The 57671-nt window shown below is 67.8% G+C and carries 42 protein-coding genes and 1 pseudogene (1 of these 43 running past the window's edge); 15 read left to right on the top strand and 28 right to left on the bottom strand.

The window, feature by feature from the left end:
* The 5 genes in view from VFQ05_17310 to VFQ05_17290 are tightly spaced (at most 10 nt apart) and all read right to left on the bottom strand, a layout consistent with a single transcriptional unit that may run on beyond the window.
* Positions 1-521, bottom strand: the 5' portion of a protein-coding gene (locus tag VFQ05_17310; protein HET9328528.1) for a cytochrome c. Its footprint begins 46 nt before the window's first position; the window shows 521 of its 567 coding nt (coding positions 1-521); its start codon is at positions 519-521; its stop codon lies beyond the left edge, outside the window.
* Positions 514-1071: a DUF3341 domain-containing protein gene (locus VFQ05_17305; protein HET9328527.1), complete on the bottom strand. Its 558-nt coding sequence runs from the start codon at positions 1069-1071 to the stop codon at positions 514-516. The genes VFQ05_17310 and VFQ05_17305 overlap by 8 nt, the downstream gene beginning before the upstream one ends.
* The gene (gene nrfD, locus VFQ05_17300; protein ID HET9328526.1) at positions 1068-2462 is read right to left on the bottom strand and encodes an NrfD/PsrC family molybdoenzyme membrane anchor subunit; all 1395 of its coding nucleotides are present in this window, start codon (positions 2460-2462) and stop codon (positions 1068-1070) included. The genes VFQ05_17305 and nrfD overlap by 4 nt, the downstream gene beginning before the upstream one ends.
* Positions 2463-2472: 10 nt before the next feature.
* A complete protein-coding gene (locus VFQ05_17295) occupies positions 2473-5640 on the bottom strand; it encodes a molybdopterin-dependent oxidoreductase (protein HET9328525.1) in 3168 nt (1055 codons plus the stop codon).
* An 8-nt stretch (positions 5641-5648) separates the two neighbouring features.
* On the bottom strand, positions 5649-6179 hold the full coding sequence (locus tag VFQ05_17290; GenBank protein ID HET9328524.1) for a cytochrome c3 family protein: 531 nt from the start codon (positions 6177-6179) through the stop codon (positions 5649-5651).
* A 183-nt stretch (positions 6180-6362) separates the two neighbouring features.
* Between VFQ05_17290 and VFQ05_17285 the strand changes: the two genes are divergently transcribed.
* On the top strand, positions 6363-9047 hold the full coding sequence (locus VFQ05_17285; protein ID HET9328523.1) for a protein kinase: 2685 nt from the start codon (positions 6363-6365) through the stop codon (positions 9045-9047).
* A gap of 24 nt (positions 9048-9071) precedes the next feature.
* Here VFQ05_17285 and VFQ05_17280 read toward each other — a convergent pair whose 3' ends face one another.
* From VFQ05_17280 to VFQ05_17270, 3 genes are read right to left on the bottom strand one after another with little or no spacing between them, the layout of a single operon-like run.
* Entirely contained in the window at positions 9072-10511 is a 1440-nt protein-coding gene (locus VFQ05_17280) for a M48 family metalloprotease (protein HET9328522.1), read from the bottom strand.
* A 22-nt stretch (positions 10512-10533) separates the two neighbouring features.
* On the bottom strand, positions 10534-11691 hold the full coding sequence (gene moeB, locus VFQ05_17275) for a molybdopterin-synthase adenylyltransferase MoeB (GenBank protein HET9328521.1): 1158 nt from the start codon (positions 11689-11691) through the stop codon (positions 10534-10536).
* Positions 11688-12116, bottom strand: a complete 429-nt coding sequence (locus VFQ05_17270) for a M67 family metallopeptidase (protein ID HET9328520.1) — start codon at positions 12114-12116, stop codon at positions 11688-11690. The genes moeB and VFQ05_17270 overlap by 4 nt, the downstream gene beginning before the upstream one ends.
* Positions 12117-12222: 106 nt before the next feature.
* On the opposite strand from VFQ05_17270, the gene tkt reads away from it, so the two are divergent.
* Complete coding sequence (gene tkt, locus VFQ05_17265) at positions 12223-14238, top strand: transketolase (protein ID HET9328519.1); 2016 nt, start codon at positions 12223-12225, stop codon at positions 14236-14238.
* A gap of 79 nt (positions 14239-14317) precedes the next feature.
* Here tkt and otsB read toward each other — a convergent pair.
* A pseudogene (gene otsB, locus VFQ05_17260) lies at positions 14318-15028 on the bottom strand (trehalose-phosphatase).
* A 217-nt stretch (positions 15029-15245) separates the two neighbouring features.
* Here otsB and VFQ05_17255 point away from each other — a divergent pair.
* Genes VFQ05_17255 through VFQ05_17240 form a run of 4 tightly spaced genes read left to right on the top strand, consistent with a single transcriptional unit; the run spans position 15246 to position 19544 of the window.
* On the top strand, positions 15246-16844 hold the full coding sequence (locus VFQ05_17255) for a trehalose-6-phosphate synthase (protein HET9328518.1): 1599 nt from the start codon (positions 15246-15248) through the stop codon (positions 16842-16844).
* Between the two features lie 26 nt (positions 16845-16870).
* A complete protein-coding gene (locus VFQ05_17250) occupies positions 16871-17569 on the top strand; it encodes a hypothetical protein (protein HET9328517.1) in 699 nt (232 codons plus the stop codon).
* Entirely contained in the window at positions 17566-18321 is a 756-nt protein-coding gene (locus VFQ05_17245) for a DUF5752 family protein (protein HET9328516.1), read from the top strand. The genes VFQ05_17250 and VFQ05_17245 overlap by 4 nt, the downstream gene beginning before the upstream one ends.
* Positions 18318-19544 carry a glycosyltransferase gene (locus tag VFQ05_17240; protein HET9328515.1) on the top strand — a complete coding sequence of 409 codons (1227 nt, stop codon included), beginning with the start codon at positions 18318-18320 and terminating at the stop codon, positions 19542-19544. Before VFQ05_17245 ends, VFQ05_17240 begins: the two co-directional genes overlap by 4 nt.
* A 6-nt stretch (positions 19545-19550) precedes the next feature.
* On the opposite strand, the gene VFQ05_17235 is transcribed toward VFQ05_17240, so the two are convergent.
* Together VFQ05_17235 and VFQ05_17230 are read right to left on the bottom strand one after the other, a co-directional pair.
* The gene (locus VFQ05_17235) at positions 19551-20432 is read right to left on the bottom strand and encodes a phosphatase PAP2 family protein (protein HET9328514.1); all 882 of its coding nucleotides are present in this window, start codon (positions 20430-20432) and stop codon (positions 19551-19553) included.
* A gap of 4 nt (positions 20433-20436) precedes the next feature.
* The gene (locus tag VFQ05_17230; protein HET9328513.1) at positions 20437-22260 is read right to left on the bottom strand and encodes a phosphoenolpyruvate carboxykinase (GTP); all 1824 of its coding nucleotides are present in this window, start codon (positions 22258-22260) and stop codon (positions 20437-20439) included.
* Positions 22261-22589: 329 nt separating this feature from the next.
* Here VFQ05_17230 and VFQ05_17225 point away from each other — a divergent pair, with 329 nt between their 5' ends.
* From VFQ05_17225 to VFQ05_17210, 4 genes are read left to right on the top strand one after another with little or no spacing between them, the layout of a single operon-like run.
* The gene (locus VFQ05_17225; GenBank protein ID HET9328512.1) at positions 22590-23021 is read left to right on the top strand and encodes a VOC family protein; all 432 of its coding nucleotides are present in this window, start codon (positions 22590-22592) and stop codon (positions 23019-23021) included.
* Positions 23022-23023: 2 nt separating this feature from the next.
* Complete coding sequence (gene tal / locus VFQ05_17220) at positions 23024-24154, top strand: transaldolase (GenBank protein HET9328511.1); 1131 nt, start codon at positions 23024-23026, stop codon at positions 24152-24154.
* A complete protein-coding gene (locus VFQ05_17215) occupies positions 24151-25878 on the top strand; it encodes a glucose-6-phosphate isomerase (GenBank protein ID HET9328510.1) in 1728 nt (575 codons plus the stop codon). Before tal ends, VFQ05_17215 begins: the two co-directional genes overlap by 4 nt.
* A gap of 60 nt (positions 25879-25938) precedes the next feature.
* Positions 25939-27126, top strand: a complete 1188-nt coding sequence (locus VFQ05_17210; protein HET9328509.1) for a redoxin domain-containing protein — start codon at positions 25939-25941, stop codon at positions 27124-27126.
* 7 nt (positions 27127-27133) lie between these two features.
* Here VFQ05_17210 and VFQ05_17205 read toward each other — a convergent pair whose 3' ends face one another.
* Genes VFQ05_17205 through VFQ05_17180 form a run of 6 tightly spaced genes read right to left on the bottom strand, consistent with a single transcriptional unit; the run spans position 27134 to position 32850 of the window.
* On the bottom strand, positions 27134-28120 hold the full coding sequence (locus tag VFQ05_17205; GenBank protein HET9328508.1) for a threo-3-hydroxy-L-aspartate ammonia-lyase: 987 nt from the start codon (positions 28118-28120) through the stop codon (positions 27134-27136).
* Positions 28117-29541 carry a class II fumarate hydratase gene (locus VFQ05_17200; protein ID HET9328507.1) on the bottom strand — a complete coding sequence of 475 codons (1425 nt, stop codon included), beginning with the start codon at positions 29539-29541 and terminating at the stop codon, positions 28117-28119. Before VFQ05_17200 ends, VFQ05_17205 begins: the two co-directional genes overlap by 4 nt.
* Positions 29538-29954, bottom strand: a complete 417-nt coding sequence (locus VFQ05_17195; protein ID HET9328506.1) for a VOC family protein — start codon at positions 29952-29954, stop codon at positions 29538-29540. Before VFQ05_17195 ends, VFQ05_17200 begins: the two co-directional genes overlap by 4 nt.
* Positions 29955-30005: 51 nt before the next feature.
* On the bottom strand, positions 30006-31019 hold the full coding sequence (locus VFQ05_17190; GenBank protein HET9328505.1) for an alpha/beta hydrolase: 1014 nt from the start codon (positions 31017-31019) through the stop codon (positions 30006-30008).
* Between the two features lie 29 nt (positions 31020-31048).
* Positions 31049-31471 (bottom strand): OsmC family protein, encoded by a 423-nt coding sequence (locus VFQ05_17185; GenBank protein ID HET9328504.1) that lies wholly within the window; start codon positions 31469-31471, stop codon positions 31049-31051.
* Complete coding sequence (locus tag VFQ05_17180) at positions 31468-32850, bottom strand: FAD-dependent oxidoreductase (protein ID HET9328503.1); 1383 nt, start codon at positions 32848-32850, stop codon at positions 31468-31470. The genes VFQ05_17185 and VFQ05_17180 overlap by 4 nt, the downstream gene beginning before the upstream one ends.
* 61 nt (positions 32851-32911) lie before the next feature.
* Between VFQ05_17180 and VFQ05_17175 the strand changes: the two genes are divergently transcribed.
* The 3 genes from VFQ05_17175 to VFQ05_17165 all read left to right on the top strand — a co-directional run bounded on the left by VFQ05_17175 (position 32912) and on the right by VFQ05_17165 (position 36280).
* Positions 32912-33874, top strand: coding sequence for a glycosyltransferase family 2 protein (locus VFQ05_17175; protein HET9328502.1), 963 nt, complete (start codon positions 32912-32914; stop codon positions 33872-33874).
* A gap of 119 nt (positions 33875-33993) precedes the next feature.
* Positions 33994-34326: a transposase gene (locus tag VFQ05_17170; protein ID HET9328501.1), complete on the top strand. Its 333-nt coding sequence runs from the start codon at positions 33994-33996 to the stop codon at positions 34324-34326.
* Entirely contained in the window at positions 34310-36280 is a 1971-nt protein-coding gene (locus tag VFQ05_17165) for a tetratricopeptide repeat protein (protein ID HET9328500.1), read from the top strand. The genes VFQ05_17170 and VFQ05_17165 overlap by 17 nt, the downstream gene beginning before the upstream one ends.
* Here the strand turns inward: VFQ05_17165 and pgl are convergent.
* The 6 genes from pgl to VFQ05_17135 all read right to left on the bottom strand — a co-directional run bounded on the left by pgl (position 36277) and on the right by VFQ05_17135 (position 45200).
* On the bottom strand, positions 36277-36918 hold the full coding sequence (gene pgl, locus VFQ05_17160) for a 6-phosphogluconolactonase (protein HET9328499.1): 642 nt from the start codon (positions 36916-36918) through the stop codon (positions 36277-36279). The two genes, VFQ05_17165 and pgl, sit on opposite strands and share 4 nt — an antisense overlap.
* A gap of 54 nt (positions 36919-36972) precedes the next feature.
* Positions 36973-38487: a glucose-6-phosphate dehydrogenase gene (gene zwf, locus VFQ05_17155; protein ID HET9328498.1), complete on the bottom strand. Its 1515-nt coding sequence runs from the start codon at positions 38485-38487 to the stop codon at positions 36973-36975.
* Positions 38484-39386 carry a decarboxylating 6-phosphogluconate dehydrogenase gene (gene gnd / locus VFQ05_17150; GenBank protein HET9328497.1) on the bottom strand — a complete coding sequence of 301 codons (903 nt, stop codon included), beginning with the start codon at positions 39384-39386 and terminating at the stop codon, positions 38484-38486. The genes zwf and gnd overlap by 4 nt, the downstream gene beginning before the upstream one ends.
* A gap of 113 nt (positions 39387-39499) precedes the next feature.
* Positions 39500-41248, bottom strand: a complete 1749-nt coding sequence (locus VFQ05_17145) for a DUF4331 family protein (protein HET9328496.1) — start codon at positions 41246-41248, stop codon at positions 39500-39502.
* A gap of 121 nt (positions 41249-41369) precedes the next feature.
* Positions 41370-42560, bottom strand: a complete 1191-nt coding sequence (locus VFQ05_17140) for an MFS transporter (protein HET9328495.1) — start codon at positions 42558-42560, stop codon at positions 41370-41372.
* A 72-nt stretch (positions 42561-42632) separates the two neighbouring features.
* Positions 42633-45200, bottom strand: coding sequence for a response regulator (locus VFQ05_17135; protein HET9328494.1), 2568 nt, complete (start codon positions 45198-45200; stop codon positions 42633-42635).
* Positions 45201-45649: 449 nt separating this feature from the next.
* Between VFQ05_17135 and VFQ05_17130 the strand changes: the two genes are divergently transcribed.
* Positions 45650-46699: a sensor domain-containing diguanylate cyclase gene (locus VFQ05_17130; protein ID HET9328493.1), complete on the top strand. Its 1050-nt coding sequence runs from the start codon at positions 45650-45652 to the stop codon at positions 46697-46699.
* Between the two features lie 12 nt (positions 46700-46711).
* On the opposite strand, the gene VFQ05_17125 is transcribed toward VFQ05_17130, so the two are convergent.
* The 4 genes from VFQ05_17125 to VFQ05_17110 form a co-directional block, all read right to left on the bottom strand.
* Entirely contained in the window at positions 46712-47842 is a 1131-nt protein-coding gene (locus VFQ05_17125; GenBank protein HET9328492.1) for an alpha-hydroxy acid oxidase, read from the bottom strand.
* A 71-nt stretch (positions 47843-47913) separates the two neighbouring features.
* Complete coding sequence (locus VFQ05_17120; GenBank protein ID HET9328491.1) at positions 47914-52503, bottom strand: FG-GAP-like repeat-containing protein; 4590 nt, start codon at positions 52501-52503, stop codon at positions 47914-47916.
* A 367-nt stretch (positions 52504-52870) separates the two neighbouring features.
* Positions 52871-53737, bottom strand: coding sequence for a hypothetical protein (locus VFQ05_17115; GenBank protein HET9328490.1), 867 nt, complete (start codon positions 53735-53737; stop codon positions 52871-52873).
* A 288-nt stretch (positions 53738-54025) separates the two neighbouring features.
* Positions 54026-54349, bottom strand: coding sequence for a hypothetical protein (locus VFQ05_17110; GenBank protein ID HET9328489.1), 324 nt, complete (start codon positions 54347-54349; stop codon positions 54026-54028).
* A gap of 339 nt (positions 54350-54688) precedes the next feature.
* On the opposite strand from VFQ05_17110, the gene VFQ05_17105 reads away from it, so the two are divergent.
* Positions 54689-56761, top strand: coding sequence for an EAL domain-containing protein (locus tag VFQ05_17105; protein HET9328488.1), 2073 nt, complete (start codon positions 54689-54691; stop codon positions 56759-56761).
* 28 nt (positions 56762-56789) lie between these two features.
* On the opposite strand, the gene VFQ05_17100 is transcribed toward VFQ05_17105, so the two are convergent.
* A partial coding sequence (locus VFQ05_17100; protein HET9328487.1) for a LysR family transcriptional regulator occupies positions 56790-57671 on the bottom strand: 882 nt, incomplete at its 5' end.

The raw sequence follows: 57671 nt of genomic DNA, 5'->3' as shown, positions 1-57671 counted from the left end.
TCCCAGGTCGCCGCCGGGCTCAGCGCCTGCCCGTACCTCGGCATGATCGCGCCGCCGTAGCGGATATACGAGTAGATGAAGCCGTCGCTGCGCCCGCGTGTCGTGGCTCCCATCAGATCCGGGGGCGGCATGAACTTGGCGGCCACCGGGCCATCGCCCTGGAACTTGGCGCCGTGACAGGGCTGGCACAGGCGCTGGTAGGTGCGCGCCCCGCGCGCCAGCGAGGAGTCGTCGGTCGCGGTGTTGTCGACGAAGCGCCCGACCACGGCGTCGCGGTTCGACATCAGCAGCGCCATGTCCGGCTCGCGCTCCACGCCGGTGATGGGAACGCTCAGGCTGTCCGGCGTGAACAGGACGCCTTTCTGGGGCGTCAACGCCACCGTGCGGCGCATGTCGCGATGCGAGGGATACATGAGGTTCGTGAGCGAGGTCTTCACGTCCTGGCAGCCGCGCTGCATGGATGCCCCCGCCCAGGTCGATCCGGCCAGCAGCACCATGAAGATCGCTCCGAGCTTAGGCATGGACCTTCACCTCTTCGGCGCCATGGCCGCGGAGCGTCTCCTGCACACGGGTCGCGGTCTCGCCCGAGCACGGCACCCAGATGCCGATCTTGTCCTCGGTGAAGCGCGGGTCGTAGGGCGCCTTGTTCTTGAGCGCCGGCAGCCGCCCCAGGGCGAGCATGCCGAGCAGATTGGCGAGCGAGCCGAGCAGGATCATGGACTCGTAGCCGATCACCACGAAGGGCGGCAGCGACACCAGTTCCTTCCCTCCCACCACGAGCGGATACGAGTAGACCGAGTAGATACAGAGCGCGAAGCCGCCGGTGATCCCGAGAACGGCGCCGGTCGCGGTCACCCACCGCACCAGCGAGGGCCCCTGCTCGAGCGCGTGCTCGATCGTGTGATGGGGAACCGGCGAGAACACGCTGAGGTTCTTGTGGCCCATGCCGCGCAGCGCGCTCACCGCCTGCGTGGCGTCGTCGACGTAGTAGAAGATGCCCATCACGCCCTGGTAGCGCTGCGGAGGTCCGGTGAGGATCTTGTCGATCATCCGGCCGACGGCCTTGATCATCGCGCGTTCCTCCCTCGCATCGGCGCCGCCAGCGTCTCCTTGATCTCCGCCACCGAGAAGGCCGGCAGGATCCGCACGAAGATCAGGAAGAACATGCCGAACCACGCGAACGATCCGGCGAGGATCGCGGCCTCGCTCCAGGACATCCGGTAGTTCACGTCCCAGCCGCTCGGGTTGAAGGGATGGGCGAGCGAGCCGACGATGATCACGAAACGCTCGAACCACATGCCCACGTTCACGAACAGCATGATCACGAACAGCACCGGCATGCTGCGGCGCACGCGCTTGAACCAGAGCAGCAGCGGGATCAGCACGTTGCAGGTGAACATGATCCACCCCGCCCAGGCGAAGTGGCCGAAGAAGCGGTTGTAGAACATCTCGCGCTCGAAGCGGCTCGGGCCGTACCAGGCGCAGAAGAATTCGACCAGGTAGGAGTAGCCGACGATCGTGGAGGTCAGCAGCACGAGCTTCGCCAGCTTCTCGATGTGGTCGTCGGTGACGATGTGCTCGAGCTTGAAGCCCCAGCGGATCGGGATCAGCAGATTGATCACCAGCGCGACGCCCGAGAAGATCGCGCCGGCCACGAAGTAAGGCGCAAAGATCGTGCTGTGCCAGCCGGGGATCTGCGCCATCGCGAAGTCCCATGACACGACCGAGTGCACCGAGAGCACGAGCGGGGTGGCAAAGGCGGCGAAGTAGAGATAGGCGCTGTAGAAGTGCTTCCACTGGTTGTTCGAGCCTGTCCACCCGAACGAGAAGATGGTGAGCAGCAGCTTCATGTACGGATTCTTGGCGCGGTCGCGCGCCGCCGCGGCGTCGGGCATGATCCCGACGATGAAGAAGATGGACGACACCGTCAGATAGGTCGTGACCGCGAAGACGTCCCACTCGAGCGGCGAGCGGAAGTTGGGCCAGATCTGCCGCTGCGTCGGATATGGGAAGAGCCAGTACGGGAACCACGGACGCCCGAGGTGGAGAATCGGGAAGAGTCCGGCGGTCATGACTCCGAACACCGTCATCGCCTCGGCCACGCGGTACACGGCGCGGCGGAAGTGCGAGCGGAACAGGAAGAGGATGGCCGAGACCAGCGTGCCGCAATGGGCGATGCCGACCCAGAAGACGAAGTTGGTGACGTACGAGGCCCACATGACGGGCCGGGTGTGGCCGGCCACGCCGATGCCGATCGCGATCTGGTTCCGCTCCGCGATGGCGCCGATCGCCAGGATGGCCAGGTCGAGCAGGAACAATCCCCACCACACCGGGCCGGGAATGCTGATCAGCTTGAGCAGGTCGTCGTTGAGGCTCTTCTGGGTGATCGTCCCCGGAACGTGCTCGGGCGATGCCAGGTCCTCTTTCGTCGCGACCGCTTCGTAGGTCAGCTCTTCGGACAAAGCACTTCTCCTAGGCCGATTCGCGCTCGATCTTCTTCAGGTACGTGATGCCGGGCTTGGTGTTGAGCTCCTCGAGCACCCAGTAGCGCCGTTCGTCGTTCTTCGAGAGCTGCGTGACGCGAGCGTTGGGGTCCATCAGGTCGCCGAAGACGATGGCTTCGGTCGGGCAGCTCTGCTGGCAGGCGGTCTTGATCTCGCCGTCCCGCAACGGCCGCTCCTCGTCCTTGGCGTTGCCTTTCCCTTCGAGGATGCGCTGCACGCAGAAGGTGCACTTCTCCATGACGCCCTTCGAGCGCACCGTGACGTCCGGGTTCAGCTGCCAGTTGAGCGGCTCGTGGAACGCGAACGTCTCCTTTTCGGGCGCGCCGTAGTCGAAGAAGTTGAACGCGCGCACCTTGTAGGGGCAGTTGTTCGAGCAGTACCGCGTGCCCACGCAGCGGTTGTAGACCTGCGCGTTGAGCCCTTCGGGATTGTGATAGGTGGCGTAGACCGGGCACACGATCTCGCAGGGCGCGTCGGTGCAGTGCTGGCACAGCATCGGCACGAACCGCACGTCGGGCCCGTGGGCGGTGCGCGCCTTGCCCTCTTCGCCGTCGAAGCGCTCGATCCGCAGCCAGTGCATCTCACGGCCGCGCTGGATCATCTTCGGCCCGACCGCCGGAATGTTGTTCTCCGCGTTGCAGGCCACCACGCAGGCCGAGCAGCCGGTGCAGCGATCGAGATCGATGGCCATGGCCCAGCGATGCTTGGCGTTCCCGTACATGCCCTCCGACACCGGAATGCGGCGCGGGCTTCGCACGACCTCGTGGCTCTGGAAGGCGCTGATCGAATGCGCCGGGATCTTCTCGTTGGGCGCATGCGCCCGGGGCTCGGTGTGCTTGCCGGGCTTCGTCTGCTCGGGCCGGTGCATCATCGAATGGCCCTTCTCCGCGGCCCCATGCGCCTGCGCGTGGGTCTCCTGGCCTCCGGCAGGGCCGGCGCCGTGCCCCGGCGTCCCGTGCTCCTGCGCTGGCGGGGCCTGCGTGGCGGCCGAAGCCGCGAGCAGCGCCGAGACCGGAATGATCTGCGCGATCCGCCGGTCGTGCTGGTCGAAGTTCCGCTGCGTGCGGGCCAGGAATTCCGCCTTGGTCCCCTTCGAGAGCCGCGCCCGCGCGCTCAGGTAGGCGACGGCGCCGGAGGCCTGGTCCTGCGCCGGCGGCAGCAGCGCCAGAGCGTTGACGCCGCGGCCGGTGGCGAAACGCCCATACGCCGTGTGGCCTTGGCCGAGCGGAATGGCGACCGTGTCCTTGCGAATGCCGGGATAGACGAAGGCCGGCACCTCGACCGAGCCGGCGTCGGTCTCGACCCGCACCGGGTCGCCCATCTGGACGCCGAGCTTGGCGGCCGTCTCCGGATGGATCTCGGCCCACGAGCCCCAAACCACCTTGGTGGCCTGGTCGGGCAGCTCCTGGAGCCAGGTCTTGTTGGCGCCGCGTCCGTCGTGCAAGGCGATCGTCGGATAGACGACGAGCGCGTAGTCTCCGTTCCCCTTGAGCTCCGCCGCGGCGAACACCGGGGCTCCGCTCCAGCGCGCGTCGGTCGACGTCACCGGCGTCTCCTGGAACACGCCGCCCGCCTTCAGCGAATCGGCCCAGAAGGTGTCCCAGTCACGCCCGGCGCCGAAACGTCCGTGGAGCGTGCGCCACTCGGCGAGCAGGTAGTCCTTCCAGTTCGCGGGGAACGACATCGCACCTGCGGCCTGCGCCAGACCGATCAGCGCATCGCCCGCGGGACGGCTGTCGAACATCGGCAGAGGCCGCATCGCCGGCTGGGTGAGCGAGTAGACACCCGGCGTGGTCTGCGCGTCGCCGAAGGTCTCCAGCGAGTGCGACACCGGCAGCACGAGATCGCAGCGCTCGGCGGTCTCGTCGAGCGCGGTCGCGAGCGCAACCTTGAACGGCACCTTGTCCATCGCGGCGGCGAATCCCGCCCAGGCGGGCACCGCGTACACCGGATTGGCGCCGTGCACGACCAGCGCGCCGACCTGGCCCTCGCCCATCGCGCCGATCAGGCGCTGGACGTCGGCGAAGGAGCCAACCGCGTCGTAGTTGAGCGCGCGGTCGAAGCGCACCGTCTCGCCCACGTTGCCGACCAGATGATTGAGCAGATTGACCGCGGCAAGGAGCGCCACCGATTGCTCGCTCTGCGCGGCGATGCCGCCGGCGACCGCGAGACTCGGGCGCCGCGTGCCGAAGGCGCGCGCGATGCGGCGCAGCGTGTCCACCGGCACGTCGGTCTGCTGCTCGACGGCCTCGGGCGTGTAGGCGGAGACCAGCTCGAGCAGTCCGCCCGCGCCGGCCGCCGTCGCCAGCCCTTCGGAGAGGATCAGGCGCGCGAGGCCGAGCGCGAACGCCATCTCGGTGCCGGGCCGGATCGCCACCCACTCGTCGGCGTTGGCCGCGGTCATCGAGAGCCGCGGCTCGACGGCCACGAACGACGCGGTGCGGTCCTCGGAGCGCTTCTGCGTGAAGCCACGCATCTGGCTGACCGGCGCGCCCCATGTCTCGAGGAAGTCGGCGCCCAGCGACAGCACGAAACGCGCGCGCGAGAAATCGGTCTGCGGCACGGACGCCACGCCGAAGGTGCGGCGATTGGCTTCGCGCAGGCTCTCGTGCGCGAACGGCTCGTAGACCAGATGCGAGGCGCCGACCGCGGTCGCCCATTCGGACGACAGCTTGTGGAGCGAGCCGGTGATGTTGCCGGTGACGAGCGCGCCCCGTCCTCGCGCCGCCGTGAGCTTTCCGCCCGCCAGCGTCATCGCCTCGGCCCACGTGATCGCCTTCCAGCCCGAGCCTTCCTTCACCATCGGGCTCTTGAGGCGGTCGGGGTCGTAGAGCGCCTGCAGCGCCGCATGACCGCGCGCGCACAACCCGCCGCGATTCACCGGATGGTTCGGATTGCCCTCCAGCTTGATGACGCGGCCTTCGCGTTGCTTGGCCAGCACACCGCAACCGGCGCTGCACTCACGGCACGTCGTCGCGTACCAGTACGGCACGCCGGGCAGCACGTCGTTGGGCGCCACCAGGTACGGGATCAGGCGATCCGCCGGCCGCGTGCCGCAGCCCGTGGCCGCGCCCGCCACGCCGAGGCCGAGCATCTTCAGGAAGTCGCGCCGCTGGAAGACCACCGACTCGGACATGCGCTCCTCTAGTGGTGGCAAGCCACGCAGTCGAGCGTGGCCGGGAACTTGGGGTCGTTCACCTTCTGGCGATGGCAGGTGATGCACCATCCCATCTTGAGCGACGGGTACTGGTAGAGGACGTCCATGGTCTCGACCTTGCCGTGGCAATCCGCGCATTGAACCCCGGCCTTCACGTGGCGCTTGTGGTTGAACTTCACGTGATCGGGGAGCGAATACACCTCGGCCCAGAGCGGCGTCTCACCGCGCTCCCAATAGCCGGTCAGCTTCTTGATCTCGGGTCGATCGGTCATCGCCAGCTTGTGGCAGCCCATGCACACGCCAACCGGAGGAATGTTGGCGATCGGTGACTTGTCCGCGCCGTAGTGGCAGTACAGACAGTCCATCTGCAGGTTGCCGGCGTGGATCTTGTGACTGAAGGCGATGGGTTGCTGCGGGCCCTTGCCGCCCCCAACGGGGATGAGCGTGGATTGCGAGAGCGCCACGGTCGCGGCAGCGAGCGTGACAGCGACGAGGACCACCGCGAGGGCGCGAGTCATGGTCGGGACCGCGGGAACCTACGACGCTGTCTAGACGCTGTCAACCGTCTTGTGAAACTTCGAACAAAGTGGCCTGAAGCGAGCGTGGGCCAAGCGACTATCCGAGGTCGGGAGGCGCCGCCGAGGGCTTTGTATCGATTGGAACGGGCGGTCATCCGGCCTCGGTTCGGATACATTCCACCGGTGCGTCTTTCCCCCGGGACAAGGCTCGGCCCGTACGAGATCTTCGCCCCGCTCGGATCCGGCGGCATGGGCGAAGTCTATCGGGCGCGTGACACGCGGCTAGGTCGCGATGTCGCCGTCAAGGTTCTGCCCCAGCAGCTCAGCGCGAACGCCGGGGTACGCGCGCGCTTCGAGCGCGAGGCACGTACCGTCTCGAGCTTCAACCATCCGCACATCTGCACACTCCACGACGTCGGACGCGAGGGCGATACCGATTATCTGGTGATGGAGCTGGTGGACGGCGAGACCCTGGCCGACCGACTGACGCGTGGCCGGCTTCCGACCGCTGACGTGCTGCGGATCGGCGCCCAGGTCGCGGATGCCCTCGAGCTCGCGCATCGCGCCGGGGTGACGCACCGCGACCTCAAGCCGGGCAACATCATGCTGACGAAGACGGGCGCCAAGCTCATGGATTTCGGCCTCGCGCGCAGCGCTCTCGATGGAGTCGTGCATCCGGTGTCCGTCACCGTTGCGACCCTCGCGCTCAGCCAATCGCCCCACCTCGCCTCTCCATTGACGGCCGAAGGCACGATCGTCGGCACCTTTCAGTACTTGGCTCCCGAACAGCTCGAGGGGAACGAAGCCGACGCACGCAGCGATCTCTGGGCGCTGGGCTGCGTGCTCTACGAGATGGCGACCGGCCAGCGCGCGTTCGAGGGCAAGAGTCAGGCTTCGTTGATTGCCTCGATCATGAACACCGACCCGCCGCGCATTTCCGAGCGCGTCCCGATGACGCCGCCCGCACTCGACCGCGTGGTGCAGCAGTGCCTGGCGAAGGATCCCGACGACCGTTGGCAGAGCGCGGGGGATCTGCGTCGCGAGCTGCAGTGGATCGCGCAATCCAGCTCGTTGGCGAACGCGGCCTCCAGTTCGCCACGTGTCGTGCGTCATGCCGCCTGGATCCTCCCCACCACGGCGCTCGTGGCGCTGGCCGCGGGCCTGTTCATCGGCGAGAGGCTGCTTCCGGGGGGTCGTGGGGCCTCGTCTGGAGCGCGGTCCGGCCCGCACGTGGTCTCGGTGAACAAGCTCACGGACTATCACGGACAGGAAGTCAGTCCGCAGCTCTCGCCGGATGGGAAGATGCTCCTCTTCGTCTCACGTTCCGGCGCCGACGAGGACATCTATCTGCTGCGCGTCGGCGGAGAGAACCCCATCAACCTGACCGCGAACTCTCGGCACGCCGACTACGATCCTGTGTACTCGCCCGATGGGGAGCGGATTGCGTTCAGCTCGACGCGCGAAGGCGGCGGTGTATTCGTCATGGGAGCCACCGGCGAGTCGCCACGCAAGCTGACGAGCGAAGGCTCCCATCCAAGCTGGTCCCCGGACGGACGCAAGATCGTCTACAGCACGGAGCGGGTCGTCAGTCCTTATGGACGGGGTGCGACGGCGAACCTGTGGGTCGTGGACGTGGCGAGCGGAGAGAAGAAGCGGATCTATACGGGCGACGCGGTGGATCCTGCGTGGTCGCCATCCGGGCATCGCATTGCGTTCTGGTCGGCGGAGGCGGGCCAACGAGATCTCAAGACCATCCGTCCCGATGGGGGCGACTTGAAGCCCGTCACCCGGGATCTCGCGGCGGACTGGGGTCCGTTCTGGGCGCCGGACGGGCGGTCGATCTATTTCATCAGCGATCGCAGCGGCATTCCCGATCTGTGGCGAGTCGCGATCGATGAAGCGGGTGGAACGGTGCGCGGCGCCCCCGAGCCCGTGACCGCGGGCGTGGCGCGGGTGATGAGGGGAAGCTTTTCTGCCGATGGCAAGCGCCTCGCAATCATGGTGAATGACGCCAGGTCCGAAGTCCTGCAGGGAGGCTTCGATCCGATCATCGGGAAGCCCACTTCGCAGCCCGTGCAAGTGTTCGGAACGTCCACACCCATCGTCCAGGCGGACCTATCCGACGACGGATCCTGGATCGCCTACCGGACGGGCTCTCCGGGCGAGAACATCACCATCATGCGCCGGGATGGAACGGAACGACGGCGTCTGACCGACGACGGATTCCGGAACCGTGGGCCGTCATGGGTGCGTGGCACCGGCTGGATCATGTTCTATTCGAACCGTGACGGGAAGTACGCAACCTGGCTGGTGCGATCCGATGGGACCGAGCTGAGGAAGATCGCGGGCGACTCCCGCTACGAAACCATCGAGGTGGACATGACGAAGGACGGTTCTCGCCTCGCAGTGGCGCAATCGGGGAGCGGTGGTCTTGAATTGGGCATCGCTCAGGTCCGTGACGACTGGTTCACTGCAGGCAAGCTCCCAACTCCAGCCGTCATCGATTCGGTCTATGACGGCTTCACTCCACTCGCATGGTCGCCGGACGGAACTCGAATCATGGGCGACCTCGTGCTCCCCCAGGGCCGCTGTCCGGCGATTTTCACGCTCGCGACGCGGCACGCGGAAGCGCTGTCGGCGCAACCGACGTCAATCCAGACCTGGTCATGGCTGCCCGACAGCCACAGGATCATCGGATGGGACGTCAATCGCAATTCCGCAGTGCTTTGGGACGTCGTGACCAAAACCTCGCGGGAAATTCCCGGAATCCCCGGTCCGGGGGACCTGCGGCTCTCCGCGGATGGACGCACGCTGATCGTCGTTCGTCAGATCAACGAAAGCGACATTTGGCTGCTGACGTTCGAGTAGGCCTACTCCCGCATCCCTCGTAGGCTAGCGACCGCGGGCGACGATCTTGATCAGCTCGCCTGCGTTCACCTGCTGGTCGTTGAACTTGTTGTTCATGATCGCGGTCTGCTCGATGCCGATGGCCTGCGGACCCTGGGCTTGCACCACCGACATGAAATCGCCGGATCTCGTCACCGGAACAACGCGCAAGCGGTCCGGCTTGACCGAGAGCCGCGCGGGATCGGTCAGCCTGCCGAACGAGCGAGCGGCTCTGAGGATCTGCTGCTCGCCCGCCTCGCTGCCGGGCTGCCCGAGGATCTGATACATCAGCTCGGGCGAAGTGCGAATCAGGACCGCGACCAGCGTGGCCTGCTGGCCCTGCTGGTTCTGGACCGCGACTCTTCCCACCCACGCCTGGTAGCCGCCGATCGTCTCGTTGGCGCCTTGGGAATCGGCGATGCGGTTGTCCTTCCGGAGCGCGTCGATGTACGCCGCCGGCGAAAGGTCGCTCTTGGGGGCGAGCGTGAGCTGCATGACGGCCTTCTGGTCCTGCGACGCCCCCATCACGAAGCTGCGCGAGTCCTGCGTCTTCCAGCCCTCCGGGAAGGTGATCTGGAACGCCAGCTTCGGATGGTAGTAATGCGTGCCTTCGAAGTAGCCCTGCTGCGGGTCGCGGCCGTAGATCATGCCATCCAGCCGTTGCAGGTACGCGCGCTCGCGCACGATAAGCCCCGTCTTGCCCGCCGCCGCCTTCTCCGCCAGCGCCCGCGTCCGCTCTTCACGGCTGCCCGGGTCGGGATGGGTCGAGAGGAACGACGGCAGCCGCTGGCCGGCCTGGTCGGAGACGCGCTTGAGCATCGCGTAGGTGGCGGGAATGTCGCGTGGATCCCAGCCCGCGGCGGTGGAGTACTGCACGCCCAGCTCGTCGGACTGGTTCTCGTCATCGCGCCCGTACTTGAGGAACATCAGGCCGAGCGCCTGCGTGGCCACTTCGCTGTAGCGCCGGAATCCCGTCGAGAAGATCCCGGCGACGCCGAGCCCGATGCCGGCGAGCTGCTGCTGCGTGATGCGTTGCGCCGAGTGCCGCGCGGTGACGTGGCCGATCTCGTGGCCCATCACTCCGGCGAGCTGCGCCTCCGAGTTCAGATGCGACATCATCCCGCGCGTCATGTACACGTAACCGCCGGGCATGGCGAAGGCGTTCACCGTCGGATCGTCGAGCAGCGTGAACTTCCATGGGCCTTGGGGCGTGTGCGAGACGCGCGCGAGGCTCTGCCCGATGCTGTCGACGTAGGCCTGGAGCTTGGGGTCCTCGTAGATCCCGTACTCCTGGATGACGGCGTTGTAGCCCTCCTTCCCCATCTGCGCTTCCTGAGCCCCGCTGACCAGCGACAGCTCGCTCTTGCCGGTAACGGGATTCTTGGCGCAGCCGGCGAGCAGCGCGATTCCCAGCACCCACCACCATCGCCTGATCGAGCGGCGCATCGGTCTATCCTCCATCGAAAGGTCAATAACGAGGCACGGTGGGATCGACGTCGCGTGACCAGGCGTCGATGCCCCCGCGCAGGTGCTGGATCTTGGCGAATCCGGCGCGCCGCATGAAGTCGAGCGCCATCCTGCTGCGCACCCCGTGATGACAGAACACGACGATCGGCTGGCTCGAGTCCAGCTCGGAGATGCGCGCCGGCAGGGCGCCGAGCGGCATCAGCCGAGCGCCTTCGATGTGCGCGATCGCGTGCTCCTGAGGCTCGCGCACGTCGAGCAGGACCAGATCCCCGCGCCGGCGCGCATCCGAAAGCTCCTGCGGCCCGATCTCCCAGCGCTCGTCCTCCGCATCCGGAGACGGCGTGATGCCGCAGAACTGCTCGTAGTCGATCAGCTCGCGGATGGTCGGGCGCTCGCCGCACAGCGGGCAGGCGGGATCCTTGCGCAGCTTGAGCTCACGGAAGCTCATGCCGAGGGCTTCGAAGATCAGCAGTCGTCCGATCAGCGGCTCGCCGATCCCGAGCAGGAGCTTGAGCGTCTCGATGCCCTGCAGCACGCCGATGACGCCGGGCAGCACGCCCAGCACGCCGCCCTCGGCGCAGGAGGGGACGAGCCCCGGCGGCGGCGGCTCGGGATAGAGGCAGCGGTAGCACGGCCCGCGGGTGGCGTCGAACACGCTCACCTGACCCTCGAAGCGGAAGATGCTGCCGTGGACGTTGGGCTTGGCGAGCAACGCGCAGGCGTCGTTCACCAGATAACGGGTCGGAAAGTTGTCGGTGCCGTCGACCACGATTTGATAGGGCTCGAGGATCTCGAAGGCGTTGTCGCGTGACAGTCGCGCTTCGTAGAGGTCCACGCGGATCAGCGGGTTCATGTCGGCGAGCCGCGCGCGCGCCGACTCGAGCTTCGAGCGTCCCACGCTGGAAGTGCCGTGCAGGATCTGGCGCTGCAGATTGGTCTCGTCCACCTGGTCGAAGTCGACGAGGCCGATCCTTCCCACGCCCGCGGCGGCGAGATAGAGCGCGAGCGGCGAGCCGAGACCTCCGGCGCCGACGATCAGCACCGACGAGCCCTTGAGCCTGCGCTGCCCTTCGAGACCCACCTCCGGAAGGATCAGGTGCCGGCTGTAGCGCAGCAGCTCCTCGCGGCTCAGCTCGGGCAGGGGTGGCGCCTGGCTCATCGCGATGCCCTCGCGGCCGGAACATGCAGAGTTTCGGGCTCGAAAGTCCCGCCATCGAAGCGCCAGGCGGTCATCGACCGGCATTCGCCGGCGCGGACGCTGACGATCAGATAGGTGTAATGGCTCCAGCCTTCGGCCACGTCGCTCTCCGACGGTCGCGCCTCGAGATCGGGGTGGGAATGGAAGAAGCCCACGACCTCGAGCCCTCTCCGCCGCGCCGCCTTCTCGGCCTCGAGAAATGTCTCGGGCGCGATCGCGTAGCGATGAGGATCGCGCTCTTCGTTTCGCGCCGGCACGGCGTACTCGATGGTGCGCTCGTCACCCCCGCCTTCGCCCACCAGGAGTCCGCAGCCCTCGCGCGGGTACTCGCGCGCCAGGTGCTCGCGAATCGCGTCCAGAGCATCCGCCGAGATCGAGCAACTCATGAACGGAGTCTAGCGCACCGGCCCGGCTCTGGCGCCATCCCGCGCGGTCGCTTAGGATCGGCGTTCCCCTACCGTATCGGCGTCCTTCGAGAGAGATGGAGGCTGCATGGGCACCAGCGCCGCGCTGCGCGACACGGCTCTCGACCGTCTGGCGATCAACACCATCCGCTTTCTGGCGCTCGACGCGGTCGAGAAGGCCAAGTCCGGTCATCCGGGAATGCCGATGGGAATGGCGGACGTCGCCTATCTCCTGTGGACCCGCTACCTGCGCTACCAGCCGCAGGAACCGGAATGGCCGGATCGCGACCGCTTCGTCCTGTCGGCGGGCCACGGCTCCATGCTGCTCTACGCCATGCTCCATCTCACCGGCTACGACCTGCCGATCGAGGAGCTGATGCGCTTCCGCCAGCTCGGGAGCCGCACCCCCGGACATCCGGAAAAGAGCAAGGACCCGGGGATCGAGACCACCACCGGACCGCTCGGGCAGGGCTTCGGCAACGGCGTCGGCATGGCGCTGGCCGCGAAGATGATGGCCACCCGCTTCAACAGCGACGACTTCGCGCCGGTCACGCACCGGGTGTTCGGCATCGTGAGCGACGGCGACCTCATGGAAGGCATCGCTTCCGAGGCGGCGTCGCTCGCGGGGCACTGGGGCCTCGGCAACCTGGTCTACATTTACGACGACAACCACATCACGATCGAGGGCGACACGTCGCTGGCGTTCTCCGAGGACGCCGGGCGGCGCTTCGAGGCCTACGGCTGGCAGGTCTCGAAGGCCGATCCCTACGATCACGACGCGCTGGCTCGCGCCATCGACGCCGCGATCGCCGACACCGCGCGTCCCAGCCTGGTGATCACCCGCAGTCACATCGGTTACGGCGCGCCCAACAAGCAGGACACGCGCGAGGCGCACGGCGAGGCGCTCGGCCCCGAGGAAACCGCGGCGGCCAAGCGCGCGCTCGGATGGCCCGAGTCGCCTCCATTCCTGGTGCCGCCCGAAGTGCGCGCCGTGTTCGCGCGCCGCGCCGAGGAAGTGGCGCCCGAGGCGGACGCGTGGCGCCGGGAGCTCGCGCGCTGGAAGGAGCGCCATCCCGAGCGCGCCGCGCTCTGGGACGCGCATCTGTCGCGTCGCGTGCCCGGCGACATCATGGAGCAGCTGCTCGCCACGGCCCCGAGCGGCCCCGCCGCGACCCGCGCCCACGGCAATGCCGTGCTGCAGAAGGCGGCGGCGCTGGTGCCGGCTCTGGCCGGCGGGAGCGCGGACCTCGAGCCCTCCACCAAGACGCGGATCGCCGGCTCGCCCTCGGTCCAGAAGAGCGCCTATGAAGGGCGGAATCTGCACTTCGGCGTGCGCGAGCACGCCATGGCCGCGATCGCCAACGGCATGGCCCTGCACGGCACCTTCATCCCGTATGGAGCGTCGTTCCTGGTCTTCACCGACTACGCCCGCCCCTCGATCCGGCTCTCCGCGCTGATGGAGCAGCAGGTGATCTGGGTGTTCACGCACGACAGCGTGTTCCTGGGCGAGGACGGGCCGACGCACCAGCCCATCGAGCACCTGGGCTCGCTGCGCATGATTCCTCACCTGCTGGTGATCCGCCCCGCCGACGGCCTCGAGACCGCGGGTGCGTGGGGGCTGGCGCTCGAGCGCCGCGACGCACCCACGCTGATGGCGCTCACGCGCCAGAACCTCCCGGCGCTCGAGCGTTCCCGTCCGCTCACATCCGCGGACGTGCGCCGCGGCGCCTATCTGCTGCGCGACGCGTCGCGACCCGATCCGGTCACGCTGATCGCCACGGGCTCCGAGGTCTGGGTGGCGGTCGAAGCGGCGAAGAAGCTCGAAGCCGGAGGGGTCGGCGCGCGCGTCGTGAGCGCACCCGCACCCCAGCTGCTGCTGGAGGAAAAGGCGGATACGATCGAGTCCCTGCTCGGCCCGGCGCGGCGGCGCGTCTCGCTCGAAGCCGGGGCTACCGGCTGGTGGTACCGGTTCGTCGGTCTCGACGGTCTGGCGATCGGCGTGGATCGCTTTGGAGCTTCTGCGCCTTATCCGGCGCTTCAGGAGCACTTCGGACTGACGCCGGATCGAGTCGCGGATCGGGTGCTGGAGTGGGCACGGCGCTGAGATCGTGATCGTCGCCACGCTCCATGGCGTTCCACGACTCCTGCTCGGCGCGTACGCTCCATAGATCCGCGAGCCACTCGAGGAACTCCATCGTCGCCTGCGGACCTGCCAGGTGATGGGGCGCGTCGAGATGGCGCGGTCCGACGGCCACCGCGATTCCACCCAGCTCCTGCACCAGGGCGAGGGCGGGCAGGTCATTGGCGTCGTCACCCATGCCAACCAGCAATCGTTCGGGATCACGCCGCCCCAGCCAGCGCCTGAGCGCCGCGGCCTTGTCGGGCGAGCCGGCGGGACGCAGCTCGTGCACCATCAGACCCTGCGTGATCTCCAGCCCTCGATGATGGATGGCGAGCAACTGATTCAATCCCGCCAGGAAATCGTGGCGCGGCGCCGCGGCAACGGCGCGATAGTGCACCGAGTAGGCGGGACTCTTGTCCTCGATCCAGGCGCCTGGATAGAAGCGACACCATCCCTCGATCTCGTCGACGAGGGACAGGTCGATGCGCCCATCGAAGTGGAGGCGCCGCCGCCCATCCGGATCGCGGCTCTCCAATCCCGAGAGCCCCACCACGTGCAAAGACGGGATGGCGAGGTGGCGCTCCAGATCGTCGAGCCGGCGGCCCGACAACACCGCGACCCGCACGCGCGGCAGCTCAGAAAGGCGCGACAACGCCTGGCGCATGCGGTCCGAGAGCACGGTCTGGCGCGGGTGGGCCACGATGGGCACCAACGTGCCGTCGAAGTCCGTCGCAAGATCGAGGCCCCGCGCGCTCGGCAGCAATGCACCCACGGCCGAGCGGAGCTGGCCTCCTAGCGTGGGATGCACGGAGCCAGCATGGCGAGTGATCGCGGGCCGGGTCAACCCGGCGTCCGGATCATCCGGACGCGATGTCGCGCAACACCGCGTCCTCACGCAAGAAGCGCGTGCCTGCGAGAATGTTCACATTTGCATCCCCCTTGCTGGAAGGGCATGCTTCCAATCCTCCCCACGCCGCCGGAGGCTTCGCATGGAGTTGGACCGCGTCCGATCGGCGTTGAGCCGTGCTGCCGTCCGCACCCAGAAACGCAGCGATGGACCGCCGAGGACCACACGAGGCGATCTCGCCAATTGGGCAAAGGCCCATCTGGCGGGGCGCAGCATGGTCGTGGCGTCCAACCGCGAGCCGTATTCGCACCAGTACGCCGGGGACGAGATCCGCGCGGTGCGCAACGCGGGCGGACTGACGGTGGCGCTCGACGCCGTGATGCAGGCCCTCGGAGGCACCTGGGTCGCTCATGGCAGCGGGGATGCCGACCGGACCGTGGTGGACGATCGCGACCACGTCCCCTGCCCGCCCGAGCGGCCGCGCTACGCGCTGCGCCGGCTGTGGCTGACTCGCGAGGACCACGCCCGCTACTACTCCGGCTTCTCGAACTCGGCGCTGTGGCCGCTCTGCCACATCGCCTACGTGCGCCCGCGCTTCAATCTCGCCGACTGGCGGCGATACCAGGACGTCAACGCGCGCTTCGCGTCCGCCATTCTCGAAGAGATCCGCGACCAGCCTGCCTTCGTGTTCATCCAGGACTACCATCTGGCGCTGGCGGCCGCATCGCTCCGCGAGGCGAGGCCCGATCTCCAGACCGCGCTCTTCTGGCACATCCCGTGGCCCAACGCCGAAGTGTTCCGGCGTCTTCCCTGGGGGCGCGAGATTCTCGAAGGCATGCTGGCCAACGATCTCGTCGGCTTCCACATCCGGCCGCACGCCCGCAACTTCCTGGACACCGTGGCCGAGACGCTCGAAGCGCGTGTCGATCACGAGCGCCTGGCGGTGGAGCGCGGAGGCCGCCGCACCTGGGTGCGCCACTTCCCGATCGCGGTCGACGCCGACGAGATCGGCGCGCTGGTCGATTCGGGGCCCGCGGTCGAAGGCGAGAAGTCGCTCCGCGAGCGGCTCGGACTCCACGACTGCAAGATCGGGCTGGGCGTGGATCGTCTCGACTACACCAAGGGCATCCCCGAGCGCCTCGAAGGACTCGAGCGCCTGTTCGAGAAGTACCCGGAGTGGATCGGGCGCTTCGCGTTCATCCAGATCGGCACGCCGTCGCGGATCGAGCTGGCCGAGTATCGCCAGGTGATGACCCGGACACGAGCCTTGACGAAGCGCATCAACCAGCGCTTTCCTCGCGACGGTGGACCGACGGTCCACCTGATCGAAGCCAACCTCGACTTCCATCAATTGCTGCCCTACTACCGCGTGGCGGATCTGTGCGCCGTCACCTCGCTCCACGACGGCATGAACCTGGTGGCCAAGGAATATGTCGCGGCATCTCCCGACCTCGAGGGCGCGCTCATCCTTTCGCCCTTCACCGGCGCGGCGCGCGAGCTGGAGCGCGCCTGGATCGCCACGCCGTTCGACCGCGATGGACTCGCCGACACCTACCACGCGGCGCTCTCCGAGCCCCCCGAGGCCCGCCGCGACCGGATGGCGGCATTGCGTGAAACCGTGCTGCGACGCAACATCTTCGACTGGACGATCTCGGTGCTCGATTCGGCGGTGAGCCTTGGGCTCCGCCGCCAACCCTCCGAGCCGGTGGAGCCTTCGGAAACGACGGCGCCTCCGGCATAGAATGGCCGCCAACGGGAGGTGACGAGATGGTGATGATCATCCTGGCGTCGCGGGCGTGGGACGATCTCATGCTCCGCCTCGACGCGATGTTCAGCGGAGCGACCGAAGGAATCCTCACCTTCCTGCTCGCCGTGCTGGTCGGCCTGGTGGGCTGGATGGTGGCCGCGATCGTCGCGACCCTGGTTCGCCTGCTGCTGAGGGCGTTGCGCTTCAACGAAGGCGTGCGCGGACTCGCCGGCGGCGGAACGCGGGGGCAGGAACCGGCGGCGCTCGCCGCATGGGCGATCTATTGGGTGCTGATCGCGGTGGCGCTGATCCTGGCGCTCGACACCATGGGCCTTCGTCTGGCCGAGGCCGTGACGGTTCGCCTCGGCGAGGTGCTGCCGCGCATCGTGGCCGCGGGTTTCCTGCTCGCCATCGGCGTGCTCGTGGCCGTGCTGCTGGGCGCGCTCACCCGCCGCTTCTTCGACACCGCGGGCCTGCGCGGCGGACGGCTGCGCGGACAGGCGGTGACCGTGGTGCTCACCGGCTTCGCGGTGCTGGTCGCGCTGGAGCAGCTCGGGCTCGCCGCGCAGTTCATCATGGCGATCGGTCTGATCGCGCTGGCCTCGGTCGGCCTGGCGCTCGGCCTGGCGTTCGGACTCGGCTGCCGCGACCTGGCACGCGACTTCGTGATCGAATACCTGCGCTCGATGGAAGAGCAGGGCCCGCAACGCCCCGCATGACGCCTTCCTCACCCGGCTACGAGCTGCGCTCGGTCGTCCACCTCGTGCGTCCCACGGGGGTGCGCGCGTGCAACCTCGACCAGCTGCGGACCGGCATCCAGGAGGCGCCTGAGCGCTCCCTGTTCTTCCACGCGCGGCATCATCAGCTCCGCCATCCGGCCAGCGAAGAGCCGGCCCATGACGATTTCAGCGCCTGGGTGAACGGTGTGCTCCAGGACCGGGAGACCGCCGAGCGCATCTCGTTCGCGGTGCAGAATCGCGCGGAATCGCCGGAGGTCCTTCGGGCGGCGCTGGTCGAAGTATTGAACCGAATGCCGGAGTCCGGACGCTTGAGCCACGCGATCCAGTCCGAGAGCGAGTTCGTGTTCCTGCTGGCCGAATCGGTGCCGCTGTCGACCGGCGTGTTCGCGGCCACTGCTCGCGAGTTGGTGCACGCGCTCGTGGCCGCCGACGCCAGCGTGTGGTTCTACCACCTGGTCGAGCAGCCGTGGTTTCCGGATGGCGTGTCGATCGACCAGTGGCTGGTGGCGCGCGACGAGACGCAGATGGCCGACTGGCTCCGCGAAGGCGCCAACTCCGGCCGGCCGATCGAAGTCATGCGGCGCCGCCTGTTGCAGCGCTGGCGCCGCAGCCGCATCGGACGACGCGTCAGCGAGGCCGCCACGGCGCCCGAGGACACGCGCCGCGAGGCCGGGCGCGCCACGGTCGCGCGCCTGGTGCGCCGCATCACGAAGACGGATCCGCCGGCGTGACGCTGGTGGCGGTCCGCCAGGAAGGCCCTTCGCTCATCGAGGGCTACCGCAGCGTCGTGGGCGACGGACCCATTCGCGTGCTCGAGGCTCTGGCGCGCAAGCTGCGCGGGCACCGCGTGGTGATGGTGAACTCCACGGCCACCGGCGGCGGCGTGGCCGAGATCCTGCACCGGCTGGTGCGGCTGATGAACGAGCTGGACATCCCCACGAGCTGGGAAGTGATGCCGGGCGACTCCCGCTTCTATGGAATCACGAAGGCCATCCACAACGGGCTCCACGGATGGCCGGCGTCGCTCAACAACGAAGACCACGACTACTACATCGAGGTGAATCGCCGGGCCGCCGAAAAGCTGGCGCTGGATGGGGACCTGGTGATGATCCACGATCCCCAGCCGGCCGCGCTGTGCGAGTTGCGCCGCCGGGCGGGCCAGCGCTGGGTGTGGCGCTGCCACATCGATCTGTCGAATGCCGATCCCGCGGTGTGGGACTTCGTCGCTCCGCGGGTCTCCACGTACGACGCCGCCGTGTTCTCGCACGTCACGTTCGTCCCGCCGCTTCCGGTTCCCGCCTATCTGGCGCCGCCTTCGATCGACCCGCTCTCCGACAAGAACCGCGAGCTCGACCCTGACGAGATCCAGGCGCTCCTCGATCCGTTCGATCTTCCCTCCCGCAAGCCGCTCGTGACCCAGGTGTCACGGTTCGATCGCATCAAGGATCCGATCGGCGTCGTGGAGGCGTTCCTGCTCGCGCGCAAGCGGGTGGATGCGCACCTCGTCCTGGCCGGCGGCACCGCCGACGACGATCCCGAAGGCGCCGAGGTCCTCGCCGAAGTCCGCGCCAAGGTGGAGAAGCGCCGCGACGTCTCGGTGCTGCTGCTGCCGCCCGATGCCCACCTCGTGATCAACGCTCTGCAGCGTCGCTCCACGGTCGTGGTGCAGAAATCGCTGCGCGAGGGGTTCGCGCTCACCGTGTCCGAGGCGCTGTGGAAGCGGCGCGGCGTCGTCGCCGGCGCCGTCGGCGGAATCCCGCTGCAGGTGGTGCACGAGCGCACCGGGCTCCTCACCCGCTCGGTGGAAGGCTGTGCCTATCAGATGACGCGGCTCTTGAGGTCACCCGAGATGCGGCGGCGCCTGGGCAGCGCCGGGCGCGAGCACGTGCGGGACAATTTCCTACACCCGCGCGAGGCGCGCGACTACCTGGCGTTGTTCGCGCGGTTGTTGTAGCCGCGACTACCTTCCCGCCGCGCGAGCCGCGGCGTGGCGGCGCACGATGGTGCGAGCGACCAGCGTCCCGATGCAGGCGCCGGCGATGATGTCCGAAGGCCAGTGTTCGTTCGAGTCTACCCGCTGCAACGAGACGGCGGTCGCCACCGAGTAGTAGAGAGCCCGCAGCCAGTTCGAGCGTGTGTGATACGAGGCGACGGTCGCCACTTCGAACACCACCGAAGCGTGTCCAGAGGGGAACGAGTCGCCTTCCCTGAATTCGAAGTTGTAGGGCCCCTTCCCATCGGTCGGGCGCGTGCGCCCCACGGATTGCTCGATGATCTGGCGCAAGACCCCGGTGATCAGGTGGGACTCGAGAACCTCGGACGTCACCTGGGTCACCGTGTCCCACCGCATCAGATAACCGATCGCCAGACCCGTCGCCCAGTACGGCGCGGTGGTGCCGATCAACCCGAGCTCCTCGAGATGGTGACCTGGCTCGACCAACGCGTCGTATGCGCCTGCGTCATCGTTTCGGTGGAAGGCATCGAGGATCTCCTGATCGTACGCGTACACGATCCCCGTGGCGCCAAGCGCGGCCAGAGTCCACATCGCGTCCGATCCATCCATGTGGAAGGGTCCGGTCACCACCGCCATGGCGTCTCCGCCGGCCACCTTCACGCCACGCCACATGTCCTTCGCGGGTTTGAGGTCCTTGAACGACCGGTGGCGATCCGGCGTCGCGGATGCGGCCACGGTATCCGTCACCGTCGTGTCGTAGGGGACCGCGTCCTGGACCAGAATGACGGGATCGACCCACGAGAGACCGTCGTGCGGCATGGCCAGAGCCGGCCCGCTCGCCGCCGCGAGGATCGCGAGGCCCAGGACCAGTCGAAAGACCCGGTTCACGGCTCTAACGTCCGGTCGCAACCGCCGCGGTCTGAAGCCGGCGCTCGAGCGTCTCCAGCTCGCCGTGCAGCTGTTTCGGGAGCTTCGAGCCGAAACGCTCGTAGTGATTCTTGATCTGCGGGATGTCGCCGAGCCAGCCGTCCACGTCGACCCGGAGCAGCTCGGCGACCTCGCGCTCGCCGATGCCGAGCCCAAAGATATCGAGCGAGCCCGGCGCCGGCAGGTTGCCGATCGGCGTCTCCACCGCCTTGGCGTCCGCAGTCACGCGCTCGAACACCCACTTGAGCACGCGGCAGTTGTCGCCGTAACCCGGCCACAGGAATTTCCCGTCACCGCCCTTCCGGAACCAATTGACGTAGAAGATGCGAGGCAGCTTCTCGGCATCGGCCTGCTCACCGACCGTGAGCCAGTGCTCGAAGTAGTCGCCCATGTGGTAGCCACAGAACGGCAGCATGGCGAAGGGATCGAACCGCAGCGTGCCCACGGCGCCCGCCGCCGCCGCCGTGGTCTCGCTCCCCATGATCGAGCCGAGGAAGACGCCGTGCTGCCAATTGCGCGACTCGTTGACCAACGGGATCACGCTGCCTCGCCGCCCTCCGAACAAGATCGCCGCGATCGGCACTCCGGCCGGATTCTCCCACTCCGGTGAGATCACCGGGCACTGGCGCGCGGGGACCGTGAAGCGCGCGTTGGGGTGCGCCGACTTCCGCCGGTCGGAAGGGGTCCAGCGCCTCCGCAGCCAGTCGGTCACCTCGACCGGAACCTCGTCGCTCATCTCATCCCACCACACGTCCCCGTCCGGCGTGATCGCGCAGTTGGTGAAGACCGCGTTGGACGAGGCGGTGGCCAGCGCGTTCGGATTCGTCTTGCGGCTGGTGCCGGGAGCAACGCCGAAGAAGCCGGCCTCGGGGTTGATGGCGTGGAGGCGCCCATCCGTCCCGAACTTCATCCAGGCGATGTCGTCGCCCACCGTCTCCACCTTCCAGCCGGGAAGCGTGGGCGTCATCATCGCGAGGTTGGTCTTGCCGCACGCGGAGGGGAACGCGGCGGCCACGTAGATCTTTTCGCCCTCCGGATCGGTCAGGCCGAGGATCAGCATGTGCTCGGCAAGCCAGCCTTCGTCCCGGGCCTGAACCGAGGCGATGCGCAGCGCGTGGCACTTCTTGCCGAGCAGCGCGTTGCCGCCATAGCCCGAGCCATACGACCAGATCTCCCGCTCCTCCGGAAAGTGGCAGATGTACTTGTTCTCGGCGTTGCAGGGCCAGGGCGCGTCGGGCGATTTGTCGTCGAGCGGGACCCCGAGCGAGTGGAGACCGCGGACGAACTCGCCGTCGCCGCCGAGCGATTCGAGCACGCGGGCGCCCACCCGCGCCATCACGTGCATGCTCGCCACGACGTAAGGCGAATCGCTGATCTCGACGCCGATCTTGGCGATCGGCGAGCCGATCGGGCCCATGCTGTAGGGGATCACGTACATCGTGCGCCCCTTCATCGACCCTTCGAAGAGCTGGGCGAGCGTGCGCCTCATCTCGGACGGCTCGCGCCAGTGATTCGTGGGACCGGCGTCGTCCTGGCTCTTCGAGCAGATGAAGGTGAATTCCTCGACCCGCGCCACGTCGGCGGGATCGGAACGCACCAGGATGCTGTTGGGACGCCGGGTCGGATCCAGCCACTGCGCGGTTCCGGTATGGACGAGCAGGTTCAGCATGCTCTGGTACTCGCGCTCGGAGCCGTCGCACCACACGACACGGTCGGGCTGGCACAGCATGGCGGTCTCGTTCACCCAGGCTTCGAGCGTCTTGTGCTTGGTCATGGGCCTGCTTTCCAGTGCTGTGCGGCCGTCTGGGGTCAGGGCCAGAGGCCCTCAGGGACATCGAAAGGCGCGCGATTGTAGGCGGCCGAGAGTCGCGCGGGCAAGCGTGACGCGACACTTGCAACCGCTGGCCGGAGCGGCGCATCTTTGGTAGCGGATCGACGCCATCCAACGGAGGGACCATGGCGAGACGCGCGAAAAAGGCCGCTGGCACCAAGCCAAGGACGCGCCGGCAGCCCTCGGCCCGAGCCCGGCGATCGAAGCTCGCGCGCCCGAAGAGCACGCGATCGAAGGCAGGCTCGGGCCCGAAGCGGACCGCGACCCCGGCTCGCCGACCGGTCTCCGTGTCCAGAGCACGCCACGGCCAGAGCTCCAGCGCCATCGGCTTCCTCAACCAGCACATGGACTACACCTCGCACTCGATGGAAGACGTGAAGCGGTTCTACACCGAGCTGCTCGGCTTTCACGACTTCGAATTCGACGCCAAGGACCAGTACCTCTCTGTCCGCACCGGCGCCTCGTCGAGCCTGGGCTTCATGCCCCCGGCGCCGGGTCCTCCCGAGCAGTGGCGGCCGCCTCGCGAGCCGGCCATCTACCTCGAGGTGGACGACGTGGATCGCGCGCACCGAGATCTGGTCGCGCGCGGCGTGACGTTTCAACAGCCCCCCATGGACATGCCCTGGAACCATCGCGTGGCGATCCTTCGCGACCCCGAAGGCCGAACCATCATGCTGGCGCAGAAGATCGTGGCCGGCAGAATGCGCACCGGGAGGTGACGATGAAGAAGACGCGAGCCGAGCAGCTGCTCGATCTGGGCCAGAGCGTATGGCTCGACTACATCCGCCGCGGCCAGCTGCGCTCGGGAGAGTTCGACCAGCTGGTTCGACAAGGTGTGGTGGGCGTGACATCGAATCCGACCATCTTCCAGATCTCGATCGCCCAGAGCCAGGATTACGACCATGCGATCCAGGCCGGCGCAGGGCGCGGGCTGGAAGGCGTGGCCTTGTTCGAGAGCCTGGCCATCGAGGACATCCAGGACGCATGCGACCGTCTGCGGCCGGTCTGGGAGCGCACCGGCGGACGTGACGGCCGGGTGAGCATCGAGGTCAATCCGCATCTCGCCCACGACACGCCGGGCACGATCGACGAGGCGCGCCGGCTGCACCACAACGTGTCGCGGGACAACGTGATGGTCAAGGTCCCCGCCACGCTCGAAGGCCTGCCCGCGATCGCCACCCTGATCGGCGAAGGCATCTGCATCAACGTGACGCTGATCTTCTCGCTGGCCCGCTACCAGCAGGTGATGGAAGCCTGGCTCTCGGGGCTCGAGGCTCTGGCGGCTCGCGGCGCTTCGCTGGAAGCGATGCGCTCGGTGGCGTCGTTCTTCGTTTCCCGCGTGGACACCAAGGTGGATCACGCGATCGACGAATCCGTCGCGGCGCGCCCCGACGGACCGGAGAAGGACGAGCTGCTGTCACTGAAGGGGAAGGCGGCGGTGGCCAACGCCCGCCTCGCCTACGCCCGCTTCCTCCAGACCCTCCGCTCGCCACGGTTCCAGGCGCTCGCGGAGCGCGGCGCCCATCCTCAGCGCCCGCTATGGGCATCGACCAGCACCAAGAATCCGGCGTACCGGGACGTGATCTACGTCGAAGAGCTGATCGGCCGCGACACCGTCAACACCATGCCGCCGCAGACGCTGGCCGCGTTCAACGACCACGGCGTGGTGGAAGAGCGGCTGAGCCGCGATCTCGATGAAGCCGAGGCGGTCTTCAGCCGTCTGCCGCAGCTCGGCATCCCGCTCGAAGCGCTGATCGCTCAGCTCGAGCCGGAAGGCGTGGCCTCGTTCTCGAAGTCCTTCGATTCGCTGATCGAATCCCTGGAGAGCAAACGGCGGGAACTCGTGACGTGAGCCGCGTCGAGCTGACGCTGCCTCCAGACCAGGAGCGCGCGGTGCGAGTGAGGCTCGCCCGGCTCGACGCGGAAGGCTTCGCCGCTCGTCTCGAGCGTCGGGACGAGAGCCTGTGGAGCGACGATCCCGAGCATCGGAAGATCGCCCGGAACCGCCTCGGCTGGCTGGGCGTCCCGGCGACGATGCGGGCGCAGACCGGCGCCTTCCGGGACTTCGCGGCCGATGTGCGCTCGGAGGGATTCGAGCGCGTGGTCCTGCTCGGCATGGGCGGTTCGAGCCTCGCCCCCGAGGTGCTCCGGCGCGCGCTCGGCGTGGCGCCGGGTTTCCTCGACCTCGAGGTGCTGGACAGCACGTCGCCCGCCGCCGTGCGGGAGGTCCTCGCGCGCGGCGCTCCGTCGACCACGCTCTTCCTGGTGTCGTCCAAGTCCGGCGCCACGGTCGAGGTGAGCTGCTTCGAGCGGGTCGCCTTCTCGTGGGTCCAGAAAGCGCGCGGCGCGAGCGCCGGACGCTCGTTCGTCGCCATCACCGATGCCGGCACTCCGCTCGAGCGTCTCGCGCGCGAGCGTGTCTACCGGCGCGTGTTCCTGAATCCGCCCGACATCGGCGGTCGCTATTCCGCGCTGTCCTCCTTCGGGCTCGTGCCCGCGGCCTTGATCGGGGCGGATCTCGACGCCTTGCTGGACTCGGCGCTGGCCGAGTCTCGCGAGAGCGGCGCGCCCGTCGGCGCCGAGCAGAACGGCGCCCTTCGACTGGGCGCAACGCTCGGCGAGCTCGCGCTCATGGGACGCGACAAGGTGACGCTGGTCCTGGGCCATCCTTTCGAGGCGCTGGGATCCTGGATCGAGCAGCTCCTGGCGGAAAGCACCGGCAAGCAGGGCTTGGGGCTGGTGCCGGTGGTCGACGAGGCGCTGGCCCCGCCCGAGGCGTACGGCGAGGATCGCGTGTTCGTCGTCATCACCTCGGCACCCACGCCTGACGTGACGCGACGTCTCGCGGCGCTTCAGCAGGCCGGTCATCCGATCATCTCGTGGTCGCGGCACGACGCCGTCGAGCTCGGCGCGGAGTTCATGCGCTGGGAGAAGGCGACGGCGGTGGCCGGCGCCGTGCTCGGGATCGATCCCTTCGACGAGCCCAACGTTGCGGAAGCCAAGCAGGCGACCCGGTCGGTGCTCGACGACTTCGCCCGCGAGGGCGCGCTGCCGGTGGTCGAATCGGTTGCCGCGGCGGGCGGACTCACGGTCGCGGCGCCCGACGACCTGGCCCGGTCACTGCGCACTCGGCTTTCGGATCCGGCCGATCCGGGCTCGTGGCCCGCGGCGTTGACCGGCGCCGGGGAGCCAGGCGACTACTATGCGATCCTCGCTTACTTCCACTCCACTCCTGAGCGCCTCGAACGGCTCGCGCGCCTCCGGGAGCTGGTTCGTCTGCACACCGGGCTGGCCACCACGCTCGGGTTCGGGCCTCGGTATCTGCACTCCACCGGACAACTCCACAAAGGCGGCGGAAACCGCGGCATCTTCCTACAGCTCGTCGCCGAGGAAGGGGATCTGGAGATCCCGGGAGAGCCGTACGGGTTCCATACCTTGCTGTGGGCTCAGGGCCTAGGCGATTACCAGGTGCTCGCGCGCCACGGCCGGCGCGTGTTGCGACTGAACCTCGGGGGCGAGATCGAGCGCGGGCTCGATGTCCTGGCCGAGGCAATTTCTGCCGCCCGACGCCCCTGATCGCTCGCGGACAGGGGGGTCGCCGCGTTATCATCGACGCCTCTCGCGAGGGCCTCTCTCATGGAACGCTGGAAGCCGAGCTTGTTGCTGCTTGCCGTCGCCGCGGTCTTGATCTCAGCGGCCCCTTCGGGTCAGCCGGGGATCGAGGTGTTGCGCCGCGCGGCCTCGAATTATCGCGCCGCCACGTCCTTCTGGATCGAGGGCGACATCCAGGCCGACGCCCGTGCCGGGACCAAGCAGCAGTCGACGAACGCGAGCTTCGTGGTCGCGGTCGGAGAAGGGAACCGCCTCCACGATGAGCTGAATCATCCTCAGGCGGGCGTCGCCAGGATCTCCGACGGCAAGCAGACCTGGATCTACATGACGTCGACCAATCAGTACGCGCGCAAGGACGGCGCCGACGTGATCGACCTCGACAAGCCGCTGAACAACGGCGGCATGCTGCCGGTGCTCGTGCAGCACCTGCGCGGCCTCGCGACCGACGTCGAGACCGCCCAGGTATTCCCCGACGAGACCGTGCCTTTCGAAGGCAAGCAGCGCCGCTGCGTCGTGGTGGAGGTGTCCTACAAGCCCGCCGTCGGCGCGGCCGCGGGAACCCCGGGCGCTCACCGTACGTTCTGGATCGATCGCGAGCGCGATCTGGTCCTGCAGCAGAGGACGGAGTCGAGCACCAAGGCCCCGGATGGCACCGCGATCCAGCAAACGGAGACCTTCCGTTACACGAAGATCGCGATCAACGAACCGATCGACGCCTCGGTGTTCACCTTCGTGCCGCCGGCCGGCGCCAAGCAGGTGGAGCAGTTCGGTGGTGGCCGGCAAGCGGCGGCGGATCTTTCCGGTCAGCCCGCCAACGACTTCACGCTCTCGGATCTCGAGGGCAGGAAGCATCGCCTGAAGGACTTTCGCGGCAAGGTCGTCATGCTCGATTTCTGGGCCACCTGGTGCGGGCCATGCCGGCGACAGATGCCGCTGGTCGAGAAGCTCGGCACGGAGATGAAGGGCAAAGGACTCGTCACCTTCGCGGTCAATCAGGGGGAATCGTCCGAGACCGCGCGCAAGTTCCTCACCAAGAACAACTACGGCACCACCACGCTGCTCGATCAGAAATCCGAGGTCGGCCGCGCCTACAAGGTGTCGGGCATTCCGACCCTCGTGATCATCGACCGCGAAGGGAAGATCGCTGCCCACTACGTGGGCCTGAGGAACGAGGAGACGCTCCGCGCAGGATTGAAGAAGGCGGGCTTGTAGGCCTCTTCTAGCTCGCTCCCACTTCCGCGAACCAGCGCGCCGCCTCGGCGGGATCCACGTTCCCGCCGGAGAGGATCACGCCGACCTTCCTGCCGCGCGCCTCGACCATTCCGCTCATCAGCGCCGCGAGACCCAGCACACCGGTGGGCTCGACGATCAGCTTCATGCGTTCCCAGACGAAGCGCATCGCGCGCTTGAGCTCGATGTCTTCGACGGAAACCATGTCGTCGACCGAGCGGCGGATCAGCTCGAAGGTCAGGTTCCCGAGCGCAGGCGTGCGCGCCCCGTCGGCGATGGTGTCCGGATGCTCCACCTTCACCAGCTGCCCGGCCTTGAACGAGCGCACGCCGTCGTCTCCGGCCCGCGGCTCGACGCCGACGACGCGGCACCGAGGCGAAAGATGCTTGGCCGCCAGCGCGCAGCCCGAGATCAATCCTCCGCCTCCGACGGGAACCAGCAGCAGGTCGAGCGGCCCCGTCTCCTCGATCAGCTCCCACGCCGCCGTGCCTTGCCCGGTGACGATGTCGTGATGATCGAAGGGCGGCACCAGCGTGCGCCCGCGCTCGCGCGCCAGCCGCTCGGCCATGGCCTGGCGTTCCTCGCCCGCCTGGTCGTAGAAGACGACTTCGGCGCCGTAGCCACGGGTGGCCTCGAGCTTGGGCCAGGGCGCTACGCTCGGCATCACGATGGTCGCCGGAGCGCCGTGCAGTCGCGCCACCAGGGCCACGGCTTGCGCGTGGTTCCCCGACGAGAACGCGACGACGCCGCGCTGGCGATCGGCGTCCGACAGCCGCGAGATGAAGTGGTAGGCGCCGCGAAACTTGAACGCGCCCATCCGCTGCAGGTTCTCGCACTTGAGGAACACCTGAGCGCCTGTCCTGCGTTCGAGCGTCGCCGAGGTGGCGACCGGCGTCCTGTGCGCGACGCCTTGGAGCCGCTGGCGGGCCTCCTGCATGCGCTCGATCAGCGCATCCTTCGTGGGCGCTTCGATCACCGCTTGGCGCCCTTGCCCTCGGGTGCGTTCGTTCCCTCCAGGCCCGGCTCGGTCTGTCGCCTGGGGTCGAGCGCGGCGTCGATCTCCTGCGGGGACAGCGTGGTCATCTCCCGCGCCAGCTCACGCACGGGACGCTTCTCCTTGAACGAGCGCTTGGCGATCTCAGCCGCCTGGTCGTAGCCGATCAGCGGGTTGAGCGCGGTGGCCATGCTGGGCGAGCGCTCGACGTATTGCCGGCAGGTCTCCTCGTTGGCGATCGTGCCGGCGAGCGCCTTGTCGGCGAACACGCGCGCGGCCCCGCTCAGCAGGCGGATGCTCCCCAGGAGATCGAGCGCGATGAGCGGCAGCATCGTGTTGAGGTCGAGCTGTCCGAGCTGGGCGCCCAGCGTGATCGCGACATGGTGGCCGGTCACCTGCGCTCCCACCATGATCACCGCCTCGCAGATCACGGGATTGACCTTGCCCGGCATGATGCTCGACCCGGGCTGGATGGCCGGCAAGGTGATCTCACCCAGCCCACAGCCGGGACCGGAGTTCATGAGCCGCACATCGCCCGCGATCTTCATCAGTGACGCCGCCACGCTGTTGAGCGCCGCGCTCGCCCACAGAGCGCCGTCCTGCGCGCCCTGGGCCTCGAAGTGGTTCGGCGCTTCGACGAACGGCAGCCGGGTGTGGCGCGCGCACTCCTCGGCCACGCGCCGCGCGAATTCAGGATGCGTGTTGAGTCCGGTGCCGACCGCGGTGCCGCCAATCGCCAGCTCGCAGAGATCCGGCATCGCCGCCTCGACGCGCGCGATCCCGTGCCGCACCTGCGAGGCGTAGCCCGAGAACTCCTGGCCGAGACGGATGGGCGTGGCGTCCATCAGGTGCGTGCGCCCGGACTTGATCACGCCGTCGAATTCCTTCGCCTTGCGCTCCAGCGTCTCGGCCAGATGGCGGAGCGCGGGCAGCAGCTGCTGATCGATCTCGACCGCCGCCGAGAGGTGCAGCACGGTCGGAATCACGTCGTTGCTGCTCTGCCCGAGATTGACATGATCGTTGGGATGCACCTTGGGCGCGCCGTTCAGCAGCTCGGTGGCGCGGTGGGCGATCACCTCGTTGGCGTTCATGTTGGTGCTCGTGCCGCTCCCGGTCTGGAACACGTCGATCGGGAACTCGGCGTTCCACTTGCCCTCGGCGACCTCGCTGGCCGCCTGCTGAATCGCGTCCGCCATCTTCGCCGGCAGCAGGCCCAGATCGCGGTTGACCTTGGCGGCCGCCATCTTCAAAAAACCCAGAGATTGGATGAACGGTCTCGGCATCGGCTCGCCCGAGATCGGGAAGTTCTCCACCGCCCGCTGCGTCTGCGGGCCGTAGAGCGCGCTCGCCGGCACCTGCATCTCGCCCAGGCTGTCCTTTTCGGTCCGGAATTCACGGCTCATGCGTGCTCCTGTCTGGCTCGAGCGTCGAGGTGCTCGAACCCGCACAGCTCGACGCGGTTGTCGTCGGGATCGCTGAAGTAGATGGAATCCGCCTGCCAGAAGTCGAACGTGATCGGCCCTTCGACCTCGATGCCGAGCGACTCGATGCGCGCCTTCTCGCCCGCGATCTCGGATCGAGGAACGGCGATCGCGAAGTGCGCCGGGCCACCGGTGTGCGCCGCGCCGAAGCTGAGCGGGCGGCTCGTGAGCCCCAGCCGCGGCAGGCTCCCGGGTGCTCCCGTCCACAGCCACGCCCACTCGGGCGATGGCGTGCGCTCGACTTCCAGCCCCACCACGTCACGATAGAACGCGACTGCCCGCGGAACGTCGCGGACGCGCAGGATGAGTTCGGACAGACCGTATCGCGGCGGCATGACGACTGGGCATCGTACCACGCGACCCCGAGCGGCGCGGGCGGGCGAAGCCTACCGCGCGTGACGCTTGAGGAACTCCGCGATCGCCTGGTCCACCTCGGCCGCGTGATCCTCCATCACCAGAATCCCGCTCTGATCGAGCGCCATGGCCTGGGTGCGCCTGCGCTCGTCGAACACCCCCTTCCAGCCTTCGCTGAAGTAGCTGCCGAGGTAGGCGCGCGTCGTATCCGCGCGCAGCGCGGGCGTGAAGGTGGGCTCGATCAGCAGCAGGGGCTGATTCGACTTCGAGAGGCTCGGTCGCACGTCGGAGGCGTGGAACTCGCATAGATAACGGATCAGGACCGGAAGCGGCGGCGCATTCGCCCGGTCGGCGAACGTGCGACCGAGGGTGGAGTCGACCGAGAAGTCGGTGGCGACGAAGTTTCCACGGACCCAGGTCTGCCGCGTCACCGTCTTGAACCAGCGTGGCGCGAGGAACTGATCGACCATTGCAGTTCGCTTCTCGACCGTGAGCCCGCGCGGCCAGAAGCGGCTCGGCCGAGTCGGCTCGTAGAGCGCCGTTCCGGCCAGCAGGATCAGAGCCCGCGAAAGATCGGGATGCCGGGCCGCGACCTCGGTGGCCACCTGGGTGCCGTTCAGGTAGTGGCCGACCAGCACGGGCCGCTTGAGCTTGCGCTCACGAATGAGCGCCGCCACGGCCTCGACCGCCGCGCGTGTCCATGTCTGCTCGCCATAGCTCGTGCCCGCGGGCGGCATGGGCGGCGCCGCGGTCCCTTCGAAGCCCGGGAGCGTGACCGCCAGCATGTGATAACGCGCCTCGTTGCGGCGCATGAAGCTCTCGAACGCCGACGCGCCGAGACCGAAGCCGGAGACCAGCACCATGTCGATCGGCCCTTTGCCGCGTTCCACCACGGCGCCGAGCTTCCCGGGCGCGGCGGTCACGTAACCGGCATCGTGAGCGAGATTGTCGAGCGTGGAGTCCTGCGGCGCCTGAGCCTGCGCGGTCGACCCGCTGCAGGCGCCGGCGACCAGCGCGATCGCGAGCATGAGAACGCGTGCGTTCATGGTCGGGTCACTCCACGGGACGCCGTCACTCAGACCGGCAGGACCTCGAATCGGCTGGTGATCTTCGCCTTTCCTTCGAGCATGGCGTGCACGGAGCAGTACTTGGTGTCCGACAGCCGAATGGCGTCGGCGATGGCGGCGGGATTCAGGTTGCGGCCTCGGAGGCGATGGAACATCTCGATGTGGGTGAAGATGCGCGGGTACTCGGCGCGCCGCCGGCCCTCGACCACCACTTCGTAGCCGAGCACGACCTGGCGCTTCTTGCGGAGGATCTGCAGCACGTCGATCGCGGAGCAGCCGCCGAGCGCTACCAGCACCATCTGCACCGGGCTCGCCGCCTCGGGACTGGAGGTGTTGTCGACCGGGACCGTGGCGCCGCTCTCGAAGCGCACCGAGAAACGCTCCCCAGGCGCCTCGACCGTCTCGAGCACGACGCTCGCGCGGTAGCTCACGCGGCGCCTCCGCTTCCCGATGCCATCCGCTCAGGCTCCTCGCCGCGGCTCTCCTCCACGGTGCGCGGGGGCCGCAGCGATAGGTTCATCTCCTCGTCGCTCAGCACCTGACGGCGGCTCAGGATCTGAGACGAGTCGTGCTGGAAGACCAGATGCGTGAGGTGGTCGAGCCCGACCTCGATCTGCTTGCGCAGACCCACCATCTTGATCAGGTAGCTGGCCGCCCACACCAGCCACGCGAGGCGGCCCGAGAAGGGAATGCCGAAGAGATCGACGACGGAGCTGTGCTGTCCGAGCGAGATGATGTAGCCCGGCTCGTGGAAGCGGAACGGCTCGACACTCTTGGACTCCGCGCGCCGCACCAGCGCATGGCCCAGATAGCTCCCCATGGCGACCGCGGTCTGCGCCAGTCGCGGGTGAAAGCCGCCTTCCGGCTTGGCGGCCCCGGCCGAATCGCCGATGACGTACACGTCGTCGAGCGCGCGCCCGTCGGGTGAGAGCGCGCGGAAGAACTCGTCCACCCGGACCCGGCCGTCCTCCAGACGCTGCAGCGGCAGGCTCCTCACCAGATCGGGAGGACGCACGCCGGCGGTCCACAGGATGGTGAACGCCTCGACGAACTGCCCCGAGACGAGCCGCACGCACTTGCTCTGCACTCGGGCCACCGCCGCGTCGAGATGGACCCTCACGCCGCGCCGCTCGAGGAAGCGGAGCACATATTCCGAATGCGCGGGCCGCGCGGTGCGCACCAGGCGATCACTGGCTTCCAGCAACGTGATCGATAGATCGGATGCCGAGAGGCTGGGATAGTGCGGCAGCAACGTCTCCCTGGCCATCTCGATCAGCTCGGCCGCCACCTCCACACCGGTGACGCCTCCGCCGACGACGGCGAACGAGAGCAAACGGCGGCGCTGCTCCACGCTCTGCGCCTGCTCGGCCATCTCGAACAGCTCGACGACGCGCGCCCGGATCGTCATCGCGTCCACGATCGTCTTGAACGGAAGCGTGTGCTCGGAGGCACCGGGAACGTCGTAGTAGTCGGTGACGCTCCCGACCGCGATGACCAGGACGTCGAACGGGACGACGAGCTCGTTGTGGAGCCGCACTTCGCGTCGCGCCAGATCGACGGCGATCGCCTTGTTCTTGTGGAAGCGGATGTGCCGATGCCGGGCCATCTCGCGCAGGGGATAGACGATGTGCCGCGTCTCCACCGCGCCCACCGCCACCGCCGGGAGCAGCGGATTGAACTGGAAGAAATTCTCCTTGTCGATCAGGAGCGTGTCCCAGTACCCGAGCGCGTGGCGTGACCGCCCGACCGCTCGCGCGACATCGAGACCCCCGAAACCACCGCCCAGGATGAGAAGGCGCTTGCCCGCCATGACGTCTCGCAGGATATCACGTGCTTCGCGCGGCTCTGCCGATCGCTGATAACGTCACCGCATGCCGACGATCTCGGTGCTGATGCCGGTGCGGAATGCCGGCCCTTATCTCGGCGACGCCCTCGCCTCGCTGTGGCGCCAGACGCTGCGCGACTTCGAGGTGATCGCGGTGGACGACGGCTCGACCGACGGCTCGGGCGAGGCGCTCGAGCGTTGCGCCCGCCGCGAGCGGCGCCTGCGCGTGCGACGGCAGGAAGCGCGGGGCCTGCCGGCGGCGCTCAATGCCGGACTCGAAGAGGCGCAAGGCGGGCTGATCGCGCGCCATGATGCCGACGATGTCTCCCACGCCGAGCGCTTCGAGCGTCAGCACGACCTGCTCGTGACGAATCCCGGCGTCGCGGTGGTCGGCTGTCGCGTGGGACTACTGCCCCGCGGCTTCCGCGGCGCCGGCATGCGCCGCTGGGTGGGATGGCACAACCGCCTCGGCACACACCAGGCCATGGCCCGCGAGGCATTGGTCGACAGCCCGTTGGCGCACGGCACCGCCATGATCCGGCGCGTCGTGCTGGCGAATGCGTGCGGCTGGCGCGATCGCGGCTGGCCCGAGGACGTGGATCTCTGGCTGCGGCTGCTCGAAGCCGGGGCGCGCTTCGCGAAGGTGCCGCGCGTGTTGTACTGGTGGCGCCAGCACGCCGCGAGCGCTACGCACACCGATCCTCGATACGCTCAGGCTGCCTTCGACGCGCTCCGCATGGAAGCGCTGGAGCGGCGCCTGCTTCGTGGTTGCACCGCTCCGACGCTCATCGGTGTGGGCGCGAGCCTGGAACGATGGCGTGGAGTTCTCACCCGCGCTGGATACCAACCGAGGTGGCGCGCCATGGGCCGGCCTGCGGCCGGCGCCGCTTCCGGGCTCGTTCCACCCGTGCTGCTCGTATTCGGCGCGGCGCCGGCCCGCGAGCGCTGGCGCTCGATGCTTCGCTCTCAGGCATGGACGGAGGGCGCGGACTTCGCATTCATTGCCTGAGCTTGTATGAAGACGAACAAATCGCACATGATTCGCATTCATCTTGTTTGACATGCCGCCAGTCGCTATGGCGTAGTGGATTGTGCTTCGCACATGACGAGTCCACCCGGGAGGATGCAATGGCAAAAGCACGTCGCAAGCGAACCTCGTACAGCAACCAGAAGCGCTCGATGGTTCTGGCGACCGCCCAGAAGGAAGGATTGACCGCGATCGAAGTCCAGAAGCGGTTCGGCGTGACCCCGGTGACCTACTACTCGTGGCGGCGCAAGTATGGCGCCGGCCGTCGTTCGGGAGCCACGCTACGCTCCACCAACGGCGGAAGCCTCGAGCAGCAGGTTCGCACCGAAGTTCAGGCGAAGGTGCGCCAGATTCTCCCCACGATCGTTCGCAACGAGGTCAGCAGCTACCTGGATACGGTCTTCCGCGCGCGCGGCCGTGCCCGCAAAGCCTAGCTCGACCACCGAACCCTCTTCCGCCACGGATCCCCGCCCCCGGACCACTCCCCCGGTCTGGGTGTGGGCGGCGATCGTTGGCCTGGCCGCGCTCGCGGCATTCCATCGCAGCGACGATCCCGATTACTGGTTCCATCTCGCGGCCGGCCGCTCGATCAGCCAGCACGGACTGCCGAGCCAGGAGACGTGGTCGCAAGGCGCCCACGGACAGTCTCCCTGGCTGTCGGAGTGGCTGTTCGACGTCGCGCTCTATCAGATCCACCGCGTCGGCGGTGACCTCGGCGTCGCGCTGTGGAGAGCGGCGTGGGCCGCGGCGGCCATGGCGCTGGCCATCCGCCTCGCCTTCCTCCTCGACGCCGCCACGTGGGCCTTGGCGCTCCTCGTCCCCCTGCTGCTCGCCGTCGCCCGCGAAGGCTTCGAGCCCCGGCCCGAGCAGCTCTTCATCGCCTTCGTGCTGTTCGCGGCCGTGCGCTTCGAAGAGGCGCGCCGCGGGCGAGACCGCACCCGCTGGCTGGTCCCGGCCCAGATCCTCTGGGCGAACATTCATCGAGGCTGGGCATTCGGTCCGCTGATCGCGTGGGCGTACGCGGCCACCGCGTGGATCGACCAGCGCCGGGCTCGCCGCAGATCCCAGGAGGCGGCGGGCGATGCCGCTTCGCCAGAGGCGCCGGGTCACATCGGTGAGGGGCCTGAGCGACACGCCGTTCCGCCCGCCTCGGTTCGGTCACCCTCGCGCGTCGCGACGTGGGCCGGGCTCGGACTCGTTCTGTGGGCCGCCTCCGCGGTCGTGCCGCGCCCGCTCGAATGGCTCGCACGTCCTCTGGCTTTTCTGCGCGCGAGCTTCGACCCGCTCGGAATCCTTCCCGAGCTGCGGCCTTGGAGCTGGACGGCGGATCGCGCCGAGCCGTTCACCGCGCTGCTCGCGTTGTGGCTCCTCGCCCTCCTCGCCGGCGGACGAAGGATGTGGCAAGCCTCGCCCGCGCTCACCCTGATCGCGCTCGGCGGGATGGCGCTCGCGACGACCCAGTTCCGCTTTCGAGGCCTGGCGGCGTGGACGAGCTTCGTGGTGCTCGCCGTGGCCTTTGCGCCACGGGGACGCTGGCTGCTCCGCGGCGCGCTGCTGGTCCCGCCCGTCGCCGCATGTCTCGCCGGGTTCTATTGGCTGGTCACCTTGCCCCTGCCGCTCGGCGCGCATCCGCGACTCGAGTCGATGCCGGTGGGCGCCGCCGCGCTCGCCGAGTCGCTCGGTCTCGAGGGTCGGATGCTCAACACCGCCCACCAGGGTGGGTACCTGCTGTGGGCGCGCGGCGACGAGACTCCGCCGCTGATCGACCGGCGCGGACACGTGACCCCCGAGCTTCGCTCGCTGTATGCCCGCTCGCTCAGCGATCAGTTCGCGCTCGATTCGCTGCTCGACCAATCGGACTTCGACTACCTCATCCTTCAGCCTCCGCAGAGCACAGAGGATCGGATGGCGGTCAACATCTCACGACGGCTCGAGTGGGGTCTGATCTTCTACGACGATTCGGGACTCCTCTACCTGCGCTGGAACCGCTACCCGGCCATCGCAAGCTCGAGAGCATATCGCTACTTCACCCCGGACTACATCGGCATGCTCACGCTCTCCGAGCAGGCGCGAGCCGACAGCGGCCTGCGCGTGCGCCTCGAGGCGGAGCTGTTGCGGGCGCGCGCCGCCTCCCCCGCGCACTCGCGAGCCAGCATGTGGCTGGGACTCATGGCGCTGAGCCGGCAGGACGGACCGGCCGCGGTCAGGTATTTCGACGAGACGTATCGCATCGCGCCCGACACGCCGGGGCTCGCGCTACGTCAGGGCATGGCGCACGAGATGATCGGAGACGCGAAAGGCGCGATCGCCGCCTATCGGCGAGCGCTGCGCGAGGAAGAGGATCGCGACTTGGCGAGGCATTCCATCCGCCAGCTTCAGCAACCCTAGCGGGCCCGCACCCACTCCGAGGCCGCGTCCTCGTCGATGAGCCACATCCTGCCACGCGCCAGGCGCGCGGGCGTGCGGGACACCTCTCCCTGCTCGGCCAGCGCGGCCGCGACCGCATGCGCCTTCGTAGCCCCTGCCGCCAACACCAGGACCTCGCGAGCCTCCTCGATGACGCGCGGCGTGATCGTCAGGCGTCGTGGCGGCGGCTTGGGGCTGTCATAGACAGGAACGACGCGGCGCACGCGCTCCTCCAGCCAGCGCGAGCCAGGGAAGAGCGAAGCAATGTGGCCGTCCTCGCCGATGCCGAGCAGCAGAAGGTCGAGCGGCGCCTCGAGAAGCGCGTCGTAATCGGCGGCGGCGGCCTCGAGGTCCGCCGCGTCCGCCTTCATGCGATGCACATGGTCCGGCGGGACTCCCGCAGGCTCGAACCAGAGCTTGCGCGCCATCCAGTAGTTGCTCTCCGGCTCGTTGGGCGGAGCATCTCGCTCGTCGGCGAAGAAGAACGTGGGGCCCGACCAGTCGAATGGGCCCGACACCAAACCGAGGCGTCGGTAGACATCAGCCGGGGTCCTGCCACCGGAGAGTCCGATCCGCATCCCTCGATTCGTGGGCAGAGGCTTCGCCATCGCCAAGATCATGGAAAACGCCTCCGGCGCGAACTGCCTGGAGCTGGTTTGGAAGAGCTGGGTCAATCAGAGCTCGCGCCAGGAACGGCGATCACGGCGCATCCACTCGTGGCATTCCTGGGGTCCCCAGGTTTCCGGCTCGTAGACGCATGGCTCCTTCGACGACGTTTCGAAGTGCTGGATGATCGGATCGATCCACGCCCATGAGGCTTCCACCCAGTCGCGGCGGGAGAACAGCGTGAGGTCGCCGCGCATCGCGTCCAGCAGCAAACGCTCGTAGGCCTCGGGCGGCTCGCCGCCGAAGGTCTCCACGTAGCTCATGTCCATCTTCACCTTGCCGACCCGGAGGTCGTCGCCAGGGATCTTCGAGGCGAACTCCAGCTGGATGCCCTCGTCGGGCTGGATGCGCAGGGTCAGCACGTTCGGCGCGACCGGATTGCACATGTCCTCCCGCCCGAACAGCGACAGCGGGATGGGCTGCATGTGGATCGCGATCTCGGTGATGCGCTTGGCCATTCGCTTGCCCGCGCGCATGTAGAACGGCACGCCTTGCCAGCGCCAGTTGTCCACGAACACGCGAAGCGCGGCCAGGGTGGGTGTCCGGGAATTCGGGGCGACGTCGGGTTCCTGCCGGTAGCCGCGGTACTGGCCGAGGATGACGTCGCGCGGGATGGTGTCCGCCCACGGATCGCGAAGCGCGTTCAGGACCTTGAGCTTCTCGTTGCGGATGTCGTCCGCCGATCCAGTCGTCGGCGGCTCCATGGCGGTCAGTGCCAGCAGCCCGAGCAAGTGGTTCTGCACGATGTCGCGCAGCACCCCGTTCTGGTCGTAGAACTTCCCGCGCCGCTCGACGCCAATGGTCTCCGCGGCGGCGATCTCGACGTAGTCGACGTACTTCCGGTTCCAGATCGGCTCGAAGATGCTGTTCGCGAATCGCAGCACGAGGATGTTCTGGACCGTCTCCTTGCCCAGATAGTGGTCGATGCGGAAGGTCTGCGACTCGTGGAGCGTCTCGGCCACCAGGCGATCGAGGGCGCGGGCCGACTCGAGGTCGTGGCCGAACGGCTTCTCGATGATCACGCGCGTCCACGGGGAGCCGCGGTGCGGGGTGACGAGGCCCGCCTCGCGCAGCGCGCGCAGGATGACCCCGAACTCCGACGGCGGCGTCGCCAGGTAGAAGAGCCGGTTGCCTTCGAGGCCGCGCTCGCGATCCAGACGCTGCAGCGTCTCGGCGAGACTGCGGTACGTGCCGCGGTCGGCGAACTCGCCTCGCACGTATTCGAGCTGCTCGGCGAAACGCTCCCAGGTCGCCGCTTCGGGGCGCCGGCGCGAGAACTCGTCGGCCGAGGCGAGCAACTGGCTCCGGAACTCTTCCGACGTCATCGGATGCCGCGCCACGCCCACGGTGGCGAAGCGCTCGGGCAGCGTGCCCTGGAGCGCCAGGTTGTAGAGCGCGGGCACCAGCTTGCGGCGCGTGAGATCGCCGCTGGCCCCGAACACGACCAGCGCGCACGGAGGCGCCTTGCGCGGGTGCGGCGCAGGAGCCTCGGGCATCACGGCTTCGATGCGCGTCGTGCTCACGAGCGGGTCTCCTGGACGGCATGCCCTCCGAACTCCGCGCGCAGCGCGGCGAGCACCTTGTCGCGGAAGGAGTCGGCCTGCCGCGACCGGAAGCGCCCCATCAGCGACAGTGCCAGGACCTCGGCGGGGACCGCGCGGTCGATGGCCTCCTGTGCCGCCCAGCGGCCTTCGCCCGAGTCGTCCACGTAGCCTCGGATCTTCTCGAGGCCAGGATCCTTGGCGAACGCGCTCGCGGCGAGCTCGAGGAGCCACGAGCGGACCACTCCGCCCTGGTTCCAGAGCCGCGCGATCGCCGCCAGGTCGAAGTCGTAGTCACTGGCGTCCAGCAGCTCGAAGCCCTCGCCGTACGCGCGCATCATGCCGTACTCGATCGCGTTATGGATCATCTTGCAGTAGTGCCCCGCGCCGGCTCCGCCGACGTGCATCCATCCGCCGGGCGGCGCGAGCGTGTCGAGCGCCGGTGCGAGTCGCGCGATTGCCGCGCCATCGCCGCCGAGCATCATGCAGTACCCGATCTCGAGCCCCCAGATCCCCCCCGAAGTTCCCGCGTCCACGTAGGCCAGGCCGGCTTCGGCGAGCCTCTGGTGGCGGCGGCGCGAGTCCTTGTAGTGGGAGTTCCCACCGTCGATCAGCAGGTCTCCGCGCCCGAGCAGCGGGATCATCGCCTCGATCCACTCGTCGACCGGGGATCCCGCGGGGATCATGGCCCATACCGCACGCGGCGGCGCGAGCGCGCCGACCAGCTCGGCCAGCGACTTTGCCGGAGATGCGCCGGCATCGCGGGCGCTCCCGATCGGACCGGCGTCCCGATCGTAGGCCACGACGCGGTGGCCCCCTCCCAGCAGGCGCCGGGTCATGTTGAGTCCCATCCGACCGAGACCGACGAATCCGAGCTCCATGCGCGCTCCCGTGATGAGGGTGAGTCACGATCAAACCGCGCGCGGGGCCGGCTTGCAAGCACACCAAGCGGGCCCAGCTCGAATGAGCCAGGCCCGCCGGTTGGGAGCGAGGTTCAGCGCAGCGTGATCTTGCGCGTGTCGCTCAGCTCGCCATCCACCACGAAGCGCGCGAAGTACAGACCCTTACCGGCCGCGCGCCCGCCGTCGTCCGTGCCGTTCCATGAGGTGACGAACGTGCCGGGTGCTCCATCCTGGTCGACCAGCGTGCGCACCGCCCGGCCTTGCAGGTCGTAGATCTTGAGCGAGACGCGAGCCGCGCGGCTCAGCGTGTACTGCAGCCGCGACGCGTCGGCCGGGTTGCCGCCGAGCAGCTCGAGCGTCGCCCGGCTTGCCCCGGTCATCCCCGCCGTCGTGCGCGGATGGGTCCAGGGGGACACCTCCGCGAAGCTGACGGCGACCGGTCCGCGCTGCTCTGGATGATGCGTGTGCGCGAGCGGGTTGTGAGGCGGCGCCACGTAAGGGAAGTACGGAAGGAAAGGCTTGTCGTTGGCGTCGATGCCGTCGCCGAGCTGATTGTTGGGCGCGATGTCGAATCCATCCACCAGCACGCCCGCGACCACCCGGAGCTCGATGTCGACCACGTCATCGGCGAGCCGGCGTCCATTGGGGAAGCCGGCCAGGTCGCCGGCGATCACCCCGAAGCGATTGGGCGAAGCCGTCGGGGCAATCAGCAGATTGAGGCGGATCATCTCCCCCGGCGACACGTTGGCGGGCTGGTTGAGCCCCGGGACACCTGTGGCGAACACGGCAACCAGGTCGCTGCGCGGCGCGGGCGGCACCGAGATCCCGTAGAGCAGGTTGAGCAGCCTCGCCGGCTCCGGATCGACGACGTACGCGCCGAAGTTGGCGACGTCGCCGGCCGGCTCGCTGGCGTTGAACTTGTTCTTGTCCTGGAGCGGAATCACCACCTCGTTGACCAGCGGCATGCCGAGCCGCGACACCTGGACCTCCGGACCGCTGACGCTCACCGAGCCGTCGGCGTTGATCGTCCGGTTCGCCGGCCGCTCCGCCGTATCCCAGATCCCCAGGATGTTGTTGGCGAGCGCGGCCGATGGCGCTGCGCCATCCTTGGTGAGCTTCGTCATCGGCGCCTGCAGGGCGATGGTCATCACGTTGTAGCCACCCACACCGTCCACACCCTTGCCCTTGTCACCCGGCAGCTTGCGAATGGTGAGCAGGTCGAACACCGCCGCCAGATCGACGAAGAACGGATCGTCCCGCGGACCCACGAATACCCGGTAGCCGCCCGCCAGATCCTGGACCGCGGCCTTCGCGAGCGAGGCGTAGTCGGGCATCGAGACCGGACCCACGAACCACGGCGCCACCGGGAGATTGGTGCCCAGCATGGTCTCCTGCTCGACGCCGTTCACCACGTCGATGCGCGTGAGCGTGTAGGTTTGCCGCACGTTGAGGTCGGGATCGTCGAGCGACGTCACCGGACCGGTGTTGTAGAGAAACGTGGCGCCCGTGCGACGGATGGTCTGGAACTTGAACTGGAAGCGCACGTGCTTCCGCGAGTCGCCGGTGTTGTCCACGTTGATGTAGTAGATGGCTTCGTCGTCGAAGGCGCCGAAGTTGGGGCCGCTGTTGGGCTCGAGCAGGGGCACCCAGTTGCCGACGAAGGTCACCGCCTGAGGGGCATCGGCCGCCACCCAGGCGTAGACGTCGGTGTCGTCCGCGAGTCGGTCCTTGGCGGTGCCCGGCGCTTCGCTGTGACTCGAGGCGAGCGCCGCCAGTGGAATGATCACCGAAATCGCGGCGATTCCCCACGCCGTGATCCGGGACGATACGTTCAAACGCATGGCGAACTTCCTTCCTGCGCGATCGGTCGCGCGCCAGGGGATGCGGGCGGACCCGCGAGCGCTCCCGGTTCCGGGAGTCACAGGCGCTACGGCGCAGGAAGGCGAGTGGATGAGAAGAGAGCTAGCGTCCGGCGGCGGAGCTGACCGGCTGGCCGACCTCGACCGGCTCGGCGTGGCGGCCTTGAATCGGCAGCGCGATCGCGCAGAAGAGGCCCCCGAGGAGCAGGAATGCGAGCGAGAACAGCGCCCACTGAATGCTCCAGCGATCGGCCAGCGCACCGATCGGGCCGATGAGCAGCGCACCCAGCCCCCACGCCGCGCCCATCAGCAGGCTCGAGATCGTCGACGCATGACGGGGCGACAGCTCCTGACCCATGACGACATTGACCGGTAGCGAGGTCTGGAGCACGAAGCTGCCCAGCACCAGGCTCGTGAGCCCCCACGGATCGGGCGCGAAGAGGAAGAGGAAGTAGAGTGGCACCGCGCCGAGGAACGAGGCGACCACGACGCGCCGTCCTCCCCAGCGGTCGGCCAGCCAGCCGCCGAAGAATCCTCCGATCGCCCCGCACGCCAGATAGAGCGAAACCACGCCACCGGCCTGCACCACCGAATAACCTCTCTGCGTGAGCTGCAGCGGCAGGAAGGTGAGAAACCCGTAGGACACCGCCGAGCGTGAGACGACCGCGAAGTAGAGCAGGAGGAGCGGCCGCAACATCGGCCTCAGCTCGGCGAGCCGCGGGCGCTCGCTCGGTGCCTTGTGGACCGGCCGCACCTTGCCGATCACCGTGAGCATGAACACCGAGATGATCACGCCAGGAATCGCGGCCAGCCAGCTGCGCTCCAGGCCGGCGACGTGCACCAGACCGACGGCGAGCAAGGGCCCGAGCGCGAAGCCGAGCGTTCCGGCGGTGACGAACCAGGCCATCGCCATTCCGCGGCTCGGGGAGGCTTCGCCCGCGAGCGAGGCGGCCTGCGGATGGAACGCCGCGACCCCGAAGCCGCCGAGCATCAGCAGCGCGACCAGGCTCCCGTAATTGGGCGCCATCCCGAGCCCGCTGATGAATACCGCCGCAGCGAGCGGTCCGAGCGCGATGAACCAGGGATGCCGCATCCGGTCCGAGAACAGCCCGAACAAGGGCTGGCTCATCGACGAGGCCAGCGACATGAACGCCACCAGCGTGCCGACTCGGGTGAGGCTCAGATCGAGCTTGGCGACCAGCAGCGGAAGGAGCGGCGTGAAGAAACTGGAGTAGGCATCGACGGTGAAGTGACCGAACGAGAGCAGACCGAGCCTTGCGTTCCAGCGTCGCATGGGACGGCGGACCATAGCACAGAGACCCGCGCCCTCAGCGGACGCGGGTCCCGAATGCCGCCGGCTCGAATGCTATGCGGCCTTGGCGCGCGGTCCGACCAGCACTTCGACGCGCGACACCTCGATCTCGGCATAGTCGAGCATCGGCGCAACCGGCTCGAGCCGCTTCTCGCGACCGAGGCGCTCGATGCGCGAGAACACATCCGCGCAGGCCATCGCTCCGATCGTCCCGCACATGCCCTTGAGGCCGTGAGCCTCGAACTCGATGGCGCCGGCATCGGATACCTGAGCCGCATCGCGCAGGCGCTGGAGGCGCGGGCGGATGTGGTTGACGAACGTGCGGATCAGGATGCCTTCGAGGTCGGCGTTGCCCATGCTCGAGGCCTTGAGCCGCGCCTCGTCCAGGATCGGCTCTCCGGTATCGCTCTCTTCGATGGGAGCGCGCGGCACCACCGGCAACGGCACCACGGCGGTCGTCTCGAAGCCTTCGGGCGGGGCCTGCATCTTCTCGACGATCGGCGCTGAGGCCTTGACCACCACCGGCGGGGGGACCAGCTTGAGCGCCGGCTTGACGACGCCCTCCCCCGTCTTCGGCTCGAGCATGCTCTCCGGCTGCACCCAGCGCTCGACGGCTTCGACCATCGAGTCGAGGTCGAGCGGCTTGGTGAGCACGTCCTTCATGCCGGCCGCGAGGCACTTCGCCTTCACGTCGGAGAGGTCGTGCGCGGTGAGCGCCACGATCGGCGTGCGCCTGCCCGATCCTTCCTCCATCTCGGCGACCTGCCTCGTGACCTCGATCCCGTCCATGTCCGGCAGCTCCAGGTCCATGAAGACGATGTCGAAGCGCTGGAGGGCATGGGACTGGATCGCCTCGGCCCCGCTGGCGGCCGTCTCGGGCTGGAAACCGGCACGACGCAACGCCGCCACCGCCACCAGCTGGTTCACCGAGTTGTCCTCGACCAGCAGGATCCGCATGCGCTGCCGTCGGCGCTCGGCCACCGAGTGGCGGGTCACGATCCCCTGCGACGTTCCTTCCGCCCCGCGGTGAATCACCTCTGCCAGCGCATCGAAGAGGTACGAAGGCTCGAAGGGCTTGACCAGATAAGCGGAGTAGCCGAGCTCCTGAGCACGGGCCGCGTCGCCGCGACGTCCGACCGCGGCGAGCAGCATCAACAGCGTGTCCTTGAGTGCTGCGTCAGCACGGATCGATTTGGCCAGGTCCTCGGCGTCTTTGCCGGGAAGCTGGTTCTCGATCAGCGCAACCCGGTAGGGATTGCCCTGGCGCGCCGCCTCCTGCAGCAGGGCCATCGCGTAGACGCCATCCTCCGCCTCGACCGCCTGGCATCCCCATGACGACAGCATCTCGGTCAGCGCCATGCGCATGCCGACCGACGGATCGGCCACCAGCACGCGCACGTCCTTGAGCTCGACATCGGGCAGCGGTCCCGCCGGGACTTTCGCCTCGGCTCGCTTGAACGGGATCTGGAACCACACCTCGCCCCCGCCTCGCTGAGCTTCTCCTCCGGCCTCTCCGCCCATCAGGGCCACGAGTCGCCGCGAGAGCGAGAACGCGAGCGCGTCGCCGCCCAGAGTCCCCGCCGCCGGCGTATCCGATTGTGAGAAGACCTCGACGAGCTGGCCGAGCTCCGCGGCGGGCTCGTGCGACGAATAGCTGATGGAGAACCGCAGCACGGACTCGTGGGCGGTCTCTTCGATCAGGTTGACCCACATCTGCACCCGTGCCTGCTCGAGATACTGGATCATGCGGCGCACCAGGTTGGTGAGCACCTGGCGCAGCCGTCCAGGATCGCCGATGAGCTGCGCCGGAACGTCGTGGTGGACCTGGCGCGAGAGGTCGACCCGGCGCGCATTGGCCGTCGGGTTGAGCAGCGCCGCCGTTCCGTCCACCGTGACCCTCACGTCGAAGTCCAGGGTCTCCATCTGGAGCGCGCCCGCTTCGATCTTGTTGAAGTCGAGGATGTCGTTGACCAGGGTCAGCAGCGAATCGCTCGAGCCGTGGATGACTTCGGCGAACGTGCGCTGATCGCGGTCGAGATTCGATTCGAGGAGCAGCCGGGTCATGGTGAGGAGACCATCCATCGGGGTCCGGATCTCCTCGCTCATCGCGGCCAGGAAGTCGCCCTTGAGCTGCGCGGCCGCGGTCGCCTCGGCCGTCTTGACCTTGAGGTCGCGCACCTGGCGCCGCAGCTCCTCGATCTGGAACACCATGTCGTGCAAGTCGTGCGCACAGGCGACGTATCCAACCTTGCCGTGCAGGGTGCGGACTCGTCGCACACGAGCGCCCACCCATGCGGTGCGGCCGTCACGAGTGAGCAGCGGGACGTCGTGCTCGCACTCCGGCTTCTCGCCCACATGGAGATGGCGGATGAAGTAGCTCGAGAGACTCTGCCGCTTGCTCGGCGACAGCAGCATGGTGAAGGACTGCCCGATGAGCTGCGCCGCGGTGTAACCGGAGAGCTTCTCGGCGGCGTGGTTCACCCAGATGAGCCGGCCTTCACCGTCGAGGCAGAAGATCGGCTCGGGGACGAGGTCGCGCGGATCGAACGCCGCGCCTTTGGCGCCCGCTGCGCTCTTGCCAGCCGGCACGCGCGCGCCGGACTTCTCGGGACTCCGTTCCACGGACTGCTCCTGCCTCTCGCTGGGGGAAGGTGCACAGAAGTCTTGGGCTCGTCGACGCTCGGGTTATCGGTAGATGCCCCTTGGCGCTTGAGCGAAGTTACAGGTCCCAGCCCTCGTTGCCCGGTGGGGCGCTCGTCTCGCGCGATCCGTTCGTGCGAAATGCGCGGCGCATGGCGAAACCCCCGCCGCAAGGGGCTGGCCGTCCGGCCGCGCTCCCCGCGCCGCTCCGAGGGGTCGGCTGGGCGGTAGGGCGTCGCTCTGAGCCAAATGACCCGCCGCTCTCGCACGTCCTGACGAGCCATGGCGCATTCAACCACGGCGCAGGCGCGCGGGTCAGGCCCTTCGAACGTCACGACATGCGTGTGCCGCACCGGCTCGGCAGCGGGGTGTGGCATATGCGTTGCGTAACTCCATGTCGACATGCCGTCCTCGAACCGAGGGACCTGCTCATGACGCCACAGGAGAAATCGCTGCGAGCGCTGGTGGAGCTCGGGAATCCCTCCGAGCGCCGCACGCGAACCGAGCTGCTGGATCAGGCGCTCAGAACCGCTCTCATGCTGGTCGAAGCCGACGCCGTCGTGCTGACCCTTTCCAACCGCAAGGGCGAGCGCATCATGATCCACGCCGGCAACAGCATGCCGGCGGCACTGCATTCGCCGCCTGAAGGCAGCGAAGCGATTCGCAGGCTCATCGAGAGCGGCCAGCCGCTGGTCCTGGCCGATCTCACCGAGGAGCCGAGAATCGCGCAGACCGATGGCTGCCCAGGCGTCGAAGCCGGTCCCGCGGTGTTCATTCCGGTGCTGAGGCGTGATCCGGTGCCGGCGGCCGTCGCCGCGTACCGGCGTCGCGGCCGGGCGCGTTTTTCGCTCAACGACACGCGCATGATGTTGATGCTGGGCGCCTGGCTCTCCGGCGCGCTCGATAACCTGCGGCTCACCACCGGCAACGAGCGGAGCACGATCACCGACGACCTCACCGAGGTCTACAACTTCCGTTACCTCAAGACCGCGCTACGCCGCGAAACGCGGCGCGCAAGCCGGTTCCACCAGGAGCTGTCGGTCCTGCTGATCGACGTCGATCACCTCAAGACCTACAACGAAGCCTTCGGGGAGCTGAAGGGCAGTCTGCTGCTCAAGGAGATGGCTCTGGTGCTCGCCCAGCAGGTGCGGTCGTTCGATGTCCTCGCCAAGATCGGTGACGACGAGTTCATGGTGATCCTTCCCCAGACCAGCCGCGAAGGCGCGGTCGAGGTGGCGGAGCGCATGCGCTCGGCCATCGAGCGGCAGGGCTTCTCGAACTCCACCCCCGGCGCGGTGACGGTGAGCGTGGGCGCCGCCTCCTTCCCTCACGACGCCACCGAGATTCGCGATCTGGTCGCGGCCGCCAGGCGCGCGGTCAAGAATGCCAAGGAGAGCGGGAGGAACTGCATCGCGGCCCTCTCCACTCCGCCCAACATGACCGACCTCGGCCAGATGATCGCGAGACGGCGAACCGCTTAGAGCTCCGCGGCGTCACGAGCGGATCACGAGCGTCGGATCGACCTTTCGCGCGTCATCGACGCCGGCCAGCATCATCGCCAGCTCGAGCTCGTCTTTCAGCAGCTCGAGCACGCGCGTCACGCCCCCTTCACCCCCGGCGACCAGCCCCCACAGATACGGCCGCCCGATGAAGACCGCCCGTGCGCCGAGCGCCAGCGCTTTGAGCACGTCGGTGCCCCGGCGGATGCCGCCGTCGACATACACTTCGACCGCGCCATCGACCGCCTCGACCACCGCCGGCAGCGCGAGGATCGTGGCCTGCGCGCCGTCGAGCTGCCGGCCCCCGTGGTTCGACACCCAGATCGCCGCCGCGCCGGCATCGACTGCGCGCCGAGCGTCGTCGGGACGCATCACGCCCTTGAGCACCACCGGCATCGTGGTGAGGCTCTTCAGCCACTCGATCGTCTTCCACGTGACCGAGGCGTCGAGCAGGTGGGGCGCGAGCCGCGAGCGGCCCGGCAGATGCTCCCATCCGATCTCGATTCCCTCAGCTGCGAAGTTGGCCAGCTCGAGGTTGCGCGGCGGACGGTAGTCGCTCCGCAGGTCGCGCTCGCGCCGGCCGAGCCGCGGCGTGTCGACCGTGAGCGCCAGGGCGCGATAGCCTGCCTGCTCCGCGCGTTTCACCAGACGCTCGGTGAGCGCGCGCTCCGGATGGGCGTAGAGCTGGAACCACAGCGGGCCGCTGGCCGCGGCCGCGATCGCTTCCAGCGAATGATTCGCCATGGTGGATGCGCACATCAGGGTCCCGGCCTTTCCCGCCGCACGCGCCGTCGCCAGCTCGCCCTCGCGATGCGCGAGCTTCTGATAGGCCGTCGGCGCGAGCAGGATGGGCGAAGACACCTCCGTGCCCAGCACGGTGGTCGAGAGCCGCACCTGGCTCACGTCGACCAGCACGCGCGGCAGGAAGACGTAGCGGTCGAAGCCTTCGCGATTGAGGCCGAGCGTGCGCTCTTCCTCCGCGCCGCCGACGAAGTAGTCGAACGCCCCGGGCGCCATGCGCGGGCGCGCCATGGCTTCGAAGTCGGCGATGTTGATGCAGCGATCGATGGGATCGCGGCGGCGGGTGGTGCTTCGCTTCGCGGGGCGGCGCTTCTTCATGACCATGGGAAGCGGCACCCTACCAGAACTCTGCAACTCCTTACTCTCCCCGGGGAGAGCAAGGGCTTACAACCACGTCATCGCACCAGCACCATGAGCCGGCTGCCCCTGAAGCCGTCCGTCTCCATGACGCAGAGATACACTCCGTCGGGAAGAGACACGCCGCGATCGCTGCGACCATCCCAATCAACGTGCTGCCGCCCAGCCAGCATCCGCTCGTCGGCGAGCCTTCGGACCAGCCGCCCGCTCACGTCGTACACCCGCACGCTCACCGCCCCCGCTCGCGGCAGATCGAAGCCAATCCGGGTCGTGCGCGAGAAGGGATTGGGTTGGTTCGCGCTCAATGCGAAAGCGGTCGGAGCCTCCGCGGAGCTGGGAACGTCGACAGTGATTTCGGTCGCGAAAGCCGAGCCCGCGAACGACCCATCCAGCGCCTGCACGCTCCAGTAGTAGTGCCCTGGCGCCAAGGTCCACGACACTCGTTTCTGCGCATTGCCGAGCTGCGCGACCCTGCGGTAGCCATTGGCCGCGGCCATCGCCGACGAGATCTCGTTGCCGCCCGGAGTCGTGCCGACTCTCAGGTTGTAGGAGAGCCCCGCCGCCGGCGTCTGAGCATCGCTCGCCGCATTCCAGCTGAACGTCGTGCCCGAGGATCCGGTCGTTGCGGTGAGTCCGCTCGGTGGGCCGGGTGGGCTATTCGGGACGCAGGAGGCGTTCCGGTAGAGCTTGGAGATGGAGGTGCCACCCGTGCTGCCCGCGATCAGGATGTCCAGGTCGCCGTCGTTGTCGTAGTCGCCCCACGCCGCCGATGACAAGGCCACGCCCGACAGCCCGGCGCCGGCGTCGCTGAAGGTGGGATTCGCACCGCCGCTGTTGCGGTACAGCTTCGCGGAAACTCCGGCGAGCCCGCCGCCGGTGAGCAGGATGTCGAGGTCGCCGTCGTTGTCGTAATCCCCCCAGGAGACCGAGGATGCGTAGACGTCCGTCAGCCCCGCGCCCACGTCGCTGAACGTCGGGTTGGCTCCGCCGCTGCTCCGGTAAAGCTTCGAGAAGGCAACGAAGCTCGCATCCTGTCCGGTGAGCAGGATGTCCAGGTCGCCGTCGTTGTCGTAGTCCCCCCACGCCACCGAGGACTGATACACGCTCATCAGCCCGGCGCCGACGTCGCTGAACGTCGGGTCCGCCCCGCCGCTGTTCCGATACAGCTTGGAAATCGGCGCGGCGCCATCATGGCCGGTGAGCAGGATGTCCAGATCCCCGTCGTTGTCGTAGTCACCCCATGCCACCGAGGAATAGGTGACGGCCGTCAGCGCGGCCCCCACATCGCTGAACGTGGGGTTTGCCCCGCCGCTGTTCCGGTACACCTTGGAAGTGCCTTGAGGGCCAGTGCCACCCGTCAGCAGGATGTCCAGGTCGCCGTCGTTGTCATAGTCCCCCCACGCCACCGAAGAAGAATAGACGCCCGTCAGCCCGGCGCCGATGTCGCTGAACGTGGGGTTCACTCCGCCGCTGTTGCGGTACAGCTTGGAGATGAACGCGCTGTTCGTGTTCCCCGTAAGCAAGAGGTCCAGGTCGCCGTCGTTGTCGTAGTCACCCCAGGCGACCGAGGAGTTGTAGACGCCTGTGAGCCCGGCGCCCACGTCGCTGAAGGTCGGGTTCGCTCCTCCGTTGCTCCGGTACAACTTGGAGATGGGCGCGGCGCCATCATGGCCGGTGATCACGACGTCCAGGTCGCCATCGTTGTCGTAGTCACCCCACGCCACCGAGGAGTAGCTCGCGCTCGTCAACCCAGCGCCGACTTCCGCGACGCCCGGTACGCACTCCTCCATGGCGAAGGGAGACCCCGCGAAGGCGCCGTCCATCGCTTGCACGCTCCAGAAGTATTTCCCCGGCGCCAGCCTCAGCGTCCACGACAGCCGCTCCTGCACGTTGCCGAGTCGCACCACCCTGCGGTAGCCATTGGCCGCGGCCATGGCCGAGGAGATCTCGCTGCCGCCCGGCGTCGTGCCCACTCTCAGGTTGTAGCTGAGCCCGGCGGCGGGCGTCTTCGCATCGCTCGCCGCGTTCCAGCTGAAGGTCGTGCCGGAGGGCCCCGTCGAGGCCGTGAGTCCGCTCGGCGCGTTGGGCGCGCTGTTGGGCGTGCAGGTCTGGGTACGGTACATGGCGGAGCGGGAGGTGACGCCGTCGAACCCCGTGAGCAGGATGTCGAGGTCGCCGTCGTTGTCGTAGTCGCCCCATGCCGCCGACGTGTACACGAGGCCCGGCAGTCCCGCGCCGATGTCATTGAAGAGCGGGTTCGGCCCGCCATTGTTCGCATACAGCTTCGACACCCATCCGGTATTAGTGGAACCCGCGAGCAGGGCGTCCAGGTCGCCATCGTTGTCGTAGTCCCCCCACGTCGCGGAGCCTCGAAACACGCCTTCCCCCATAGCCCCGATGGCGGGGCCGAAGGTCGGGTTGGCGCCGCCCGAACTGCGATAGATCGTCGCGAAAGGTCTCACACCGTCATGCCCTGTGAACAAGATGTCGAGGTCGGCGTCGTTGTCGTAGTCCCCCCAAGCCACCGAGGAGAGAAAGACACCTTGCAGCCCGGCGCCCACGTCGCTGAGCGTGGGGTTCAACCCGCCGTTGTTCCGATACAACCTCGCGATCGGCGTGACGCCGTCATGGCCGGTGAGCAAGAGGTCGAGGTCACCGTCGTTGTCGTAGTCGCCCCACGCCACGGACGACTGATCGACGCCAGGCAGCGCGGTGCCGGCCTCGCTGAACGTGGGGTTCGCCCCGCCGCTGTTCCGGTAGAGCTTCGTGAAGTATCCGCCCCCATCCGAGCCGGTGAGCAGGATGTCCAGATCCCCGTCGTTGTCGTAGTCCGCCCATGCCACCGACGAGTACTGCAGGCCCTTGAGCCCGGCGCCCACGTCGCTGAAGGTGTAGCTGGGCGAGCCGCTGTTCCGGTAGAGCTTCGAAGTGGGCGCCGGTGTTGCGCCGCTCGTCCGGCCGGTGATCAGCAGATCGAGGTCTCCGTCGTTGTCGTAATCCCCCCACGCCACCGAGGAGAGGTACACGCCCGTCAGCCCGGCGCCGACGTCGGTGAAGATGGGATTCGGCCCGCCGTTGTTCCGATACAGCTTGGCGCTGGCCTGGACGCCGTTGTGGCCGGTGACCACGATGTCGAGGTCGCCGTCGTTGTCGTAATCCCCCCATGCCACGGAGGACTGATCGACGCCGGTCACTGCGGCCCCGTCGTCCGTGAACGCTGACACGCAAGCGCTCGCCTCCGTGGCGAAGGGGGATCCCGCGAAGGCGCCGTCGATCGCCTGCACGCTCCAGTGGTAGCTCCCCGGCGGCAGTTTCAGCGTCCACCCGAGCCACTGCGCGTGACCGAACGCCACCACCTTTCGATCGCCGTTGGCCGCCGCCATCGAGGAGAAGATGTCGCTGCCACCCGGTGTCGTTCCGACCCTCAGGTTGTAGGAGAGCCCGGAGGTGGGGGTTTGGGCGTCGCTCGCCGGGTCCCAGGCGAAGGTCATGCCCGCGGAACTTTGCATCGTGATGAGCCCAGTGGGCGCCAAGGGCGCGGTGTTGGGGGTGCACGAGTCGTTTCGGTATAGCCTGACGGTCGGTCCTCCGCTGCTGCCGCCGGTCAGCACGGCGTCCAGGTCGCCGTCGTCGTCATAGTCCCCCCACGCCACCGAGGACGCGGCAACGCCCTGCAGCCCGGCGACGGCGTCGCTGAACGTGGGGCTTGGCCCGCCACTGTTCCGGTACACCCTGGAGACGGGAGTGCCACCGTTACCTGTGAGCAGGACGTCGAGGTCGCCATCGTTGTCGTAATCCCCCCATGCTACCGAGGAATAACCCACGCTCTGCAGCCCCGCACCGATGTCGACGAACGCAGGGTGCGCCCCGCCGATGTTCCGATAGATCTTCGAAACGGCCGGGCCAGTGGTCCAGCCCGTGAGCAGGATGTCGAGGTAGTTGTCCTCGTCGTAGTCCCCCCACGCCACCGACGATTCCCATACCCCCGTCAGCCCCGCGAAGGCGTCGCTGAAGGTTGGGTTCGCACCGCCGTTGTTCTGGTAGACCTTCGAGGTGCCCGACACGAAGTCCTGAGTGCCGGTGAGCAGGATGTCCAGGTCGCCGTCGTTGTCGTAGTCCCCCCACGCCACCGAAGAGTAGGTAACGCCCATCAGCCCCGCGCCGACGTCGGTGAACGTGGGGTTCGCTCCACCGCTGTTCCGGTACAGCTTGGAGATGGGGCCGGTGAAGCTCGAACCGGTGAGCAGGATGTCCAGGTCGCCGTCGTTGTCGTAGTCCCCCCACGCCACCGAGGAGTAGGCAACGCCCGCCAGCCCCGCACCGACGTCGGTGAAAGTGGGGTTCGCTCCACCGCTGTTCCGGTAGACCTTGGAGATGCCCGACACGCCGTCCTGAGTGCCCGTGAGCAGGAGGTCGAGGTCGCCGTCGTTGTCGTAGTCCCCCCACGCCACCGAAGAACCCCACACACCCGTCAGCCCCGCGCCGACGTCGGTGAACGTGGGACTCGCTCCGCCACTGTTCCGGTACAGGTTGGCAATGGGAATGGCGCCACTCGCTTGGCCCGTGAGCACCAGGTCGAGGTCGCCGTCGTTGTCGTAGTCTCCCCACGCCACCGAGGAGTCGAGCACATCGGTCAGCCCTGCGGCGACGAGCGTAAAGCTGCAATCGGTCGTTCGACTGGTCGAGACGGATCTCGTGGGATCGGCCAAGGCTGGCGTTCCGATAACCGGGAGGGCGAGGGCGAGAGTGGCGACCGTCCGAGCTTTCATGGGGGTACTCCTCGGGAGCCGGGTGAGGATGACCGAAGGATGGGCCCACCTGTTGGCGCGTCCTCATCCCCTCTCACGTGCGAACGGCGGAAAACGAACAGGTAGGCCGCGAAGGGATTGGCCAAGCCGCGCGAGGAGCCCGATCTCGCGGGACCCTGCTACCGGACTGGCTTACAAGGAGATGGCCGCGCCAGAAGACCCGCGACGCTCGAAGACAGCCGAGCACTCAGCGTTCATCGAGCTCGGGTTGAAGGGCGAGTACGGGCGCCGTCCCCGTCGAGCAGCCACGATTCCTGTTGATCACGTAGCGTCCTGGGCCGCGCTCGCTCTCGATCGCGCCGGTGTAGATCTCCTGGTCCTGCGCGGCGCTGAAGGATCCCGTGTAGCGATCTACCTCAACCCCGTCCTCGAACACGTAGATGTCCGCCGTCATTCGCTCGTCCGGGCAGATGACGAAGTGATCAGGATAGTTGAGGTCGATCTGGATGGTGCCGCCATAATCGAACTTCTGTCTTCCGATCACCAGCGCGTGCTCCCACCAGCCGAGCACGTTCCCGAGCATCACGATGGTGTCGGCGCTGCCCGCAGTGAGTCCGAACTGGCCACTGGTTCGGGTGGTGATGTCGTAGGTCTCGCGCGGCACGTATGAGCCGCCTTCCGTCGAGGTGAACTGTCGGACGCGGAGCTGCATGCGCGCCTGATCGGCGGTCAGATAGTCGGCCTGTGGCACGCCTGCCTTGCGGAACTCGACGCGCATGTCCACCACCGACCAGCGGCGGACCTCGGTGGTCGGGCCACCGGGAGACGAGACGTACTCGGACGAGTACCCGCTGTCGGCCCTGGCCCACTGCGTGAGCCCCGCGTCGTAGTGCCAGGAGGCATCGAATGGCTGCTGCTCGTTCCACACCGAGGCCGTGATCGTGACGACAAAGTGGGTGAAGCTGACCACGCCCATCGCGGGCGAGACGAACTGCGCCGAGACACCGGTGTCCGTCGGCGTGGCTGGGTTGGAGGGGTGGTCGTCTTCGCCACAGCCGATGACCAGCCATGCGCCGAGGACGGCGAATCGGGCGGCTCTCGGGATTGAAGTCATCGGGCGGCGCTCTTCGGGCAAGGGCGAGCGCGGGGGTCGCGCTCCAGAACAGGTTACACCTCGCCTCCGGCAGGAGTCTCGCCGGACTTAGGGGGGCCCGGCTCGATGGAGATCGCGAGCCGCGGCCTATCGTCAGTTGGAGGCGGCACCCGGAATCGGACCGGGGCGGCCGAACGCTCTGTGCCGGGCCCACCCTGCTAATGATTTGGCAGGTCGCGAGACTCGAGGGCGAACCACGGACACAGAGTCGACTGCAGGGGGCCGCAAAGGGCCCGCTGCGCCTCTTCGCTAGACGGTCACCTTCACGGGCACGGGCACGAGCTCATCGTTGTTCAGGTGAATGCGCACATCACCCGTGGTGATGTCCTGCGGACCGGTCGCGAACGCCGGAAGGTGCTCCTTCATCCAGGCCGACGTCACGCGGTTCGATTCCTCGGTGCCTGCGCGGTCGTCACACACCGTCACCGAAGTGACGCCTTCGTTCGTCTTGATCAGGTAGTAGGCCTGGAACCCGCGAATCGGGCGCAGGATGGACTTGACCTCGTCCTGCCGCTTGGACAGATCGTCGGCAAACGCGGGTGCTTCCTTGTATTTTCGGATACTCGCGAACATGGATGTCATCGAATGACTCCTTCCCTTTCGGGAGGGGGGCGGATCATCACGCGCTCCCCTTGCAGCTGGTGGCGGCCAAGAGCGTCGGGGGTTTCCCTACGTGGATCAACCATCGTCGATCGCGCCTCGCATGAAAAATAGAAAGTTTGGATGTAACCCTTCGCTCTGAGCGATGTGTCGCTCGAGGTCGAGCAGGGCTCGATGAAGCCTTGTCCGTGTTGTTGACTCGCGTCACCAAGGCGATACAGTCTGGCTGCCAGCGCGCAAACCACACAGGCAGGGAGACTCATCTCGTGCGCGGAAGTCACCTTCCTCACGCGGGGCTCCATGGAGTCAAGGATGACGGATCCCAAACAGCCGAACAGCGAGCCTCCATCCTCCGGTACGGGCGGTCATCTCGACGAGTATGCTCGCGACTGGATCGCCGACCTGACCGCGGCCCAAACGGCGTTGCGGCATGGGATCGACGCACACGAGACCAATTCGCTGTCGGAAGCTCTCGAACGACTCGAGCGACTGGAAGCGATCCTGCAACAGGCCCCCGAGCAGATCGCGGAGCACGTCGGTCGGCGCACTGCGATGCTCACCTCGGTCGCCATGGCCCAGCTGCGGAGGATCGACGAGCTCGAGGCGGCTGCAAGCGAGCTCTCGTCCACCAACGACCGGCTTCGGCACGAAACGGCGGAGCGCGAGCGAGTCGCGAAGGAAGCGCGGGCAGCAGAGCGGGGTCTGCGCGAGGTGCGCGAGCGGTTCGAGAGCGCGTTCGACAACGCTCCTATTGGCATGGCGCTCATCGCCATGGATGGTCGCTGGTTGCAGGTCAACGACGCGCTCTGCCGGATCACCGGTTACACCCAAGACGCACTGAGAGCCACGACACTTCGCGCGATGACGCATCCTGACGAAGTCGAGATCGACGCGGAGAGCCTGCAGCAGCTCCTGTCCGGTGAGATCGCCAGCTACCAGGTCGAGAAGCGCTACCGTCACGCCTGGGGCCATCATGTCTGGGTGCTGGTGACCACGTCGATCGTCCGCGACGAGGATCGGGTGCCCCTCTATGCCGTGACGCAGGTGCAGGACATCTCCGAGCGGAAGGAGCTCGCGCGGCGTCTCGAGTACTTCGTGGATCACGACTTTCTGACCGGCCTGTTCAACCGACGGCACTTCGAGCAGGAGCTCACGAGAGAGACCGATCGAGTGTCCCGCTATGGCGGCCCAGGAGCAGTGCTCGTCATCGATATCGACAACTTCAAGGACGTCAACGACACCTTCGGCCACAGGGCCGGCGACGATGTACTCAAGGGAGTGGCGGGGCTCCTGAGGGAGCGCCTGCGTCAAACGGACATCGTGGCGCGGATCGGCGGAGACGAGTTCGCGGTGCTACTTCCCCAGACCGACGCCGACCATGCACAGAGCGTGGCCGATGAGCTGGTCAAGGCCATGGGCCGGCAGACGGCCGTGCTCGCCGATCGCTCGATCCATATCACGTCCAGCATCGGCGTCACCATGTTCGACGGTTTGACGGACATCGAGGTGCTCGCCTACGCCGACCTCGCCATGTACGAGGCCAAGGAGGCGGGGCGGAATCGCTTCGCGATGTATCGACCGGTCGCCGGTAAGAGAGCGCGCGGATCGGCCCGGCTCGTCGAAGCGGAGCGGATCCGCCACGCGCTCGAAGAGGATCGGCTTCTCCTCTACTGTCAGCCGATCCTCGACCTCAGCAAGAACGAGATCTGCCAGTACGAGCTCTTGCTTCGCCTGCCGGACGAGGAACGAGGAGACCCGCTCCCACCCAGTGCTTTTCTCTACGGTGCCGAGCGCTTCGGATTGATCCAGGCCATCGACGGCTGGGTCGTGCGTCAGGCGATCTCGCTGATTGCCGAGCACGCGCGCGCTGGGCTTCCGCTCGTCCTCAACGTCAACCTGTCGGGCAAGTCCATCGGGGACCGCAAGCTTGCCGCGCTCATCGAAGAGGCGTTGGACGAAGCCGGCATCGACCCCGCCCGATTGACCTTCGAGCTGACCGAGACGTCGGCGATCGCCAATATCGAGGACGCCAAGGCCTTCGCGAACCGACTGCGCGGCAGGGGCTGCCGGTTCGCCTTGGACGACTTCGGCGCGGGTTTCGGCTCCTTCTACTACCTCAAGAACTTTCCCTTCGACTACCTCAAGATCGACGGAGACTTCATCCGCGGCCTTGCGACCAGCTCCATGGACCAGCTCGTGGTTGAAGCCATCGTCAGCATCGCGCGGGGAATGGGCACGAAAACCGTCGCCGAGTTCGTTGGCGACGAGGAGACGGCTCGCCTCCTGCGCACGATCGGTGTCGATCATGCACAGGGTTATCACATCGGTCTGCCGAGACCCGTATCGGAGGTGCTGCAGAGGGCGGGAGCGGCCCCAGCTGGATGAGCCCTGTCGGAGCGGGTCGAGCGGTGCTCTACTTGCCCCTGCGAAGGTTTGCCGGTGCCCGGCCGACTCGGCCTCGCGGCGGCTCGCTGAACAACTCACTGCGTGCGCTCTCGGTGATCGCAATGACCGCTGGATGCTTGAGTCGCCGCTCGATCGAGACGGCATAGAACCGCTCGCGCATCTCGTCTAGACGCCCGACGATCGCGACGTCGTACTGGCGGCACACACTGGCCTCGATGGCGGAAGGCGCCGCGAAGACGCCGCTCCCCTCCTGGCCAAAGACCTTGATCAGCGTGCTGTCATCGAACTCCGCCACGACGCGAGGGTGAATGCGCTGTTTGTCGAACCACTGCTCGAGCGCGTTCCGGAGGGTGCTGGTCTGGCCCGGGAGCAGGAACGGGGCGCCCTCGAGGCCGCGCGGGAATCCCTTGCGGTATTTCGGCGCCAGCTTGGTGGCCGCGAACAGCGTCACCCCGCACTCGCCGAGCAGGTGATTGAAGGCACGCACCCGCACCTCGGACGGGGCGGGTGCGTCGGCCAGCACCACGTCCACCTCCTGCACCGCCAGCGCGGCGAGCAGCTTGACGGTGCTTTCCTCCCGCACGATCAACCGCACGGGCTCCGCCAGGCGAAGCGCGGGCTTGAGCAGGTCGTGGGCAATCAGCTTGGGCACTCCATCGGCCACGCCTACCACGAGACGGAGTGGCCGCCCGGTGGGCCGCCCTTTCACGCTCCCCATGAGCTCACGCCCCAGGGAGAAGATCTCATCGGCGTAGCCGAACACGGTCTGGCCCATGTCCGTGAGCCGAAGCTTCCGACCCGCGCGTTCGAACAGCTTCTCTCCCAGCGCATGCTCGAGAGCACCGATCTGCGCGCTGAGCGTCGACTGCGCCAGCAGGAGCCGCTCGCA

The organism is Candidatus Eisenbacteria bacterium, from assembly GCA_035712145.1.
Taxonomy (GTDB): Bacteria; Eisenbacteria; RBG-16-71-46; order RBG-16-71-46; family RBG-16-71-46; genus DASTBI01.
The sequence above is the reverse complement of the archived record's forward strand: the minus strand, read 5'-3'. Positions and strand labels throughout refer to the sequence as shown.

What these genes read in the sequence shown, in the direction of transcription:
- VFQ05_17190 (HET9328505.1), bottom strand. Translation starts at nt 31,019, where the DNA reads ATGAACGCACGCGTTCTCATGCTCGCGATCGCGCTGGTCGCCGGCGCC.
- tal (HET9328511.1), top strand. Translation starts at nt 23,024, where the DNA reads ATGAAGAAGACGCGAGCCGAGCAGCTGCTCGATCTGGGCCAGAGCGTA.
- VFQ05_17290 (HET9328524.1), bottom strand. Translation starts at nt 6,179, where the DNA reads ATGACTCGCGCCCTCGCGGTGGTCCTCGTCGCTGTCACGCTCGCTGCC.
- VFQ05_17195 (HET9328506.1), bottom strand. Translation starts at nt 29,954, where the DNA reads ATGCCGCCGCGATACGGTCTGTCCGAACTCATCCTGCGCGTCCGCGAC.
- gnd (HET9328497.1), bottom strand. Translation starts at nt 39,386, where the DNA reads ATGGAGCTCGGATTCGTCGGTCTCGGTCGGATGGGACTCAACATGACC.
- VFQ05_17105 (HET9328488.1), top strand. Translation starts at nt 54,689, where the DNA reads ATGACGGATCCCAAACAGCCGAACAGCGAGCCTCCATCCTCCGGTACG.
- VFQ05_17295 (HET9328525.1), bottom strand. Translation starts at nt 5,640, where the DNA reads ATGTCCGAGTCGGTGGTCTTCCAGCGGCGCGACTTCCTGAAGATGCTC.
- VFQ05_17130 (HET9328493.1), top strand. Translation starts at nt 45,650, where the DNA reads ATGACGCCACAGGAGAAATCGCTGCGAGCGCTGGTGGAGCTCGGGAAT.
- VFQ05_17255 (HET9328518.1), top strand. Translation starts at nt 15,246, where the DNA reads ATGGAGTTGGACCGCGTCCGATCGGCGTTGAGCCGTGCTGCCGTCCGC.
- moeB (HET9328521.1), bottom strand. Translation starts at nt 11,691, where the DNA reads ATGAGCCAGGCGCCACCCCTGCCCGAGCTGAGCCGCGAGGAGCTGCTG.
- VFQ05_17280 (HET9328522.1), bottom strand. Translation starts at nt 10,511, where the DNA reads ATGCGCCGCTCGATCAGGCGATGGTGGTGGGTGCTGGGAATCGCGCTG.
- VFQ05_17170 (HET9328501.1), top strand. Translation starts at nt 33,994, where the DNA reads ATGGCAAAAGCACGTCGCAAGCGAACCTCGTACAGCAACCAGAAGCGC.
- VFQ05_17180 (HET9328503.1), bottom strand. Translation starts at nt 32,850, where the DNA reads ATGGCGGGCAAGCGCCTTCTCATCCTGGGCGGTGGTTTCGGGGGTCTC.
- VFQ05_17110 (HET9328489.1), bottom strand. Translation starts at nt 54,349, where the DNA reads ATGTTCGCGAGTATCCGAAAATACAAGGAAGCACCCGCGTTTGCCGAC.
- VFQ05_17115 (HET9328490.1), bottom strand. Translation starts at nt 53,737, where the DNA reads ATGACTTCAATCCCGAGAGCCGCCCGATTCGCCGTCCTCGGCGCATGG.
- VFQ05_17200 (HET9328507.1), bottom strand. Translation starts at nt 29,541, where the DNA reads ATGAGCCGTGAATTCCGGACCGAAAAGGACAGCCTGGGCGAGATGCAG.
- VFQ05_17145 (HET9328496.1), bottom strand. Translation starts at nt 41,248, where the DNA reads ATGCGTTTGAACGTATCGTCCCGGATCACGGCGTGGGGAATCGCCGCG.
- VFQ05_17245 (HET9328516.1), top strand. Translation starts at nt 17,566, where the DNA reads ATGACGCCTTCCTCACCCGGCTACGAGCTGCGCTCGGTCGTCCACCTC.
- VFQ05_17305 (HET9328527.1), bottom strand. Translation starts at nt 1,071, where the DNA reads ATGATCAAGGCCGTCGGCCGGATGATCGACAAGATCCTCACCGGACCT.
- tkt (HET9328519.1), top strand. Translation starts at nt 12,223, where the DNA reads ATGGGCACCAGCGCCGCGCTGCGCGACACGGCTCTCGACCGTCTGGCG.
- VFQ05_17270 (HET9328520.1), bottom strand. Translation starts at nt 12,116, where the DNA reads ATGAGTTGCTCGATCTCGGCGGATGCTCTGGACGCGATTCGCGAGCAC.
- pgl (HET9328499.1), bottom strand. Translation starts at nt 36,918, where the DNA reads ATGATCTTGGCGATGGCGAAGCCTCTGCCCACGAATCGAGGGATGCGG.
- VFQ05_17210 (HET9328509.1), top strand. Translation starts at nt 25,939, where the DNA reads ATGGAACGCTGGAAGCCGAGCTTGTTGCTGCTTGCCGTCGCCGCGGTC.
- VFQ05_17175 (HET9328502.1), top strand. Translation starts at nt 32,912, where the DNA reads ATGCCGACGATCTCGGTGCTGATGCCGGTGCGGAATGCCGGCCCTTAT.
- VFQ05_17250 (HET9328517.1), top strand. Translation starts at nt 16,871, where the DNA reads ATGGTGATGATCATCCTGGCGTCGCGGGCGTGGGACGATCTCATGCTC.
- VFQ05_17140 (HET9328495.1), bottom strand. Translation starts at nt 42,560, where the DNA reads ATGCGACGCTGGAACGCAAGGCTCGGTCTGCTCTCGTTCGGTCACTTC.
- VFQ05_17125 (HET9328492.1), bottom strand. Translation starts at nt 47,842, where the DNA reads ATGGTCATGAAGAAGCGCCGCCCCGCGAAGCGAAGCACCACCCGCCGC.